Origin of the sequence: Clostridium ihumii AP5 (assembly GCF_000612845.1) — a bacterium.
Taxonomy (GTDB): Bacteria; Bacillota; Clostridia; order Clostridiales; family Clostridiaceae; genus Clostridium_J; species Clostridium_J ihumii.
Map to the genome: position 1 here is coordinate 1 of NZ_CCAT010000004.1, position 57,671 is coordinate 57,671.

The following is a 57,671-nucleotide window of genomic DNA, read 5'->3' on the forward strand; positions in this document are numbered from 1 at the left end:
CTCGCCTACCAAAATTGAAATGAAATCTCCTTTACCCCTTTGTAGCTGAGACTTTAGTCTTGGCGCTTTTTGATATAGATACAACATTTAAAATAACAGCGTATAATTGCAAGAATGAATTCTACCCTACAGATGTTGGAACAATTTTTAATATAACATCATATAATTTGCAAGGTTAAAACCTCGCCTACCTTATCAATTGACAGTTAACAATGGACATTTATTTAGTTTAATTAAAAAAAGCACCCTACATATCAATGTAGAATGCTTTTTTTATTAATTATTTTGTTCCGAATAATCTATCTCCTGCATCACCAAGACCTGGAACTATATATCCATGCTCATTTAATTTTTCATCTAATCCAGCTAAATATATATCAACATCTGGATGTGCTTTCTGAACTGCTTTAGCTCCTTCTGGTGATGATATTAAGCACATTAATTTTATGCTTTTTGCTCCTCTTTTCTTTAATGCATCAATTGCATCTATAGCAGAACCACCAGTTGCAAGCATTGGATCTGTAACTATTACATCTCTGTCTTCTATATCTTGTGGTAATTTGCAGAAGTATTCTACTGGTTGTAATGTTTCTTCATCTCTATACATACCTATATGTCCAACTTTTGCAGCTGGTATTAATTTTAACATTCCATCAACCATACCAAGTCCAGCTCTTAATATTGGAACTATAGCAAGTTTCTTTCCTGATAACATTTTACATGTAGTTTTGCATATTGGAGTTTCTATTTCAACATCTTCAACTTGTATGTCTCTTGTAACTTCATAAGCCATAAGCATTGCTACTTCTTCAACTAATTCTCTAAAATCTTTAGAACCTGTATTTTTATCTCTTATCATAGCCAACTTATGTTTTATTAATGGATGTTCTATTTGTGTTAATTTACTCATATAATGAATCCTCCCTTTATTTAAAAAACTATTATTTTTGCTTTATTTAAAATAATTATTTTATGTTTAAATACTACTTAGAGTATTTTTTTTCTATCTCTGTTATTTTATCTATTCTTCTTTGGTGACGTTCACCCTCAAACTTAGCTTCTAAGAAAGTATCGACTATATCTAATGCTAGTCCTTTTCCTACAACTCTTTCACCTAATGCTAATATATTTGCATTATTATGTTGTCTTGTAGCATGTGCACTGAAGGTGTCACTACAAAGTGCTGCTCTAATTCCTGGAACTTTATTTGCTGAAATGCTTATTCCTATTCCAGTTCCACATACTAATATTCCAAAATCAAAATCGCCACTTGCAACTTCTTCTGCTACCTTTAAAGCATATTCTGGATAATCACAAGATTCTTCTTTATATGTTCCAAAATCTTTTAACTCATAACCTTTCTCTTCTAGGTGTTTTATTATTTCTTTTTTTAAGTTTATTCCACCATGGTCACTACCTAATGCAATTTTCATTTTACACCCCTCCAAATTCTTCTTTTAATATATTTTATATAAAATAAGTAACTTATTTTAGTATGTACAAAATCTAATAAAATACTTAAAATCAAAGTATAATTTAAAACTTTAATACTTTGCACAAAAAAAAGATATTAGTCTTAATTACTAGTATCTTTTTCTATTTTATCAATAAGTAATAGAACATTACTTTCGACTTCCTCAAAAGTCTTAAAATAAATGTCTATTTCCCCGCCAAATGGGTCAATAACATCTCCGCTTCTTCCTATATACTCATTGAATGTAAATACTTTATTTTTAAATTGTGGCACTTCATTTAATATGTAAGTTTTCATGTATGTTGTCATGGTAAGAACTATATCAGCGTCTTCAATAAGTTCTAAATTAAGCTGAATAGAACTTCTATTTGATATATCAATATTATACTTTTGCTTTAAAACTAAATAAGTATTTAAAGATGTTTTAGAAGAAGGATTAGTAAATAAACCTGCTGATTTCGCAGTCACATTTTGCAGGTTGCAATGATAATTAAACAATGCTTCTGCCATATTACTTCTACATGTATTACCTGTACATATAAATAAAATCTTCACGTTACCTTCTCCTTTACTAAACTATACTTCTATAATATTAAATCCAGCACTTTTATTTAGTCTATTCATTATAGCAAGGCCAACACCTTGTTCATCAAAAGCTTCACATAATATTATATCTACATCTTCTGAATCAAAACTTCTTAAAACATGAAATAAATTCTTTGCTATATCATTTAAGCTATCTCTACTTCCCAATGATTTTATAATTCCATTATTATAAAATTCTTTAGTTTCATCAGTAGCAATGATTCCTACTGTCATTTTATTTTCTATATAATTTAACATCATTTCATTAATTTTTGCAATAGTTTTTTCAATTTCTCCTTTAAAAATTTTTACAGGAGCTTTTGGAGCATAGTGTCTATACTTCATTCCAGGAGCTTTTGGCTTAAAATCTTTAGTAGGCTTTGATGATATTGATGAATCCATATATACATCTTTATCTACAGTTTTTAACATTTCTAAAGTAATACCACCTGGTCTTAATATGCAAATTGGATTTGTTGTACAATCAACTATAGTGGATTCTAATCCAACTTCACTTTTGGTACCACCAATTATATAATCTACTTTACCATCTAAATCTTCTATGCAACTTTCAACATCTGTTGGACTTGGTCTTCCTGATATATTGGCAGATGGTGCCGCAATTGCTGTTTTAGATGCTCTTATAAGTTCTGCTGCAATTTTATTGCTTGGCATTCTAATTCCTACAGTATCTAAATTGGCACTTGTAGTCATAGGTATCAAATCACTTTTTTCCATAATTAAAGTTATAGGACCTGGCCAAAATTTATTCATAATTTTTTTTGCAACTTCTGGAATATTTTTAACATATGGATCTATATTGAAGTCAGCTACATGAATTATTAAAGGATTATCTTGTGGCCTTCCTTTTGCTATAAATATTTTTTTAACAGCTTCTTCGTCTAATGCATTAGCCCCTAATCCATAAACTGTTTCTGTAGGAAATGCTACAAGTCCACCATCTTTTATAACATCTCCTGCTTCATTTAGTATATTCATATCTATATTATCTTCTTGTATATTAACAACTTTTGTTTTCATAAAAAACACCTCTAATTTATATGATTTATTATTTTATAATATATTTAGCATAATAAATCCAATAATAATTCCTAGTATAGTAGTTATTGATGTTGTAAAACTGTCTGTTAAACTATTGCTCTCTGGTAACATTTGTCCAAAGACCACATAAATCATTACGCCACTTGCAAAAGCTATCGATGTTCCTAATACTACTTTTGATATACTTCCTATTATAATTCCGAGCCAAGCTCCAATCATTGTAGGAAATGCTACCCAAAATGCATATGTTAATATTTTCCTTGGTTTCATTCCAGAAACAACTAATGGAGTTGCTACAGCAAGTCCTTCTGGGACATCATGTATTGAAATTAATGCTGCCATTTTTATTCCTAAATTACTTTCTTTCAAAAATCCAAATCCCATAACTAAGCCTTCTGGGAAATTATGAATCATCATAGCAAGTCCCATCAAAATTGCAACTTTTAAATGTGAATCATTATTTTTGCCAGCTCTTCTACTTAAAACATCTATAATTAGTATTAGACTTATGCCAATTAAAATTACAAGTAATGTTTTTAAAAACCCATTATACTCTATAGCCTCTGGTATTAATTCTAAAAATATTATAGATATCATTATACCTGTTGCTGCACCTAATATGCTTCCCATAAGCCGTTTTGATGGATTTTTTAGCATTACTCCTAGAGTTGCCCCTATAAGTGTTCCAAGAATTGATACAAGTGCAGAAAATACACCTATATAGAATATAGTTCCCATAAAATCCCCCCACTTTATACCTTCTCAAATATAAAGAGAAAATACATTGTATATTATTTTTATTCTTAAGCATTTGAAGTTTTAATTTAAAATTAAAATTCATTCTCTATAACAATGTATTTTAGGTTTTTAATATTTATTCTTGACTTCTATATTCTTTTATTTTTTCTATAGTTATATCTGTAAAAATAGCACTAACACAAGTTTTATACAAATAATCTAATAACATGTATTTTTTTATTCCACCTTTTTTTATTACAAAATAAAAATAAGGATCCTCATCTTCTTTCCTTATTCTATTATAATACTTATCAATTATAGGTTGCTTTGATAAAAATCTAAAATCTACATGTTTTAATCTTTTGTTTCTAAATCTACTTTTACTTATAATAAGTATATCAAAAAACTTTCCAGTTGGTATTATGTGTATAATAGCTATTTTATTTGGAATAATTGTGTATTTTCTATGTAAAACCCCTACTTCTATAGCTACTTTACTCCCAATTTGTTTAAACTCTAAAACTTCTTCATTTGTTCTTATCATCATGGATTCTAAAATTAAAACTTCAATTATTAATAAGTATAAATAAAAAAATGGATTATTAATTTTAGAACAAATTAATGCTATGGGCAATCCTATAAAAATAAAGCCCATAGACAGCATAAACCTTTTATAAGATTTTTTTTGCTTCTTAAGGACTTTATTTATATCCATAAATTCACACTCCAATTAAAAATTAAATTTCACTATTTCCTAATGATTTCATTTTCTCTGCTTGGTCTGCTGTTATTAGAGCATCTAAGATTTCATCTATATCTCCATCAAGAAAATTTTCCAATTTATATAAAGTTAATCCAATTCTATGGTCACTAACTCTTCCTTGAGGGTAATTATAAGTTCTTATTCTCTCACTTCTATCCCCTGTTCCAACTTGGCTCTTTCTATCTTCTGCGATTCCAGCAGCTCTTTCAGCTTGAGCTTTTTCATATAATCTTGCTCTTAATATTTTTAAAGCTTTTTCTTTGTTTTTAAGCTGTGATTTTTCATCTTGACAAGATACTACAAGTCCTGTTGGTACGTGTGTCATTCTTACAGCTGAGTCTGTAGTATTAACACACTGTCCACCGTTTCCTGATGCTCTGAAAACATCTACTCTAATGTCATTCATGTTTATTTCTAAATCAACATCATCAACTTCTGGTAAAACAGCAACTGTTGCTGTAGATGTGTGAATTCTTCCACTTGATTCTGTGTCTGGAACCCTTTGAACTCTATGAACTCCACTTTCATATTTTAATTTACTATATGCCTTATTTCCTTTTACCATGAATACAACTTCTTTGAATCCACCGATATCAGTTTCATTTGCACTCATCATTTCAACTTTCCATCTATTTCTTTCAGCATATCTTGTGTACATTCTAAATAAGTTAGCAGCAAATAGTGCAGCTTCATCTCCACCTGCTCCACCTCTTATTTCTATAAATACGTTCTTATCGTCATTAGGATCTTTTGGTAATAATAATATTTTTAATTCTTCTTGAGATGTCTCTATAACTTCATTAAGATGTTTTATATCCTCTTGAATCATTTCTTTCATCTCTCTATCTGATTCAGCAGTTAACATTTCTTTGTTTTCTTCTAAATCATTTACAGCATTTTTATACTCTCTGTATTTTGCAACTACAGCTTCTAAATCAGCATGTTCTTTACATAATTTCTGCCATTCCTTTTGATTAGCCATAATTGCTGGATCACTTATTTTATTTGAAAGTTCATCATATTTATTTTCAATAAATTGTAATCTATCTAACATAAACTCATCACTCCGTACCTTAATATATTTTTTTATTTAAACTGTATCGTAAATTCTTATTATCGTGAATCCACTCTAATTTATAAAATATAATTTTCAAAATGGTAAATTCACTTTTGCTACAAATCTGCATTTAGTTATTATAATTTTAAAGCCTTATTTAAATTACTATAAATTGTATGTTTCCCTAAGAACACTTTAAAATTTTTCTTTGTTTATTTTTTCATCATTTTATTATATCAATAAATAGATATGTTTGCAATTTTAAAGAGCCATTTTAAAGTTGTTTTTGTCCTATAACAACTCTATCATTATTATATAAATCTTTAAGAGAATATATATTTTCAAATTTATTTTCTTCTAATATTTTTGTAACATCATCTTTTTGATCATGTCCTATTTCAAAAGCTAAATATCCTCCACAATTTAAAATTTCATAACTTTCTTTTGTTATCCTTTTATAAAAATCCAAACCATCATCTCCACCATCTAACGCTAAGTGAGGTTCATAATTTTTAACATCTTCCATCAAAGTTGGTATAACCTCTTTTCTTATGTATGGCGGATTGGAAATAATCATATCAAATTTTAAATTTTCTTCTTTTGCTTTTTTTAATAAGTCACTATATTGTCTAAAGCATCTCTTATCTAAATTTAAATTTTTAATATTTTCTTCTGTTACCTTTAATGCTGTATCACTAATATCATATAATTTTACAGCAGTATTTTTTATATAATAAGCTACTGATAAACCTATTGCTCCACTACCACAACATACATCACATATGTCTTTAAAATTATTTTTAGTTATAATTTTAATACATTCTTCTACTAAAACTTCGGTGTCTGGTCTAGGTATCAATACACCTTGCTCCACCTTAAAATCTAACCCCATAAATTCAGTATTTCTAGTTATATATTTTATAGGCATCTTTTCAGCTCTTAATTTAATTAATTTTAAGAATTGAGTTGTCTTATCTTCTTCTATTTCTTTTTCCTTATTAAGAATTATATACACTTTATCTACATTTAAAACATGACAAAGAAGTAAATTACAATCTATCATATAACTTTCAACATTTGCTTCTTTTAATGTATTATAACCATTACTTAATAATTCTTTTATCTTCATATTTTACCTCTTCTTTTAATCTTCTATACCTTCCGCAGCTTTTAATGAAGTTATCGCTACTTCCAACATATCAAGGTCAGGTTCTCTAGTAGTTAGTTTTTGTAACATAAGACCTGGTTTAGCAATGATTTTTGCAATTTTACCATCACTTTTCCCCAAAAATCTTATAACTTCATATGTTATACCTGAAACTATAGGTAATAAAAGTATCCTTGATATTATTCTTTGAGAAATAGATTCCCATCCTGTTAATGAAAATATTATTATACTTATAATCATAACTAAGAACAAAAAGTTAGTTCCACATCTTGGATGAAATCTAGTGTATTTCTTTGCATTTTCTGGTGTTAATTCTTCACCAGCTTCATAGCAAGCAATAGATTTATGTTCTGCACCATGATACATATATACTCTTTGAATATCTTTCATCTTTCCAATTAAGACTACGTATAAAAGGAATATACACACTCTTATAATACCTTCTGCTATATTTAATCCTATATTACTATCTGTTATATAATTTTTTATTAAATTAGCTAAAAATGTAGGTACTATAAAGAATAAAAATACAGAAAAAGCTAATCCAACAACTAATGAAAATCCTATTAATATATCATTTCCTTTTTCTTTAAACGTATTTTCAAACCATTTATCAAATTTACTTTCTTCCTCTTCAGTTTCAAACAAAGATGCTGAATAATTAAGGCTTTTTATTCCTATAACCAAAGATTCTATCAAAGATACAAACCCTCTTATAATAGGAAGTCCTAAAAACTTATGTTTTTTAGTTATGCTCTCAGACTTTTCCTTTTGAACTTCTATTGAACCATCTTCTAATCTCACCGCTGTAGCTATTCCGTCTTTTCCCCTCATCATAACGCCTTCAATAACAGCCTGCCCACCAACAGATGTTTTGCTTTTTTTCTTTTCAATTTTCTCTTCCATAAATTCACCCACTTATTTATTATTTGCAACAATTGTTTTTTTCAGCCTCATACTCCTTTTTAAACTCAAAGTAGCATTTTGGACAAAGAGCTTCATATTCTATATTATCCTCTTTATCTATGGCAATTTGTTGACCTTCAAAAACAAATTTTCCATTTACAGTTCTTCCATTTAAAAGTGCTTTCTTGCCACAGTTGCATATAGTTTTTAATTCTTCTAAACTATGTGCTAACATTAAAAGTCTTGAGCTACCTTCAAATCCTTTCATTTGGAAATCTGTTCTTAGTCCATAGCATATAGTTGGTATATCTAACTTTACTGCCACTTCAAATAATTGATCAATTTGTTCTGACTTAAAAAATTGAACCTCATCTCCTAAAATACAGTTTACAGGTCCATTTTCTTTTATATAGTTTTCTATTAAATTGAAAATATTTACATCACCTTCAATCCAAAAATCTACTTTTTTTGTAACACCTAATCTAGATACTATCTTATCTCCACCTTTTGTATCTGTTTTAGGTTTTATTATTAGCACCTTCATTCCACGTTCTTCATAATTATGTGCCACTTGTAATAAATTTGTTGATTTTCCACAATTCATTGCACCATATCTAAAATATAATTTACTCATGCTTAAGCTCCTCCAATAAACTACAGACTTTTATATATTTTTCATAAAACTATAGTTTATTTTAATCTATTATTAATCTTAAATCAAATTACTTAATATTACATTATTGTTTTAATTTTTCCATTTTGTTTTAGTTATTTAACTTCATTGATTAATGAATAATTTATTTTATAAATACTATAATCATTTTTGTTTTTTAATATATTTTATTTTAATTAATTATTTATATAAAATATACATATTTATCTAGTTATATTTTTATTTTATGGATATACTATTAATATTATTGACTTTATATTTTAACCCATGATATAATTTAGAAGTTGACAATACGGATATAGTATTAATTCGAAAGAGGTGAAATCGATGAAAGAAGGAATACATCCAAAATACAACCACGAGGCTGTTGTTAGATGTGCTTGTGGAGAGACTTTCAAAACTGGATCTGTTAAAGATGAATTAAAAGTTGAAATTTGTTCTAAATGTCATCCATTCTATACTGGAAAACAAAAAATTGTTGATGCTGGTGGAAGAGTTGACAAATTCATGAAAAAATTCAATCTTAAATAATAGAGCTTATAAAAAGCAAGAATTTAATTCTTGCTTTTATTTTTTTATCATTTAAATTAATTAGAATTGTCAATTGTTTATATAGATACAAAATTTTAATTTCCATAAAAAATAGAGATGTTTTAAAACACCTCTATAAAAATCTATTTTAATAAATCTGGATTTTTTCCTACTACATCAAAAAATTCTTTATTATTTTTTGTTTTTGATAGTAAATTAATTAACTTTTCAGTAACTGCTTGTGAGTTACTTTCATTATACATTTTTTGTCTTATATTATATGTTGCTTCTAATTCTGTTTTGTTAAGTAATAAATCTTCTCTACGAGTTCCTGATTTATATATGTCTATAGCTGGGAATATTCTTCTTTCTTGAAGTTTTCTATCTAAGTGAACTTCCATGTTTCCTGTTCCCTTAAATTCTTCAAAAATCATATCATCCATTCTACTTCCTGTTTCAACTAAAGCTGTTGCTAAAATCGTTAAACTTCCGCCATTTTCAACATTTCTAGCCGCACCGAAGAATTTTTTAGGCATTAAAAGTGCTCCTGTATCTAATCCACCAGATAATGTTCTTCCAGTCCTTGTTATAGTTAGATTATATGCTCTTGCAAGTCTTGTTAAACTATCTAAAAGTATAATAACATCTTGACCTTGTTCCACCATTCTTTTAGCTCTTTCAAGAACCATATAAGCAACTTTTGTGTGATGTTCTGGTTCTTCATCAAAAGTTGAATAAATTACATCACCTTGTATGCAACGTTGCATATCTGTAACTTCCTCAGGTCTTTCATCAATTAATAGCACTATTAATTTTGACTCTGGATGATTGGTAGCTATGCTTTGAGCTATCTTCTTTAAAAGTGTTGTCTTTCCTGCTTTTGGTGGTGCTACTATTACCCCTCTTTGACCTTTACCTATTGGCGATATTATATCCATAAGTCTTGATGATAAATCTTGACTATCTGTTTCTAATTTTATTCTTTCTGTTGGATATATTGGTATAAGTTTCTCAAAAGGCTGTCTTCTTGCTGCTGCCTCTGGATTTTCTCCATTTATACTTTCAACAAATAATAACGCCTTATATTTTTCTCCCTCTTTAGGAATTCTAACTTTTCCAGAAACTTCATCACCTATTTTTAGGTTAAATCTTCTGATTTGAGATAATGATACATAAATATCATTTGGTCCACTTAAATAATTATTAGATCTTAAAAGTCCGAAGTTTCCATTATCACTTATTTCCAATACACCTTTTGCAGATCCTGATTCATTTATAAGCTCTTTAAGTCTTTCTTTTTTTTCTTCTATCGATACAGTTTCAACCTTTTCTTCTTGTTCAACTATATCATTTTCTTCTTTTGTTATCTTTTCACTTTCCACAGTTTCTATTTCGTCCTCTTTACTTTCTTTGGGTGATATTTTTTCTCTTAATACTACTCCAGATTTTTCTATTGATGCTGGTGATACTCTTTTTATTTCTTCTATAAGTTCTGATTTCTTAAACTTAGAAATACTTTTTATAGATAATTCTTTTGCAACTAATCTCAATTCAGCTAAGTTCATTTCTTCTAAGTTTTTGTTCATTAAATCCACCTCCACCATTCTCTTTTATGAACCTCCATATAATTTATAACTATAAGGTTTTAAATCTTTAAATACTTCATACCTTATTTATTACCCTATTAAAGTTTTTTCAACTTGAAATATACATTTTAAAGAGAATGTATTATCTATTTTTATATTCTAATATACAAATTTATTTAATTCTTAATATAATTTAATATTTCAACACTTATTAAAATTTTAGTTCATTTATATATCAACTGATAGAATCACTTAATTGATTTAGTCATTTACTCTAAACAACACCCTTTACTAACACTTCCCTTTTATATAATAATCCTATAATATTTACTTGTTTTATTTTTCAATTGATATATACATAAACTAAACATATATTTTGTATACACTTATTGATATTTTGCTTCTATTTTACTTTAATTCTTTTTTATAATTATGAAAGTTTAAAAACAAATACTCTAAATTGTCATCTGGGAACACTATTAATTAAAATTTTTAAATTGGATTTTATATAGCTGTAAATTTATTACTTACATATAATTCTTTGTTTATTGATAATTTTTATAAACAAAACATTTTCTATTATATTTAATTAACATTACTTTATTGGCTACATTTGAGATGACTTATTAATAATATTTGATATGAATTTTACAATTTTGCATATGTGTAGTCTCTTAATTGTTTTTAAATGCATTTTAATATATTTTGAACTACTACTAAATTAAATTATATCCCATATATTTTTTATTATCCATATTTTTGAAATAATTAACACATATTTCACTATTAATTTAACACAAATCTTATTTCTTATCTACATAAATTTATAAACACTTTTTTATTATTTTATTTATCTTCCTCTTATATTTACATCATTTACAATTATATATAAAATTATAATCTTAATAATTATTTTTTTCATTTAAATTTAATGAAAAAAGCTAATTTAAACTAAATAATTACTTAATTTAAATCAGCTTTTATTAAATATATTTATTATTTGTTTTCTAAAGAGGCTTTAACAAATTCAACAAACAATGGATGTGGTCTATTAGGCCTAGATTTTAATTCTGGATGAAATTGAGTAGCAACAAACCATGGATGATTTTCTATTTCTATAATTTCAACTAGTTTTCCATCAGGACTAATTCCACTTAAAACTAAACCGTTATCTATTAATTTCTCCCTATATATATTATTAAATTCGTATCTATGCCTATGTCTTTCATTTACAAGTTCACTTTTATATGCTTTATTTGATTTTGTACCAACTTTCAATTTACAAGGATATGAACCAAGTCTTAAAGTCCCTCCCAATTCTTCTACATTTTTCTGCTCTGACATTAAATCAATTACAGGATTTTTAGTTTCTGATACTAACTCAGCACTATTAGCATCTTCTATCTTTAAAACATTTCTTGCATATTCTATTACTGCACACTGCATTCCTAAACAAATTCCTAAGAACGGAACTTTATTTTCCCTAGCATATCTTATAGCTTCAATTTTCCCTTCTACACCTCTACTACCAAATCCTCCTGGAACCAATATGCCATCAACATCACTAAGATAAGATTTTGCATTTTCTAAATTTATACTTTCTGCATTAATCCACTTAATCTCAACATTTGAATCATTATATAATCCACCATGATTTAGTGCTTCTACAACAGAAATATATGCATCTTGAAGTTCAACATATTTTCCTACTAAACCTATTTTTACATTTTTCTTTAATGACTTAAGTTTATTAACCATTTCCATCCATTCATCATTTTTTATTGGTTTAGTTTTTAAATTTAATTTATCACAAACCAAGTTGTCTAAACCTTCCTTATGTAGCATTAATGGAACTTCATATAAATTTTCTGCATCTAAATTTTGTATAACCGATGTTCCTTCTATATTGCAAAAAAGACCAATTTTATTTTTTATTTCAGTGGATAATTCTTTCTCTGAGCGACATACTATTATATCGGGTTGTATGCCTATTGAACGTAATTCCTTTACAGAGTGTTGTGTTGGTTTTGTCTTAAGTTCACCAGCTTTGCCAAGATACGGTACCAATGTAACATGTATAAAGCAAGTGTTTTCTTTTCCAACTTCATATTGTATTTGTCTTATAGCCTCTAAGAAAGGTTGTGATTCTATATCTCCTACAGTCCCCCCTATTTCAGTTATAACTACATCTACATCTGTTTCTTTTTCCACATTATAAATTCTCTCTTTAAGTTCATTAGTTATATGTGGAATAACCTGTACAGTTCCACCTAAGTATTCTCCTCTTCTTTCTTTTGATATTACAGAGTAATATACCTTTCCAGAAGTAACATTGCTATTTTTTGTTAAGTTTTCATCTATAAATCTTTCATAATGCCCTAAGTCTAAATCAGTCTCTGCACCATCTTCAGTAACAAATACCTCTCCATGTTGATATGGACTCATAGTTCCTGGATCTATATTTAAATATGGGTCGAATTTTTGAATTGATACTCTTAATCCTCTATTTTTTAAAAGCCTTCCTAATGAAGCTGCTGTTATTCCTTTTCCTAATGAAGATACTACTCCACCTGTAACAAATATATATTTTGTATTCATATTGAACCTCCTAAAATTTCTATTTATATAGTTGACTTTATATTTCTTCAAAATGTTTAGGCTCTAAGCTTGAATATATATTTATAATGCAAAACTTAGAACCTTTATATAAAATGAAAAAATATGTTGACAAGGTTAAACTTTTACCCTATAATAGAAATTACCCTAATCAGTAAAATGGGATTTCTATTTTCAAAAACAAGTTATATATTATCATACTTTTTAAAAGTATGCTAGTATTTTTTTGTGTTTTTTTATTTTAATTTAGATATTAATATTTTTTATATATAAAACCCCTATAAATCAAATTGATTTATAGGGGTTTTTAAATTATTTAATTTTTATATTTCCTCTTAAAACAGTAGTTATATGTTGTTGACCTCCAACAATCATGTCATACTCAACATTTATATCTCCACCATTTTCATCCACATTTGTTTTTACTTCTCTTGTTCTTAACTTAAGACATAATCCTCCATGCGGCGTACTATATAATACATCTTCTTCATTGTTTCTTTTAAAATTCATAGTTGTTGTAATTGTACCTTCTCTCATAAGAGAAAAGCCTTCACCATTTATTTTTAAAGTTGTTACTGTACCTTCCATGCCAGAAGCTTCTGTTTCCTCATAAACAGCATAGTAATAACCATCTTCTTCATAGAACTTACCCGTAGTTACAACTTCTATCTCTTCATCTTCATCTTGTACACTAACAATAGTGATTACTGCATTATTTTCTTCCATATTACCCAATCTCCCTAGTTAATTATATATTTAGCTAAATAACTATCATCTACATTTTCAACTTTTATTTCATTATTAGAAGGCTTTCCATACATACCATATTTAACAATGATTTCTTTTTCATCTTTTCCTTTACAGTAACGTGCTGTAACTTTTGCCGCTAACTCTATATCTTCTTCAGTTATGTCTCCAATTGCAACAACCATCGAACCCTTAAAATCTCTAGCTAAGAATATCATATCATCTTTTGAAAGCAACTTTTTCATTATTTCACATTCATCAGCTGTTCTTGTTGATACAATTTTTGCTTTTTCAGATACTCTAAAGTGTCTTCCTATTTTTAAAAGTTCTAACTCTCTCTCCGTTGCATCTCCATTAGATTTTAATATATCTTTTAATCTTTTTGAATAGTTAGGTTCTGTAAGTTTACATCCACCTGCTGGTGATGGATAATCTTTTATTCCCCATTTTTCCGCAAGTTCCATTTGAACTTTTCTATTTCTTCCTTCTATGTCTAAAAGTTTTTCTCTATCTACAAGTCCACTTTTCTCCATTTCTGTTTCATCTAAATTTTTTGCACAAAGTGGTCTTAATATTTTTTCTCCAATACCACTTTCTTTTTTTACTTTATTTAAAGCATTTTTATTTTGAGACATTGGTCTTTGATTAAGAACTTCCCCCGTTATGATAAAGTCAGCATTAAATCTTTCTAACAATTCACCACAATACTTCATCATCATAGCATGGCAATCTATACATGGATTCATATTTTTTCCATAACCATTCTTAGGATGTTTAACCATTTCAAAATGTTCTTTACTGAAATCTACCACTTCTAATTTTATTCCTATTTGTTCAACCATTCTTTTTGCATTTTCTTCATTAAAAAAGTGTGATTTAAAACAAATCCCTATAACTTCTACTCCTTGGTCCTTTACTAATTTTGCTGCTAATATACTATCAAGTCCACCTGAAACCATAGCTAATGCTCTTGTCATATTCGTATTCTCCTTAAATTAAAATATTTTACAACCTTTAATGTTAAAATTGTTTTTCAACATTAAATCAATAATTAGATGAAAATTTTCTAAATACCTCATTTAACCTTACTTTTATTTTTCAGATTAAAGCTTTAGATATTTTCATATATATAATCATAAATTATAAGCTTTGTTATTCTTCATTAAATTATAACCAATTGTTAGATATAACAAAACTTATTCCTAAAATTCGTGTATCTTTATCTATTTTATAATTTATACTTTAACCTGACAAGTTATATATTGCAAATAATAAATAATGGATTGTTTTCCACAAAAAATAAAATACTGCTAAAATATTTTTTAGCAGTATAAAACCATGTTTTATCTATTATTTCTTTCTATTGCAAATTCTATTAATTCTGTTATTAAATCATTATATTTTAAACCTGTTGCATCCCACATTTTTGGATACATACTGATACTTGTAAATCCAGGAATTGTATTTACTTCATTTAAGTATATTTCATTTGTATCTTTGTCAACCAAGAAGTCTACTCTAGCCATTCCAGCACAATCTAGTGCTCTAAATATTTTAACAGCCTCATCTCTTATTTCCTTAGTATCTTCTTCGTTTAAAGCTGCTGGAATTAAAAGTTTTGATGATGCATTTTTATATTTAGCTTCATAATCATAAAATTCTTTTGCTGGAATTATTTCTCCTGGCACTGATGCTTTTGGTTCATCATTTCCAAGCACAGCTACTTCTACTTCTCTACAATTTATTCCTTTTTCAACTAAAACTTTTCTATCATGTTTTAATGCTTCTACTAAACCCATTTCTAATTCTTCTTTGTTATGAGCTTTTGTTATTCCTACTGAAGAACCACTATTTGCAGGTTTTACGAAAACAGGATAATTTAATTCATTTTCTATCTTATTAACAAGTTCTTCTTTTCTAGTTTTATAATCATAATTTGTTACAACAACATATGGTGCTTGCTTTATACCAGCATGTTCTAATATATATTTTGTATATATTTTATCCATACATAAAGCTGAACTCATAACTCCTGGACCTGCACATGGTATATTTCTTAATTTACATAAACCTTGAACTGTTCCATCTTCTCCAAACTGTCCGTGTAAAATTGGTAAAACTACATCAACCTCATTATTAAATATTATTTTTTCGCCAGATGGAGTTTTATAGAATTCATCATTTTCCCATTCTCCACTTTCAATATTATCTACTTTTCCTGTATACTCAAACCATTTACCTTCTTTAGTAATTCCTATTGGGTATACATCATACTTACTTTGATCTATATTTCTTAAAACTGATGCTGCTGAAGTTCTTGAAACCTCATGTTCAGTTGATTGTCCGCCAAATAATACTGCTACTTTTTTCTTCATAATCTATCTCTCCTTAATATAATTACTATGTCAAATTCATACATAATTCATTTTCATAATTCAATTAACGTTTCTTCCTATACTTAGATTTTAATTTAAAATTATATATATGTATAGTACCACCTATAAACAACTTTTATTACCTAGTGGAGTTATAGGATTCCAAGTTCGAAGTTTAAATAATAGCTTTCTCAAATGATACTACTAATATTACATGTTATTTCTATTTTATATTAGAACCAAGTAAGAAGTAAGAGCGAAAAGTGATGGTGGATATCCCGGGGATTGAAATCCCCGCTACAATGTTTTATTTGTACTTCAAATAAAATTAATATAATATTTATCCATAAAAAGTTCATTTTTGAGAATAAATTCCCCATCATAACGTTCTTACTAATCATAGTTTTAATAGTAACTATCACTATTACCTTGGATATTTTATAAATCTCAATTTTAAAAATATAGATTAAATTTTCATTGAAATTATAAAAGGGAGGCGATAATTCGCCTCCCTTAACTTTCTATTTATTAAGTATTTTTTTTATAGTTTCTGCTGCTTTTGATTTTAAAACTATATTATTATCTTCTGAGTTATCCACTATCTTTGAATTTTTATCCACATTTTTCTTAGTATTATCCACCATATTGTATTCCTTTTCTGTTAAAACTTCTTTCATTTCTTTTTCTGTCTCATTGTATGAGATTTGACCTTTAGAAACATCTACAAAGCATAGAGGCGGAAACATTACACACCACCAATTATGGCCTTGTCCTTCACCTATGATTATCCTATAAGCTTCATATTTTCCTTGTGGTAAAGTTATATTTCCATATGTTTTTACTGGAAAATACTCCTTTGATAAAGTACTTTCTAATTTATAGTCATATCCATTTTCAATTAATGTTTTTTTAGCTATTTTTATTAAGTTTTCATCTTCATTTTTTATTATTTCTCTTGACTCATTTATTGACTTGGCCTCTTTAAGTCTTGGTGATATATATCTTAAAACTTCATCTCTAACCTTTAATTTTACAGCTTGGTCACCTTCACTATCACTATTAGCTATAACATGGAATCTTATAAGTTTTTCAGATATATCTTCCATAGATGGCTTAGCGATTCTATTCATTCCATATGTTATTGTGCTTCCTAAAACTATTGTTCCTAATAAAACACTTGCTATTACTTTTTTTATATCAAATTTTATATTAAACTTTCTCATAACTAATTCCCCCTAAATATTGTATTTCCTTTATGTTTTTATTATTGACACTTGTCCATTTTTTATACAGCTTGTACAATCTTTTTTTAATAAAATTAGAAGGACTAATAGTCCTTCTAATTTTATTGAGATACTCCAATAGTTTTAATTTCGTTTTTAACATTGAAATTTACTTCCGCTTTTTTATACACTTCATCCCAATGCTCACTAACTTTCTTCCAAACTCTTGGATGATACCTTCTTATATTAGCTTTTATTTCTAATGGATCTATACTATATTTATTTTGAATTATATCAAATACTTGTTTAAATTCTTCTTCCATACTGATATTTAAAGCCTCTTCAACTTGTGATATTTTATCATTTTCAAGCATATTAGATCCTAAATAAGCACCACTAATGCCACCCTTCATGACTATATTATAATTTAAATATAATTTATTTTCTTCTTCGTCATATTTAATTTTAAGTTTACTATTGCTATCATCTATATGATAATCTATAGCTTTGCCTTCAATAAATGAAACTTCTTTCGCTGCGCCTATATCACCTTTAATCAATTGAATATCTGAAACTTGTGGATTATTTAATATACCTTTAACTTCTAAATTTTTCACAGCTACCATACCATAAATTTTTAAGTCCTCTCCTTCAATACCTATGTATGGTATAAGTGATTCGTTATTGCCCTCATTTGCAAAATATGTATGAAGTGTTGTTGGAATTATGCTTGCGTTCTTACTTGTATTAATCATAAGTCCAGCAATATAATTTTCAATGTTATCTTCTGTAGGTGGCTTGTATGTAACATATGGCATAGCCTCTCCTTTTGTTATAACAAGAAACATTGATTTATTTAACATTGAATCTCTACTTATATAATCCAACATTTCACTTAAAACTTCTGGATATTTAAATACATCTTCACTTATCATCAACAATTTACTATGTCCAAAATGAAATTCTCTACTCATTTTAGATGTAGCCTTAAAATATGCATCAGTCATTGAATATCCACTTGAAGTTATAGCCACTTCTGGTGCTGAGCCTTTTTCCGGTTCCATATTTCTTATATCTGGAAATCCATAAGTTACATTTATTAAATCTAATCCATTTTCTCTAAATGGTTCTTTTTGCTTTATTGTTTCAAGTGAATTTTGTTTTTCTATATCTTTTCCAACATCAATAGCTATAGTAGACACAAATGCCTTATTATCTATTTCAACATTATCAGTACATCCAACTAAAATTAAGCACGTAATTGCACTAATAAGAACCCTTCTTAACTTCATTTTTTTGCCCCCCTTTACTTTTAAATAAATTTATAAAATAGGAAACAAATATAACTACTACCAGTGAAATTCCAAATGCAATTTTTGCAGGTCCTATTTTAACAGTGTAAAGTTCTGCCATACTTTGAGGGTATAATGCTAAAATATAAATTATAGGAACATAAATTATAGATGATATTCTTATATCTTCTATATTGAATACTTTAGTAATTATATGAGTTGAGAAATAATAACTTCCTGTAAATGTGGTGTAATAAAACAACACCCATAAAGCCATAACGATCCCATCCCATCTTTCTAATACACCACTTCTTATATTTATAGATCGAAGCATTGTAATAGTTGGAAATATTTTATTAGCCGCTTGACTTGCTGATAATGTTGCAATAACAAACATTATTGTTACTGTATAAAAAACTCCAACAAATAAACTACTCCTTCTTATTATCCGATTTATGTTTTCCTTTTTCTTAACATAAGGAAATAATATAAATGCAATACAAAATCCACTAAGCAAAAAGAACAATTCCATTACAGCTTGAGCATATTGAATAGGACTATGAGTAAACACCGGTAGCAATCTTCCAATTTTTGCATTTGGTATATTTAGCAATAATATTACACTTACAGGTATAAACATAATAGGAAAAGTAATTTCATTAAAATAAACTAAATTTTTAAGTCCACCCTTTACTAAATAAACTCCCATGAAAACTAATACTACTATTATTATTTCAATTTTAGTTTTAGGTAATAAGTATATTTTAATAACATCAGCAAAAGCTCTTAACGACATAGATAATATTACTATCATTGAAACAGAGTATACTATTGATATTATATTTCCTATAACCTTTCCATATGTATTCTTAAGAACTGTTACTATATCTTCATAATTATTCATTTTTAAAATACTATGTATCATATAAAGAATTAATAATAGAACTATTGTCATCAAAATACTAGCTAAATAACTTTCTTCACCAATTAATCTTGCTACGAATGAAGGTCCATAAAATAGTCCTATACCTATCATAGTTACTACCAAACTTGTAAATAGACCATAATCCTTTATAAAATATTTTTCTTTCATATCACAACCTCCATAGTTTCCTATCTTTGCCTAATTTTATCCCTAGTATGCATAAATTTAGGTCTATATTTAAATATTTTAAAAGGTAATCTAACATACATATCTTTCATATCTGTAACAGATAAATTTACTGCCGGAGACAAATATGGTATTCCAAAACTTTCTAACCTAGTTAAATGTATTAACATGAATATTATCCCAACAACAATTCCATATAGTCCCCAAAATGAAGCCAAAATTATTAATAATATTCTAAAGTATGTAAATGCATGAGTAACTATATAATTAGGTATTAAAAATGTTGAAATAGTTGTAACGCCAAGAACTATTACCATAATAGGACTTGCAAGTCCTGCGCTTACTGCTGATTGTCCTATAATAAGACCACCAACTATACCAATAGTGGAACCTATTGCTTTGGGAAGTTTTGTTATGGCTTCTACTAATAATACTAAACTAAATTCCATAAAAAGAACTTCTACATAAGCCGGAAACGGAACACCTTCTCTGCTTCTTGCCATTGCATATGCCAGTTTTGCCGGTATAATCGACGTATGAAATGAAGTTGCCGCTACATAAAATGCTGGCAATATAAGCGCTAACATTATAGCGAAAATTCTTATTATTCTAACCAAGCTTCCATTGATCCATCTATTATAGTAGTCATCTGGTGCTTGAAAAAAAGTTGCAAGTACAGTTGGAACTATAAGAACAAACGGAGAATTATCAACTATTATTCCTATCCTTCCTTCATATAATGCAGCTGCCAACACATCAGGTCTTTCGGTACTTTGAACTTGAGGAAATGGACTAAATTTATTTTCTTCTATATATTGTTCAACATAACCACTATCTAAAATAGCATCAATTTGTATTTTATCTAATCTCTCCTTGAGTTCTTTTAAAACATCTGGTTCAACTATATCTTGCATATATAATATAGCAACATCAGTTTTAGACCTAACTCCAATTTGCATAGCTTCAATTTTTAATCTTGTATCTCTAATTCTTCTTCTAAGTAATGCAGTATTAAATCTTATAGTCTCTGTAAACCCTTCTCTTGAACCTCTAATAGAAGATTCCCCTGATGGTTCTCCAACACCTCTGTTGGGCCATGACCTATTAGCTATAACACAACCATACGTACTTCCATCAGCAAACAATAATGTTTCTCCAGATAAAACAGCTAATATTCCATCGCTCATCTTATCAACATTTCTCATATCAGAAACAGTTATTATCTTCTCTTTGATGTCACTTAATCCATTTAAACAAGCTTTTCCACCCATTATAGGCTTTAATAAGAAATCATTTAATAGTTCTTTATCTGCCATACCATCGATATATATAAGTCCAAATTTCTTATTTCCTGCCACAAACTCTCGAAAAACTACATCCGAATCATTTTCAAGTAGTTTTTTTGCATAATCCATATTTTTCTTTGCACTATCATATATAGTTTCATGTATGTGTTCATATCTACTTTCCAAAATATTCTCCCTCCATATAAACCTTATACTATAAAAATTGTTCTAACTATAAACATTACTATTGTAATTAAAACAACAACCCCATTTATAATTTTTGATTCTTTATATGCCTTCATCTTATTTTGATTTTTAAAATAGTTTGCATCTAAAAAAAAGCCTACCATTCCAATCAAAACAACTAACATCAATAAATATCCATCACAAGCTGTTATTATCCTCAAAAAAATCACCTCTATTCTCTAGGTTACAGTTTATTGTTTGCAATATTCTTATTCTATATTCAAGATAATAAAAAAAGAGAGTAAATAGCTTCTCAAATCCACTTACTCTCTTAGAAATCATATTATATTGTTTTAGTTATATAACATTTATCATATTTTTCTTTTACAACTTCATAGTACTCTTCAGCTTTTTTGTCATCATCAAAAAATCCAAACACTGTAGGACCACTTCCACTCATCATAGATCCAATAGCTCCATACTCTATCATTTGTTCTTTTATCTTTCTTATTACTGGATATTCCTTTATAGTTACATTTTCTAGTACATTCCTCATGTTATTGCATACATACATTAAGTCATCACTCTTTATTGCACCTATTAATTCTTTTGTTTTAGGATGTTTATGTATTTTATTTATATCTATGTTCTTATATACCCATACAGTTGAAACTCCAAAATTAGGTTTAACCACTACAAGTGTTTTTCCCTTAAAAGATTTTAATGGTGTTACAACTTCTCCAATGCCTTCACAAAGAGCTGTTCCCCCTAATATACAATAAGGAACATCAGCACCTATTTGAAGTCCTAGTTTCATTAATTCTTCATCTGTAACATCATTTTTAAACATATCTCTCATGCACTTTAAAGTTACAGCTGCATCAGCACTTCCCCCTGCCATTCCAGCCGCAACTGGAATATTTTTAACAACACTTACCTCAATTCCACTTTTTATATCATAGGTTTTAAAGAATAAATCTATAGCTTTATAAATTAGGTTGTTCTTATTTAATGGGATTTTTCCCCCATCACAATTTATCTTAATTCCTTCATTACAAATCTTAAATTCTAATTCATCATATATATCAACATTTTGCATAATCATTTCTAAAAGATGATATCCATCTTCTCTTTTTCCAACTACATCTAAAGATAAATTAATCTTTGCATATGCTTTAGCTTTCATAAAGTCACCACCTTTTTAGTTTTATATTTAGTATATCAAATTTTTTTATAATAAAAAATGGATAGATTTAATTATAAAAACTATCCATTTTAAAATAACATCTTTACAATAGTTTATTTTTTAGGTTTATTAAGATTGTAATGTTTTATAAGCTGTCTTACTCTTGTTAATGCATCATTAGATTCTATTACTATATCTGGTTGAAAACCAGTTAATTCAAAATCATCATAATATGGTGGTATATATAACTCATTTCCAAGTCCAACTGTTATATCTGAATTTTTTAATTTATAATAGTACATATTTGCACAAGTAAGCAAGCCACTAGTATTTGTTCCAACAAATACTACATTATCTAAATTCATAAGTTCTTCAACAAAACACTCTCCTGCCGATGCTGTATCCTTATCAATAAGTACAAATAATAAGTTATCATTTGAAATTTTTTCTAAATTTTTTCCTTCTAATCGTGTTTCATTATCTTCAATATAATTACCATCTATTCCCGTAAATTCTTTATACACTTTTTTTATAAGGCTACTATTTAAATAATATGAAGCACCTCTTAACCCAACAGTATGATTAGTATAATTTTTAATCCATTGTACACCTGCCTCCAGTCTTCCTCCTCGGTTTCCCCTAAGGTCTATTATTCCACATGGATAATCTTTCATTTTTAATGCAGATTCTGAAAATTCATTTTGACTAGTGCCACCAATTGTATTTTCATACATTGCATTTATCTTTACAACTGGAATATCATCTTCTAAAAAGTATTCAAACACTTCTTCATTTTGAATAGTGCATGGTGATAAATTTAATCTTATCTTTTCATTTAATTCTTTTTTATTTTCCAAAAAAGTTATATTTACATCAATAACATACTCATTACACATTTCATTTATTATAACTATTCTATAAGTTAATTTTCCATCTTCATTAATACTATATTTTATATATTTATCTATATTTTCATCATCATTTATACTTTTTATATATCTTTTATTATTATCTGCTAACTTATAATAACCATTCTCATCCTTTAAAAATTCCTCATTTGACATGTAATATACTTTATAGGTATTTTTCTTTAAACTCCTATCACTAGATTGATTTTGAGAAATATAAAAATGACCATCTTTTATAAACAGCAAATTTTGAGTTAATATGTTATTAAAATCTCTACACATAATTTTTTCTTTTCCATCTAACTCCTTAAGCACACTTTCCTTTGCTTTTTGAAAAACTTCCTCTCCACCAAAATACCCATAAGCACCATATCCATACTTAAATAAATTAAACATTCTATTCACATCATCTTTGGCTTCATCATAAGTTAAAATTTTATTTTCATCATATTCATCTTCTAGTGATACTATCATATTTTCCTGATACCGTTTCTTATCTACTTCAACAAACTCCTTGATTTCGTCATCAGTAAATGTATCCTCCTCATTTTTTAACCAATTTATTTGTTCTTGTTTTATTTTAGTTTGTATACTGCCCACTTTATCTCTTTCTAAACTTACGGAATTTAAAAATCCATTAAACTCATCTTTCTTCTTATCTGCATAAGAAACTCTTCTTGCAAAAACCCCACATAATATACATGCTATAATTATTATAAACACCGCAACAATCAAGATTTTTCTTTGTCTTGACTTCATATAGCACTCCCCCTTTTATATTATTTAAATTTATTATACATAAGTATATATTATCATTTTTAAACATTTTTTACATTTAATTCTTAACTTCAAGTAATTTCATACCTAAAATTCAATGTTTCAAAATTTTGTAAGAACTTTACATTAAAAACAAATATTTTTCATCTTATTCCTGCTTAAATTTAAAGCCAAATTCAGTTTTACATATATTTATGCATAAAAAAGATATCTAGAAATTCTAGATACCTTTAAAACCTTATATAACTGCTCTACCTGGGATTATTAGTTTATCCATAGGTTTTATGTCACCTTCATCATTTATTTGGTTTATCTCCATTATTTGTTCTTTAGTTGTATAATATTTTTTACATATCTTCCACAAGTTATCATCTTTTTGAACTACATATATAGTTACACTAGCATTTTTCTTTGGCAACTCTCCCTCATCAGGAAGCATCTCTACTAAGAATTTTTGTTTAGTTATATATGAAACTTTTCCATATCCTCTTACTATAGCTCTTATGCACACATTCCCTGCTTCTACTGATGCTTCTATCATTTCAAGATACATTTTGCACATACACATCATATCAATTTTAGCACCATCTATATCTATGCTTGTAGAGAATGGTATTTCATCGCTTGTACAAGATACATATTCTTTATCATTCTCTGTTGTATATAATACATCAGCTTTTAAAACTCCCTCTACAACTATTTTATTATCTACAAGTTTCTTATCTGTTATATTTACATCACCTGTAGCCATAATTATTTTAGAAGGCTTTTCACCATCTACTTCTATATCACCTTTAACTAATACTTCTGTTTGGTTTGAACCTTGCATTACATTCATTTCAAATTCTTCTTTATCCATTGTTAATATTTTATTTGGTGAATATGCATCTTCTATCATTTCTATTTCATCTTTGCACATAACGTTTGTGTAAGTTTTAACTAAAAATTCTACATCTAATATTCTATTTTCACCCATATCATCTTCTTTTACTTCACATTCAAAAGGATATACTAAAAAATCTGTATTATGTTCCATATTGCTCTTTATACTATCTATGTCTACTTCCTTAGTTATTGGAACATTCTCATTTATACATATAATCTCTCTAGTATTTCTACCCTTATATAGTATTTGAATATTAGCATTACAATCTATACTCATACCGCCATCATAAAGTCTTATATCTTTTTTTCCTATAGTCACGAAATATTTTATTATTTTACCAACTTCAGGTTTATCCATATCAATTTTTATTTCTGTTTTACCAGTTATCTCATTTTCAAAATTACCAACAACTTTATCAACTACCATTGGTTTCTTTAAAAATTGTATTTCATCATCTCCGTCTACTTCCTTCACTATTTCAAAGCTATTCTTCTTAACAATATCACAACTAAAATTTGCTATACCTTGTATACAAATCTTTCTTTCATTAACTATTAAACATTGAATATGTTCCATACTAACTTTTGCTTCACAATTCATATCATCAGTAGCATCTTCTGCATCAATTGTACTATTTAACTTTGTGCTATAACTCACAGAGTATGCTTCTGTATTTTCTTCTTCTCTATTCATATATAACACATTAAATTTTATTTCACATTCAACCATAACCTTTCCATTCATAACTTCTTTATTTGTTATAAATGGTTTTGCATCTAACATTAAAACGTCTATAACATCTGGAAGTGTATCTGGAATTACATACTCTTCTTTTATAACAACATCTTCAGACTTTTCCCCAATTGATTGCTCATAGTCTATATTGTCTTTAATCAAATTCAAATCCATAAAAATAACCCTCCTCTTTAATCTTAAGTATATCTTTGAAATAATATTATGTTGCTCTTTTAATTTTTATGAGTATATGTACATTTATAATTAATTAGATGTAAATATATTTTACAACCGTTAATTGTAAGCTTATTAAAGTTTAAAATTTATAACACATTTTTATATACTCATAATTAAATAATAACATTCTTATCTATTTCTAAAATATACCTTAAATACCTACTAATAATTTATATAATCTATCCTGAAGAATTATTCCTATATTTTATTTTTTGTTTAAATAATTTTTTTGAAAATATTGTTGACTTTTGTCGATAATTGTTATATTATAAAGATGGTTATTGACCATATAACCTCTCATAAATTCTCAATACCCTTTTATACCATAGCTGAAAGATGGATCCCCCATCTTTCATTTTTTTATTTTAAATATTTATTTTGCTTATATTTTAAAATAATAAAAAAGGATACACTTAAATGTATCCTTTTTTTATGTCAATTTTCTAACTAGCAAATACTAATTGAACTGTTTTAGTTAAAACATCTGAATAACTGTATGTAACAGTTCTATGAGCACAATTATCAAGTCTAATCACAAAGATGCTGTCATATGCTTTTTCTAGTACTCCGTCATTTATTAGGATTTTTCTCCTGCCACCATTAGCCTTTAACGTTACTTTTTGGCCTACATGCATTTCAATATCTTCCCTAATTGAAAGCAACACATTTCTTTTTTGCATGTGAAACACCTTCTTTCATTATATATTATATAATAAACACCAACTAATATCAACTTAAAATTTTTATTTTATTATTTATTTGATAAAATGTCAATATTAGATTTGGGGTATATTTCTTTAAAATTTGTTATTAAATAGGATATTTTCTTGGTTTTAATATGAAATTCTTCAACTTGTAAAATATTTATCAAACAATACTGAGGTTAGTATGTGTGTATAAGTAATTTTCTATACATATTATATATATGTTTTCACTTTGTTAACATTCCTATTTGCAAAACTAATTTTATTTGTAAAAAATAATAGATAATGAATACTAATTAACCTATAAAAGTATTATTCATTATCTATAATTTTAAAGTATTATTTACAAAATAAATAAATTAATTTAATTTCTATATGAATTGTGATTTTGGATATCCCTCTCTATATTTTCCTCTTGTCTGTAAACCTCCAACCCCTCTTATTCCAGTTATGCTATTTTCAAGTGCATCTTGTATATTAACTACTTCATCAATACCTGCATATGCTATTTTTTCACATATAAGTACTGGATCTAAACAATGTATTAATATTCTATCAGGTGAACTTGCAAAATTAGCACCAGCATCTAAAAGAGCTTCATAGCAAGACTGACACGCACCTGCAAATATAACAAGTTCATCATAACTTGACTTATATGCTCTCAAAATGGAAACTGCATCTACAAAGTATTTAGAATTTCTATATTCATTTAAATCCATATAATTTGATATATTTTTATTCATTCCATCATGACCAGTTATAACTACTATATCAGGATTAACTTCTTTTACTAAATCTAATATTTTTTCTGGCTGTTCTCTTTCAGTTATCACTTTTCCAACTGCATCTATGGAAAGTTCTTTATATGTCTTCAAACATATATCTACATAATTTGCATCACTATCAACATGAAGTATCCTTCCAGGCCTACCGAAAAATAATTCCTTCTTATCTATCTGATTTTTGTTTTTTTTTACGTAATCATAATAAGAACTGTCTAGAACTTCTGCTGACTCTCCTCTGTATTGTGATCCCCTACTATTAATAACCTTTTTCAAGCAATTATTCACTTTTTTATTAAAAATTTTGTCCACTGCACCTTGTCTATTTCCTGTAAGTAACTCTAAATCTTCTTCTGTTGCATCAGCTTCAATACGTATATTTAAACCTTGTATTATATAAACTTCTTTGCCCTCTTCTTCTTTTATATCTATTATTTTAAAAGCAATGTCTCCATCATAAGACTTTCTAGTAACAATATCACCTATTTTCACTTTTAACCCCTCTACTATATAGCTTTAATAACATTTTATGACATTCTACCACTTATTGTTCCAAACTCGAAATCTAAAATTGAATTATCTTACTTACTGCTAATTTAAAATTTAAAGACTCTAGGTTAAATCTTTAAATTTATATATAAAAAAGATACTAGCTATTTTGCCAATATCTTAAATACTTTCTTATATAAGGCTGGTGCTTTATCTCCAGCTAATGCAACAGTATATTCTAACCCATTATATTCACAACTTAACAATGCAACAGTTGATACTACTTTTTTCTTCTTTTTCATTGCTAAATTTTATATTTTCAAAAGGCAGTATATACCCCTGTATGTTTGAGAAAATTAACCCTTTTGGTGTTACTGTTACTTTTATATCATCTTTATGTTGTGGACTTTCATAATGACCCCCAACATAATCTATTTTAAATGCTTGGTATCTTTCATAAGAACTAGCATGAACCCAAGCCATCCCTTTATCTTTTTGGCTTACAGAATCATCAAGTAAAATTTCAATACCCTTCTCTGCCTTATCAATTTGTTTTTGTTGTATCTGATTATTTTTTCCTGAAGTTTCTTTAAAAATCCTAACATAATTTTTAGTTCCCTTTTATTTATTTTTGATTTTATTTTAATTTTATTATACTATGTATCAATAAATATTCAAATATTATACATATGCGAAATAAAAGGAAAAACTTATACTTTTCATTTTTTATCTTTTATCTTTACTTGCCTTTTCTTGTATAATCTTTTTATAGCTTATGTACTCAAGTATCACTTCTTTGATTATAAAATTATATATAAAATAATACCCATATTAAACCTCTAACCTATGTAATTAATCTATAAACTAGATTACATAAAAATTTTTTAAATTAAAAAAGGGAGATATACTCCCTTTTTTTTAATTTATATACTATAAAAAGATTTAAATTCTTCAATAAATTTTTCAAATTTTTCTCGTTCATCTACTAGTTCTTCTATTTTCTTTGTAAATGTGCTTTGAATCCAATTCACCTCATTATAGTAATATCTGTTAGAAAGTCTCCAAAATCTTTGTGGAAACATTAAAAACGCATATATAACTTTATACTCATCATCTCTTAATGTATTTTCAGTGTTATATGCTTCTAATATTTTTCTAGCTATTTCAAAATCCCAATTTCTTCTTTTTAAAACTTTTATCATAAAGTTAGATATATCATATGCCCTTACTTCTCTTTTACAATAATCAAAATCAATAACATTAACATTTTTATCATTGATTATAATATTGTGATATGTGTAATCATGATGGCAAAAGCTTTTTTCTTCTTCTGTAGTTTTACATATTTCAAAATAATTAGAAGAATTTAATGTTTCTAATGCTTTATTACTTAAAGCCTTATAATAATCAACATTTTTTAAATAACTTAAATCAAAATCATGCTTTTTATTCTTTTTCTTTCTAACCATTTCTCTCATTTTATCGAAAGACTTTATTCTCTTTTCCATTAAATGTGGCCATCTACCTAAGTCTGTTTTTAATTTACTATTCTCAGGTGGTTCATAGCCTTTAGATGCTTTGTGTAGTTTTGCTAAAGTTTTACTTGCTTCTATTAAATCATCTTCCTCTTGAAAATCACATTCTCTTCCTTCTATCCATTCAGATAACGTATAAATATCTTCATTAACTAATGCATATGGATTTCCATCTTTATTCAAGAAATATCTATCTATGTTAGTAAAACCATTTTCGTATAGATGCTCTTTTGCACCATATACAAATAATAACTTTTGAGTGCCATAATTTATTTTTTTTAAGCATCTTAGTCCATCATTTGTTTTTAGGCAATACACGCCTTTATTAGGTTTTATACTTTCTATTTTTATATCAAATTGGCGCTCAATTTCAAATTCTCTCATCATTTTTAACACCTCCCCCTATAATATTTATATGTGTATATAAACTTAATTAGAATATGGATTAATTTAATATAATTTATATAAATAAAATCTATAAAAGTCATTCACAAATAACATATTATTCCATATATCATTAATATAATTTTATATAGAATAAATTTAAAAATAATGCCATTTTAAATTATATAGGTCAATTTAACGAGAGGAGTTTTATTATGAAAATAGGAATTGATGCTCGTGCTGCCAAGTGGTATAGAGGTACTGGAATAGGAACTTATAGTTACCAACTAATTAATTCACTTAATAATATTGATGCCATTAATAATTATCTACTTTTTACAAGTAGTGAATATGATAATGACATAGATTTTAAAAGTAATTTTGAGTTAAATTGCATTAATGCACAAAATACTTCTACTTTTTGGGATGAAGTAAATGTCCCTAATATACTTAAGGATAACGCATTAGATATATATCATGTACCACAAAACGGAGTTGGTCTTCCACTAAAAAAGACATGTCCTTTTATAATAACTTTACACGATACAATACCTCTACATATGCCAGAAACTGTTGGGGATAGATATCTAGATATTTTCAATAGAAATATGGAGTGGATTGTTAATAATAGTGATGGAATAATAACTGTGTCAAATTACTCTAAAGAAGATATTTCTAAAGATTTTAATTACCCAAAGGAAAAAATATTTGTTACGTATTTAGCTAGTGAGGATATATATATACCATTAGACAAATCAATGTGTAAATTTGTTTTGAAAAGAATATACAATCTTGATGATGACTATATTTTATATGTTGGTGGTTTTAGCCCTAGAAAAAACATTCTTGGATTAATAGATGCTTATAGCAAGTTACCAGAATCTATTAGAAAAAAACATAAGCTTGTCATATCTGGATCAAAAGGAAAATCCTATATACTTTATAGAAACCGAGTAGAAAAATATGGTCTATTAGACTATATCTTATTTCCTGGTTTCATATCTATGGAACATATGCCTTATTTATATAATTGCTCAAGTTTGTTTGTATATCCTTCATTTTATGAGGGTTTTGGATTGCCTCCAATAGAAGCTATGGCTTGTGGAATTCCCGTTATAGCTTCAAATACAACCTCTATTCCTGAGATAGTAGGAGATTCTGCTTGTTTATTCGATCCTAATGATATAGATGATTTATCTAATAAAATATTAAATTTACTAGAAAACCACTCATTAAGAAATACTTATATCAATAAGGGTTTTAAAAAGGTTTCTTCGTTATCTTGGAACAATACTGCAAAAGAAACATTAAATATTTATAATCGAGTATCAAAATTTTAAAAACAAAAAAATATGAAGAATTCATATTTAAATTCTTCATATTTTTTATAATATATTGTAAATAGGTCAACTACTCACAATAATAGTTATTAAATTTTTTTAAAAATTCTTCTCTTTCATTTTTACTTCTAATTTTCACTTCTAACCTTGTATTAAAAGTCTCCTCTTCCCATCCTTTTTTTCTTTTATAATAATTTTTTACGATATTATAAAATCCGCCTGGGAAAATTAACATTGCATGAAGTACTTGAAGTTCTTGTTTTGCAAAAGAATATTCTTTACTATATTCACTGATAACAGTTTTAACCTTTTCGAATTCAAATGCAAAGTTCTTAACAAATTTATTTATAAAGTTACATAAATCACATATTCTTAAATCTATAGTCGAATAATCAAAATCTATAAAAAACACATTTTTTTTATTAATTATTATATTTCTAGCAACTAAATCTTGATGACACAAAGAAATTTTATCTTCAAAACTACATAGCTTTAAATACTGATGTTTTTTCAAGCAATTAATGCTTTGCTTCATTTCACCCAAATAATAGTCCACATTTTCTAAAAACATATTATCAAATTTAGTTTTTTTCTCATATCCTTCAACTAGTTTTTTAAAGATTTGTATTTCTTCCATTTTTCTTTCTGATTTTTCTATAAGCATCCCAGCCTCATATCTATATGAGTTATTCTTATATCTAAATCCTTCAGATGCATTGTGCATCTTTGCTAGTGAATTAGTTATCATTTTTAATTCTATAGGATTATAAAATGTCGCTTCTCTACCTTCAATAAAATCCATAACTACATAGCTATTATTATATATCTTTGTACAACAGTCACCATATACATTTTCTTTAAAATCTATAATATTACTGAATTTATTCTCCTTCAAATATTTCATAGCGTTATTTATAAAATTAACTTCGTTTAAATCATAGTTTACTTTTTTTAATATTTTATTTCCATCACTAGTATTTAAAATAAATACTTTTCTAACAGGTATAATTTCATGTATTTCATATTTATATTTTTCTAACACTTCTATATCTAAATCATACCCACTACTTAAAATATCTTCTCTAGCCATCGTACAATTCATATGGTAATACCTCCCTATTATAAGGGTTCCAAGTGAAGTTTTTAGTCTATACCATTATTATTTAATAATTTAAAATTTATATTTAACTACTCATTTAATACTTGGAACCAATTAAGAATTAACAATGATTATAGATGTTACTCACTTCATTGTTAACTCTTCATTGTCAATCATTAATTTTGTACAGTATTTTAAATCTCTATTTCCCAATTTAATTTATAAACTTTTTTCTTGGTTAATTTATTATAATTTAATATTAAAGTAATTTCATTTTCCATCTTGAAATCCTATATAAATTAAACTCCATAAAATCCTTAACTTTATGGAGTTTGTTTAATCTATTTTTGTTATATATGTCAAAACTCATTTTAGTTCACATCTATTAAATTTAAAAGACTTTCTCCATCTTCACCTATTGCTTTTCTTAATTTTCTTATATAATCATCTTCACTCCAATTTTTCTTGTTTTTTTTGTACTTTTCATAAACCTTCATGAATTCATGAGGATATGACATTAATGCTAATATAAAATTTCCACTACTTTCTGTTAAACCTTCAAATCCACAAAACTTATTTATATGTTCTTTCCAATCTAATTTTATTCCTTTTCTTTTTAGTTTAGATAATAAATAATACGCATCCATTTCCACCATGTTGTATGCTATATCATAAAAATTAACTATTTTAATTTCATTGTCATACTGAAGATTATCAAATCCTACATCAGTTAAACATATTTCTACCTTGTCCATGCTCCTAGATATAAGTTTTATATAATTGCTATTATATATACTTCTTATACATTCTTCTGCTCTTTCTAAATATATTGGACCATATTCATCTATAAACTGTTCAACTTTGCCATTACAACCAGATTCCTTAATTTTCTGCAAATCCTTTTTTAGCCGCTTAATATGAATCTTACATTCTTCTATAAGTTTACAGGTATCATTATTTATTCTGTATTTTAAACATCCATTAAATCCACAAGACTTTTGATGAAATTGAGAAATTACTTCCAATTGTTTATTAACCCTTTGTTCCATTCCTTTCATACTTAAACATTCATTATCTTTTAATATAAAATCTATTTTTCTTACTCCATTTTCCTTTAAATACTCTTGAAAATTTTCATAAAAAAAACGTTTCATTTACCACACCTCATTTTCCTTTATATAATATATAGTTATAATTTCATTTTCTTAAATTCATTTATAAATTCTTGTTTCATATCTCTATCTTCTAAACATAAGTTTAATTTTTTCATAAAAAATTCTTCACCCCAAGGTTGTTTTTCCCAATAATATTGTATTCCACGTTGCCAATAGTCCTGTGGAAACTCCATAAAAGCAGCCATAATTGGTATATCACTTTGTTCTAACTCATGAGTTTCCATATATGAATCAATCACTTCTCTTGCATTATCTAAGCTCCATCTATCATATTTCATTCTTCTTAACAATAAACTGCTTAAATCATGTAAATGAGAATCTAATATACAATAGTCAAAATCTATAATATTTATACCATCTTTTGTAATTAGAACGTTATGATGTGCATAATCATGATGACAAAATCCATTTTTTAAAACTTCATTCTCCATTGTCTCTAAGTACTTTGACTTAAAAAGATTTTCTATACTTCTATCACATCTTTGTAGTTCTTTTTCCATTTCACACATATATATATTATCAAACTCACTCTTTTTATCTTTTTTGTTTATTATTTCCTTAAAATTTAATATCTCATTTTTTCTTGTTTCATATGTTTCTATCCATTTAAACCAACCAACTCTTGGTTTCATGCTTTCAGTAACTATAAAATTTTCACTTTTTTTATGAAGCTCTCCTAATTTTCTTGCAGCATTCTTTACATCCAATACATTGTCATAATTACATTCTCTAGCATTTACCCATGCAGTTAAATATGCATAACCCCTTCCAACCTTTACATACTCATCACCACTTACAGTTTTTATAATACTAGGGATATACTTAAAATCATTTTTTTGTAGATGTTTAATTGCTTCTAATATAAATATAAAATGTGCTAATTCATAATTAATAACTTTTAAACAATATATATTTCTTGATGCGTCTATTCTAAAAACATTCTTGTTTTTTTCTATATTTGAAACTGAAAGTCCATATTGTTTTTCTATTATTTCTCGTATATTAGAACTTTCCAAAAGTACCCCTCCCTAAATCCCTATATTTGCAATATATGTTAAAATAAATATTTTGTGTTTTATTTTATGTGTTATTTGGTAATTTGTAACATTTATATATATGTAAAATAATATGATATTATATAGGGTTCCAAACTCAAATTTAAAGTAATTTTTTTATCAAATGATACTACTAAAGTTACATGTTATTTCTATTTTCATATTGGAACTAAGTAAGAAGTAGAAGTGGAAATCTACGGTAGTTATTACTCACTTCGTTCCCAATATATAAAAATAGAAGCACATAAAAACTAGCCTTTAGTAGGCTTTAACTAAATTGCTTTACAAATTATTATAAAAATTAATTTTTAAAACTGCGATTTCAGTTTTATCCTTCATTGTTAATTGCTCTTCGTTAATTGTTAATTTTTGTACAACACTTTAAATTGTTATTTCTCATTTGAAATAACAATAATTTCATTTTTCAACTTGTATTCCTATACATATTTTTTAAGGGGGTATTTTTATGAGAATAGGATTCGATGGCAGAGGTATAAATTGGTACAGCGGAACAGGAATTGGTACTTATACTGAAAATTTACTTAAAAATTTACTTAATATAGACAAAGAAAACTATTATCAAATTTATTGGGATCTTGATAATAGTGAAATTTATAAGAAAGAAAATTCTCAAATAGTTATGGCACCTAAAAGACATCATAGATTCTTTGAAACATCTTATATACCATATAATTTAAAATATGAAAACATAAATCTTTATCACATTCCTCAAAATGGAATAGGCTTGAACCCAAATACTTTGTGTAAGAAAATTGTTACCATACATGATTTAATTCCATATATTATGCCTGAAACAGTTGGCAGAGGCTACTTATTAAAATTTCTTAAAGAAATGCCTATAATAATGGAAAACTCTAATGCCATTATTACTGTTTCTGAATATAGCAAAAAAGATATATTAAGATTTTTTCCTATAGATGAAAATAAGGTTTATGTTGCTCCTCTAGCAGCTAATGATAATTATAAGCCATTAGATAAAGAATATTGCCAAAAATTAATAAAAGAAAAATATAATATTGATAAACCTTATATTCTTTACTTAGGTGGATTTAGTGAAAGAAAAAATGTTCATACATTAATACGTGCTTTTTCTAAAATATATAAAAGTCTTGATAAAGAGTATAATCTTGTTATAGTTGGATCATATAGAGATGAATCCCAATACCTTATAAAGCTTCGTGATAAATTAGGTATGAATGACAATATTATCTTTACTGGATATGTTCCTTATGAAGACTTACCAATATTCTATAACGCATCTGAAACTTTTGTTTATCCATCATTATATGAAGGTTTTGGACTTCCACCTCTTGAAGCAATGAATTGCAAAGTTCCCGTAATTTCTTCTAACATTACTTCAATTCCAGAAGTAGTTGAAAATGCAGGAATTTTAATAAATCCTAATAGTGAAACAGAGCTTTATGATTCCCTAGGCACTATGCTTAGTAATGAAAGCTTGAGAAACAGTTATGCAGAGCTTGGCTATAAACAATCTCAAAAATTTTCTTGGAGAAATACAGCACAAAAAACATTAGAAGTATATAAAAAAGTATGTGAAGAGTGTCCTCTAGATACTTTAAAATAAATTAAAAGTGTAGATTAATATCTACACTTTTAATTTTAACGAATTAGTATTTGATTTTTATATTCCAAGTTTTATGCCTATATTGGTAAAGTCGTAACAACTACTTTAACCGTTTTAACTTAAATTTGTAAGTCTTTGTTTTACAAAATTTAAGAAAATCACTATTTTAATTTTCAAACCATTTAGAAAAAATTTTTTCATCTTTAAATCCAAAACTTTTATAAAGACCATATGCTTTATAATTAGAGGTTATTACAAGTAACTTTATTTCATTTACCTTTTTAATTTGCAAAAATTCTATACATTTGTTAAGTAACTCTTTACCTAACCCCCTACCTCTATATTCATTTATAATAGCTATGTTGTCTATCCATCCTATATCATCAACTTTAGATAGCATGTATACACCTATCTCTATATTTTTCTCTTCAATAATACCTATTAACTCTTCATTACCTTTATAATTTTGTAAATATACCATTGAATCTTCATCTGTAATAGTTGCTGCATTACATTCTCCATTAAATGCTTTATTATGTAACTTTGTAAAATTACTTATATTACCCAAATTTAATGGTTTAAACTTCAATTTACCGTTTAAATTACTTTGTCTTAATATCCTTTGTCCTTCATAATTCATGATTAAAGCATCATAAACTTCCTTAAACCCTGAATCTATAATAATCTCTGATAAATACAACATTTCATTTCTTATCCCTAAAGAAGTCTTATTTGCACCTTTACTAATCGAAAACTCAACTGCATCTTTTAATATATTTTTTATATTGTTTTTATATAGAGTTAAATCATAATTTTTAACATAAAATTCTGTAATATATGCCATTTTACAAACTTCTATTTCTTTAGTTATTATTCCAAAACAACATATAATATTACCATTTATATGTGATACAAAAAGCTGATTTCCATATTCAAAAACTTCACTTTCAAAAAATTGAATCATTTCTTCATAATTTTTATCAAAATTTCTATCCACTCTATAAATAAAATTATATAAATTTTTTTTCTCTTGTAAAGTCAAATTTTTAAAAGTAATTAAATTCATGTTAACCCTCAAAATGCTTTTATTTTAATTACATTATACCATGAAACCTCCTATAAAAAAGTCTTATAATTATTATTTTTCATTATAATTTAAGAAATCAATTTTAAATAAATTTAAAATTGATTTCTTAAATTCCTCCTATATTAAATTTTAAAATTTTATCTCCTAATTTAAGCAAATTTAAATTTAATATTTATATATTAAAAATTTATAAAAACCCTTTTAACTCCTCATCTTCTTTAATTTCATTTAGTAATGATTTCATTTCCTGATCCTTAGATTTATCCATAACAAGTATCACATCCCCTGCATCCACAATCACTAAATCTTTTAAACCAAAACCTATGATTAATTTATCATTACCAAATACTGAGCAATTTTCACTATCATTTAAAAATGATGGACCTGATATATTATTGCCTCTATTAGACTTTAAAAATCTAGTAAGGGCATTAAAGCTTCCTATATCATCCCATACAAATTCACATTTTATAACATATGCTTTTCTTGTTTTTTGCATGATACCAAAATCAACGGAGATTCCATCAATTAAATCATATTGTGCATTTATCACCTCTTGTTCGTTTTCTTCACCTATGCTTTGATATATCCTATTTATACATTCATGCATTTTAGGAAGATACCTTTGCATTTCTCTTAAATAAATATCCGCTCTCCATACAAACATCCCACTATTCCACAAATAAGTTCCTTCCATCAAAAAGTCCTTAGCAACTTCTAAATTAGGCTTTTCTGTAAATCTCTCTACCTTAAAAGTTGGTATATCACCTGAAATTTGATTTCCCATTTGAATATATCCATATCCTGTTTCGGGTCTAGTTGGCATAACTCCTATTGTTACAAGGCCTCTTTTTCTCTCAGCCACTTCTATAGCTTGAATGATTGTCTGATTAAACTGTTTTTCACCTTCTATATAGTGATCAGATGGTAACACAACCATAACAGCTTCTTTATCTCTTTTAAGAAGCTTAACAGCCGACAATCCTATGCATGTTGCAGTCTCTTTATTTTCAGGTTCTATAAATACATTCTCCTCCTTTATTTCAGGTAGCTCTTCATATACTTTATCTATATATTCTTTATTTGTAACGACAAAAATATTATCTTTATCGATAATTGGCGTAATCCTATCTACAGTATTCCTAAGAAAGCTTTTATTATTTACTGTTTTTAAAAACTGTTTGGGATTATTTGATCTTGATAAGGGATATAATCTTGTTCCTTTTCCACCTGCTAAAATTAATGCGTATAACAAAATATCACCTTTATTTATTGCTTAATTCTATTTTATGTTGATTTTTACTTTTTTGTGCTATTCTATTTTCCATAAATTCATTAAAATAACTTAACTATTTAAAATTATCCACCACTTATAAAAAAACTATCAAACTTATACACATATTATTCCTACTTTTATATAGGGGGACAATCAATAAATAATGATGAAAAGTTATGGTATCTATTACTCCCATTATTCTTAATATCCGAAAATACAAATTTATAAAAACTACTTTGTACATAGTGTTTAACTAATTTTATCTGAAAAACACTATAAAATTTTATAAAAAAAACTAACACTTTATTTTTACATCTAATTACTTATTAACATATAATTCATATTGTTTTATGTTAAATTTTACTACGTATACTTTTATTAATAATTACTAATCATATGTATTGTAAAGTGTGTTTTTAATGTTTCTTTACAAAAGTTATAAGGAGATGATTTTATGTCATTTGAATCTTTTGACGAAAATTGCCCTACAAACTACTCTGACAATAAAATAAATAATTTAATAAACGAAAGTTTAAGTAATTATGAATTATTAAATGACGCCTTTGATAATGCATATCATCGCACCATAGATGTTACAGACAAAAATGGGAACGATGCAACTTTCGTTAAGAAAAATGTTATTAAAACTGGTCATACTATCAGCTCTATTGATTAATTTTCTTCTATTACTAAACATGAAAGAAAATAATAATTGCCAGTGTTTATGCTCTTTAAGGCGGAGTAGCTGCCTTCTTCTAAAGAGTAATTTATTTATAAAATACCTCTTAAAAAGGATGACTTAAATTAAATCTCTTCTTAAGTCATCCTTTTTTCATTTCATTATAGTATTATTCTTCTTATTATTTTTTCAAAATCATTAATTTTATTAATACACTTTTCTTCTGTTTTATCTTCTGCTTCTAAATATACTTTTATCTTTGGTTCTGTTCCTGACGGCCTTATAACTATCCACGAATTATCTTCTAAAATAAATTTTACTACATTTGATTTTGGCAATGTTAGTTCATATTTTTTATTTAAATTTAAATCACTTACTATCCCTAATTTATAATCTTCTATTTTTTTAACCTTAATATTTTGATTTTCTAACATATTCAAAAATTCATTTCTAAAATAATTCATTATATATTCAATCTTATCTTTTCCCTCTATACCTTTAAATTCAAAGGATAATAATTTTTCTTTTGAATATCCATATTTTTTATATATATTCTTAAGTTGCTCACACAAAGATATACCTTTTAATTTATAATACAATGCCATCTCACAAATTAATGATGTTGCAATCACAGCATCTTTATCTCCAACGAAATCACCAGTTAAATATCCATAACTTTCTTCAAATCCTAAAATAAATTGTCTACTATTTTCATTTTTAACTAATTCACCTATATATTTAAACCCTGTTAACACTTCTAAAACATCAATTTCAAATTTTTCTTCAAACCTTTTAACTAAATCTGTTGTCACTATAGTTTTTATAATCATTGCTTTTTTAGATAATCTATTTTGTGATTTTAATGTTTCTAGTGCATAAAAGCTTAAAAGTATACCTATTTCATTTCCAGTTAACGGAACATACTTTCCATTATCATTACATACTACACCAACTCTATCACAATCTGGATCTGTACCTATAATTAAATCTACATCCTCTTTTTTAGCCATTTCTAAAGCTAATTTGAAAACCTTTGTATCCTCAGGATTAGGATATTTTACAGTTGGAAAATTTCCATCTGCATTCTCTTGTTCCTTTACAATCTTAAATTTATAATTAAAATCCTCTAAAATTCTTGTAATGGGTTCCCTTCCAGTACCATGTATAGGTGTATAGATAATTTTTAACTTATCACCATATTCATCTATTATATTCTTTCTCAAAGATATACTTTTTACTTTTTCTATATATTGTTTCTTTATATCTTTTCCTATATAAACTATATGTTCTTTTTCAAGAGCATAAGTTATATTTTCATATTTTATTTCATCGAAACTTTTAACATTCTTAATTTCACTTAAAATTTCTTTACTCATTTTATCTGTAATTTGAACTCCATCAGAATTGTATACTTTGTAACCATTGTATTCTTTTGAATTATGAGATGCTGTTATAACTATGCCTGCATTACAATTGAGCTTTCTAACTGTATAAGATAATATTGGTGTAGCTGTTATATCATCATATAGATACACTTTTATGTTGTTTCCTGCTAAAACCTTAGCTGTTTCATTGGCAAAATCACTAGAATTATTTCTTGAATCATATGCAATAGCAACACTAATATCTTTAGTATATTTTTTTATTAAGTACCTTGATAATCCTTCTGTTGCTTTTCTAACTGTATATTTATTTATTCTATTACTACCATTCCCCATAACCCCTCTTAATCCACCAGTTCCAAATTCTAATTCCTTATAAAATCTTTCTTTTTTATCATCATGATTTATATCTTTTAAATGTTCTTTATCTTTTTCATCTATACTATTAGAATTCATCCATAAATTATATCTTTCATTATAATCCAAAAAATTCAACTCCTAATACCTTTATAAAAAAAGCATGTACTATAAAGTCTTCTTTTTTAGTACATGCTTTTTTTCTTAATATCAATATATGTTAGTTTTGAAAAAAATTGATTATTTATCCGTTTTATTTTTCTTCTTCTTTTTCTTCTATATCTTGTTCTTCTTTTATTTCTTCTTCCTTTTTATCATCTTTAGATTTTTTTTCAGTTTCAACAACTGTTGATTCATCTAATACAAATTCTAAATTATCTTCTGCTAATCTAGCTCCAGTACTTTTTATAATGTCAAATAACTCTTCATCATCTAAATTGTCTCCAGCTATTCTTTCTCTAAAGCATGAAAATATTTCTTCTCTAAAATACTGTGCATTTATTCTTGGGAAATTAGGAAATGCCTCAAATCCAAATTCGCTAGCTTTCTTTGCACCTTCTATATCATACTTAAAATAGTATTTGTTCTCACATTTACTTAGTTCACCTATTTTTATTTTATTATCTCCATTATTAAACATAATAAATAATGTTTCATTAATTTTTTCCATATCTCTACTCCTTTGTAACATCCTTTTGTATAATATTATTCTTTTGTTTAAATTTTATTTTAAGAAATCTTTTAATTTATTTATAGCATCATTGGAATTCAAATAAAATTCACTACTTCTTATTTTATAGAATTTCCATCCTACTCTTTCTAACGTATGTTGTCTTTCATAACTATCTTCCCAAGAATACTTACCATTTCTTCTTCCTCCAACACACTCAATTGCTATACATTTATCTGCATCTAGTACAAAATCAATTTCATACTTACCAACTCTAACTTTTGGAGTTATATTTAAACTTTCTCCTATAAGATTTTGCTCTATATCTTCTTCAAAATCAGTAAGTACATATTCTTTATCCTTAATATCATTATAGACATAGTTTTTATAGTTAATACAATAATCTAGTAACTTATATCTTATACACTTAGGACTTATCTCTTCCAAATCAACAGAATGGAATATCCACATTTGATTTCTTGCTCTACTTGCTGCTACATTAAATCTTCTAATATCAGAATCCTTAGCTAATATATTATATTTAACATTATTTGCTATAACAAGAGATAAAAATACTATGTCTCTCTCATCGCCTTGGAATGAATATGCATCTCCACATACAATTTTTCTTTCTATAATCTCTTCCATTCCAATTCTTTCTATAAGAAGATTTTCGATAACTTCTGCTTGTGCGTCGCCAAGTAAAGATATTACCCCCATAGTCATGCCATTATATTTTTCATCCTTGCAACACTTTTCAATTTGATCTACTATTGCATAAGCTTCTTTTATATTTACAGACCTAGATGGTTCCCTAACAGCATCATCTACTTTTACAGCAATTAAAGGTTCTGTATCTATTGGATTGTCATTCTTACCACACCTTAAAGGTATAATTTCATCAGAATAACATGTCTTATTACTAAATCCTATTATCTCTTCAACACTTCTAAAATGTTCCTTTAAAACAAGTCTATTTGGAAATACTCTTAATGCTGTTGTGTATAAACTAGTCTTTAAATCAAACCAATCTGAATCTGGTATGTCATAAAGATAATCTTCTATAAGTTTTTCAACCATTCCACTATCTTTTCCAATAGCTTCTGGACTTATTTGCTTTTCATCTCCTACTATAACTGCTCTTTCTGCTCTCATTAACGCTGTTAATGCAGTTATATCACTTTGACTACTTTCATCTACTATTACAACGTCAAAAGCATTCTCATTTACTTTAAGATTTTCTATAACTCTATTTATTGGCATTATCCAAACAGGAATTACATCTTTGCACTTCTCCATTTCTTTTTGTGCAATTTTTCTATACTTAGCAGCTTGTACCCCTGTTCCTTTACCTATCCTTTTTATCGCTTCCATCCATGCAAATAAACTTCTTTTTTGCGATTCTGTTGTTCTTTGAATTTGGTTATACCAACTTTGTTTGCTTACAATTTCTTTTATCAATGTATTTTCTAAAACTTTTTCATCATGTAACATTTTCTCTAATTTCATTATATCATTGTTACAATTATCTTTTATAAATTCACTAAATACCCTATATTTAAATGCATCTTTAAAATTCATGAAATCATTTTTTAAGTTTTCATTATCTTTTGCAAATATATACTTTGTGAATTTAGGACAAACGTCTACCATCTTGTCTCTATATTTTATAAGCTTATCCAGCTCATTACTGTTTTTAGTTACATATAATATTTCTCTATTAAGCTCTTTAACTGATTTATAATCGAATTTTTCTATATAATCACAAAGTTGATTAAAGCAAGGATATTTCTTTATAATTTTATTATTTTGATTTAATTCTTCTCTAGTACTTTCCATAAGTCTAAATGATTTTAAACTTAAAAGAGAATCTTTTATATACTTATAGTCTTCCTTTTCATAAAAATTAATTTCCTTACTAAAATGTTTAGCTTTTAATAATCCTATTATTTTATCTTTGTAATTTTCATCCCAACTAATTACTATATTTAACTTTTGAAGTGTATCCTCCATCTTTAGTAAATAATTGCTTTCTTCTTCTATTTGCTCACCATCTAGCTCTTTTATATTATTATTAAAATAATTTTTTAATTCTTTTTCTGTTTCATTTAACTTAATATAATTATTAATTATGTCTAATTTATCTACTGATGTAACATTTTCACCATCAACTTTTACATCTTCAATAATATACTTAACATTACCATGTAACATTTTAAACAATGAACTTATTTTTCCCTTTTCTCTTATAGCTTTTTCTACAATTTTAAAATCCTTTTTAAATTGTACTAAATCTACATTGTTAGGAATTTCTATTGAGTGTTTGTTTAGTTCTATCTTTAATTTTGATATACACTCTATACATTCATTACAATGTTCTATGAAACTATTCCAAAATTCTTTGGTAGTTTTATTTGCATGATATACTTTCATAAGTTTTTCTATATAAGTGCCTTCTATTTCACTTAAACTTTTATAAGCCTCATCTAGCAAGTTAATTAAATGTGTATTTTTATAACTTGTAACTTCCTTGTCGCTCCAATTAGATAAGATCTTTTTATTTTGTTCAGACTTTTTATTTTCTTCATTATATATTTCTATAAGTTTTAATACATAATCCAAATTTGGTAACTTACTTATATTTTCTTTGCTATCCTCATATAATTTTAATTCATCAGATTTAAACTTTTCTAGTAATTCAAGCATGTCCATTAATTCTTCATCATTTAATGGACTACTATCTTTTATGCATAATGAATCATCAATATAATCTAAGTTTGTATTTTCTCTTATATATTTAGCCATATCCATTAATGTATACTGATTGTTGTCATAATCTAATAAGCTATTTTCGCTTTCTTCAATTTTCTTTAATTCTTCATATAAAGAATTTTGAGCTGATTTACATTCTTTTAATTTAAATCTTAAATATTTGAATTCTTTCTTTATTTCACTAACATCTAGAGAAAGATTTTCAGTTATTTTTCTCACTGAATTATCCAAATCATCCATAGCCTTAGCATCATCCCCTAAGATACTCATACAAAGAGATCGTATTTCTTCTGGTATCTTATTATTAAGAACTTTAAGAGCCCTATCTGTTTGACTTGTCACCAATACTCTTTTACCATGAGCTAGCAAATGACAAATTAGATTTACTATAGTATGGCTTTTCCCTGTTCCTGGTGGCCCTTGTACAACAACACCAAAGTTTTCTGACAATCTTTTCACTATTTCTTTTTGTTCATTATTATATGGTAATGGGAACAATAAATCTTCACCTATAACATCCCACTCATCATCTTTAACATTTTCATTTGTTACTTCACTATTTACTAAAGCTTCTATAGTCTTAGGAATTTTATAACCGCTTTTTATAGCTTCTATCATTGAATTTAATTCTAAATTCCAAAGCCTAGTATCTACTTTTCTAAATATTATTACTGGCTCATCATAAAACTCTAAACTTCCTGTACTATTCATATCCAATAAAGATGATAGTTTTTTCATTTCACCATCAAAATCAATATCTAGTACACTACTAACTTCATTTATTCCATTAATTAATTCTTCTGAAACTCTAGGATTTATTCCTAGTGTTTTTATTTTACTACTTAAATCTATTAATTTATCTATTGGAAACTTATCTATGCCATTTAAAAAATCTGTCTCCACATTTGTTACATTGTTATATGGTTTCAAATAAAAAACACTGTTTTTTTCATCAAATACAAGTGTCATTTTTGTTATAAATATAGGATGACAAATTTGTTTTTCTTCCTCCATTCCTATAACTAGTCCATTTCCATATACAATTTCTAAATTCTCCCCATTTTTTTGAAGTTTTAAATATATTTTTGAAAATTTATTATATAAATCTTTATTTTCTTTTGTAATTTCTAACCAATAATCCTTAGTTTCACTATTTACTAAATCAATACCTTCCATGTCATGGAAAGCATTTTCAAAAAATATTTCTTCATATTCACTTATTTCCCTGATTTTCTTATCATTCATACTTTTGACGCTGAGTAAATATGTAAATATTTGTTCTACTTTTTTATTTATATCCAAGTTACTAACCTCCATTTTTATACACTATTCTATATGGTTCCAATTTAATTATTTCAGCTTATTCAATAATTAATTGTCCATGCTAATATTTAAACCTTATATAGTCATTTATTAAAATCTGTAATTTTAAAACAAATAAATCTCATTTTTATTCTTATATTTCTTATAAAGACATAGTTATACATTTTTATTATAGTTTATGACACCACTTTGTACAATATTGAGAAGTAAATTCCCTTGTTGTATGTTTTTTCCTAATAGTTCTTTTTCCTTTATTATTTTCTATAAATCACTCTACATCTATTGCCTTATTAGATATTTACCGGGAAATTATTTTACTTTTTACTTATATTAAAAGTTTTTTTGTGTAGTTTTTTGTTACTTTTTAATTTTTGTTTAACTTTTCTGTAAAATGTTTTTTTTATTTCATTTTTTATTTTTTTTGCAATAAAAGTTGGATATTTTTTTCAATCTTTATAGTATAATATTTATGGAATTGTTAAAATTTAAAAGTTTGTTAATATAGTGAAACCATATCGAACTTAAATGTAGTAGTTATTTTTAAAAAATATTTTATTTAAATATGTCCTTTTTTATTTAATTGAATTCGATTACGTCTCACTATTTAAGGTGTCCAAGTTTTGGATTAGCCTATTTAGGAAATAAACTTGGAACCATATCCTGTTTTATAAATTATTTGTCATATATAAAGGAGAGGTAAGGATGTTTATTTTTGAAACTCAATTAAAAAAAATTAAGCACAATGTTTTAAAAAGCATTGCCATACTAGCAAAAGAAGACAGATTAACTACAGAAGAACTAAGCAAAATTCATGTTGGTATTGTTGATAAGGACACTCCTCAATACAGATGTTGTGTTTACAAGGAAAGAGTTATTGTAAATCAACGTGCAAAACTTGCTGCCGGATATTCACCAACTGGAGATACTATGGATGAACTGGAAGACATAAAAAATAATGATCAAATTATTTATATTATCGAAGCAGCTTGTGATAAATGTCCAATAAATAAATATACTGTTACTGAAGCTTGCAGAGGTTGCCTTGCTCATAAATGTATGGAGGTTTGTCCTACAAAAGCCATGGTAAGAGTTAATGGTAAAGCTTTTATAAATCAAGAGTTATGCAAGGAATGTGGACTTTGCAAAAAGCAATGTCCTTATCATGCAATTTCAGAAGTTTTAAGACCTTGTAAAGTTGTTTGTCCTACTGGCGCATTATCTGTAGCTGAAGATAGAAGAGCCATGATAAAAACAGAAGATTGCATTCAATGTGGTGCTTGTATGAAAGCTTGCCCTTTTGGTGCTATATCTGATAAGAGTTTCATTGAACCAGTAGCTAGACGTCTTGCAAAAAAAGAAAACCTTTACGCAATAATTGCTCCTGCAATTGGAGGTCAATTTGGCAATAAAGTTTCTTTAGGTCAAGTTAAATCCGCTCTTTTAAATATTGGTTTTACTGATGTATATGAAGCTGCTTGTGGTGCAGATTTAGTAACTATTCACGAAAGTAACGAATTTGTTGAAAGAATGAATTCTGGTGATAAGTACATGACTAACTCTTGTTGCCCTGGTTTTTTAAGTTATATAGAAAAGAAATTTCCAAAGGAAAAAGATAAAATTTCTTCAACAGTTTCTCCAATGATAGCAACTGGTAAATATATAAAATCTTTTGATCCAGATGCAAAAATAATTTTTGTAGGTCCTTGTACTGCAAAAAAAGGAGAAATGAGACGTCCTGATGTAAAAGATATAATTGACTATGTACTTACATTTGAAGAAATTTCAGCATTATTAGATGCCTTTGACATGGATCCAGAAAATTGCGATTCAGTTACTTTTGATGATGGTTCTACTTTGGGTCGTGGATTCGCTGCAACTGGTGGACTTACTGCTGCTATAGAAAACTATATTGAACGTGAAAAAATTAATATAGATTTCAAACCTATTAAAATAAGTGGTCCAACTGATATGAAGAAAACTATGACTCTTGCTAGTATAGGTAAACTTCCAGCAAACTTTATTGAAGGTATGATGTGTGAAGGCGGTTGTGTTGGTGGTGCTGGTGTGATTTTACCTCCACTAAGCACTAAAGCTACATTTGTTAAACAAAATGCTACTGCATCTAAGAAATCAGTAGTAGATAATGATAAAATACCTGAATTTGAAAATATAAATCTTGAAAGAAATTTAGATAAATAAAAATAAGACTTAAGCTAAATTTAGCTTAAGTCTTATTTTACGTTTACATTTTTTTAATTTTATTTACAAGAGTTTCTCTCTACTATATCATATGGTAATATAAATTGTTGTTCTTCTACTGGTTCATTATTAAGTATTTTTATAAGAATTCTCATACTTATTGAACCCATATCGTAAAGTGGTTGTGATACTGTCGTTAATGTTGGATAGTACATTGATGCTAAATCAGTGTCATTGAAGCCCATAACATCTACTTGTTCTGGAACTTTTATATTTCTTTCTCTTAATGCATTAATTGCACCTACTGCAACTTCATCACTACTACAAATTACAGCATCAAATGATGTTTTTTCTAATATTGTATTTACACCTTTGAATCCTTCTTGCGCATTTAAAGATGAGAAATAAATTAAATTTTCATCATATCCTATATTTTCACTTACAGCTTTCTTATATCCATCAAAAAGCTTTTGATAATTTCCGCCATACATTTCTGGGAAAAAACCAATGTATGCAATTCTTTTATTTCCCTTTTCTATTAAGTATTTAGTTGCGTCATATCCTGCTTGAAATACATCGATTACAACACTTGGATATTTTTCTTTAGAATCACTTGTTCCTACGGTTACTACTTTCATATCTAACTCATTTATAAAGTCTTCTACTTCTTTAACCATAGCATTTCCCATGTATATTACACCATCTACCATTTTTTCTTTTAGCATTCTAAAGCTTTCTTTTTCTCTATTTATATCTAAATCTGTGTTGCATAACATTATATTATAATTATATATATTAGCAACATCTTCTGCGCCTCTAACTACTTCTGGGAAAATAGCACCTGCTATATCTGGAATTATTATTCCTATAGTGCTAGACTTATGTGTTTTTAGACTTCTTGCTAGAATGTTTGGTCTATAACCTAACTTATCTATAGCATCTAAAACTTTTCTTTTAGTATCTTCATTTACGACATTTATTCCATTTAATACTCTTGATACAGTAGCAATTGAAACTCCAGCCTCTTTAGCTACATCTTTAATTGAAGCTGCCATTTTAATCACTCCTATTATTTATAATTTAAACTTTTAGTATATTAAAAATAACATACTCATTCATACGTAATATTTTCTTAACCAACCTTATCATTTTATAGTACTTTATACTATAATAATTTACAATAGTTTTTCCACATATGCTTAAATATATGTTTACTATTTAGGTATATTTAAAATTTTACAAATGAATATGCTAAGTTTTACAAATTTTATTATATATTTAGCTTTGTAACTTCTGATTATTTATAATGAAATGTATATTTATATGCTTGTGTTTTACCAAATAACGTCAAGTAATTTAATTGCTATAAAATAATTTGAAAAAAGTACTGCTGTTGGAATACTAACACATTTTACAATTTCTATCAACACAAATTTAGTCATATTAAATTTATTTTTACACACAATATCATTTTTTTCCTCTTCTATATTAGCTATTTTTTCATTTTCCTTACTATTTCCATTATTTTTCTTTATCCATAATATTTTCTTTATTATATTAACAAGCATACATAATATAAATATTAAAAATATAGGTGAACTAACTATTGAAATTACATAAAATATTCCTTTATTAAATTTCATCTCTTTAAATCCCCCTTGATTTTTGACATATAATCTGTGATTTTTGTAAATATTTTACTATATTAATTATACAATTATATAACTATGTTAATATACATAATAAGTAATGTTATAAATAAATTTACAATTAATTTATTTTTTATAAAAAAATACCCATAAATGAAACATTTCATTTATGGGTATTTTTATTTAATTATAATTTTTCAACAGCAAGTTTTAACTCTTCACCATTTATTTTAACTTCTTGATAATCAAAGTTTCCACCATAAACTATTTCTACAGCAAGTGTATCTCTAGCTATTTGCTCTTCAAACTTTCTTATTACATTTTCTAGCATTTCATTGCCTGTAACGTAGATATTTATTTTATCAGCAACTTCAAATCCACTTTCTTTTCTCATGTTTTGAATTTTACTTAATATCTCTCTTACATGACCTTCTTCTCTTAATTCTTCAGTTATTGTAGTATCTAAAACTACTCCCATGTCACCTTCACCAGCAAATGCATAACCATCTAATCCTTGCATTGTTATTAATAGTTTATTTGAATCTAATTCTATCTCTTCACCATTAACATCTATTGTAACAGTATTACCATTATTTATAGTCTGTGCAAGTTCCATTTGGTTCATTTCACCTATAGCTTTTCTTATTCCAGGTATTAATTTACCATAAGCTTTTCCCAATACAGGTAGGTTTGGTTTTATTTCGAAATTAACATATTTAGATATATCAGCACCTAACTCAACTTCTTTTATATTAAGTTCATCTTTTACTATATCTCCATAGTATTCTGGAAGTGATTTTGCTGAAACTAACATTTTACCAAGCGGTTGTCTATTCTTAATGTTTGCACCATTTCTTGCACTTCTTCCAAGTTTAACTATTGTATATGCTTTGTTCATTTCTTCTTCTAAAGATTCATCTACTAAGTCAGATCTGTATTCTGGCCATCTGCATAAATGAACACTTTCTGGTGCATTTTTATCAAATGCAACAACTAAGTTTTGATATAACTCTTCTGTTACAAATGGTATAAATGGAGCAGCTATTTTTGATAAAGTAGTTAATACTCTATATAATGTCATGTATGCTCCTATTTTATCATCATTTAACCCTTCAACCCAATATCTTGCTCTGTTTCTTCTTACATACCAGTTTGAAAGTTCATCTACAAATTCTTCAAGCTCTTTTGCACCTTGAGTAATTCTATAGTTTTCTAAATGCTCATCTATTGTCTTAACTAAAGTATTAAGTTTAGACATCATCCATCTATCCATTACATTTTCAGATACGAAATTTTCATATTTAGATGGGTCAAATTTATCTATATCAGCATATAAAACATAGAATGAGTAAACATTCCATAGTGTTCCTATGAATTTTCTTTGTGCTTCTATAACAGCTTCTTCATAGAATCTTGAAGGTAACCATGGTGCACTAGCTGTGTAGAAGTACCATCTTAACGCATCTGCTCCTTCATTTTCTAATACTGTGAATGGACTTAAAACATTTCCTTTGTGCTTAGACATTTTTAATCCATCTTTATCTAGTACGTGTCCTAGAACTATACAGTTTTCAAACGGATTCTTTTCAAATACTACAGTTGATATTGCAAGTAATGTATAGAACCATCCTCTTGTTTGGTCAACTGCCTCTGAAATAAATTGTGCTGGGAAGTTAGCCTCAAACACTTCTTTATTTTCAAAAGGATAGTGATGTTGTGCAAATGGCATTGATCCTGAGTCAAACCAACAGTCAATAACCTCTTCCACTCTTGTCATTTCCTTTGAACACTTAGGACAATTTAAATGTACTTTATCTATATATGGTTTATGAAGTTCTATATCTTCTGGTACATTTATTCCTTTTTCCTTAAGTTCAGCTATGCTTCCTATCATCTCTCTATGTCCGCATTCGCATTCCCAAATTGGAAGTGGTGTTCCCCAGTATCTATTTCTTGAAATACCCCAGTCAATTACACCTTCTAAGAATTTTCCCATTCTTCCAGTTCTAACATTGTCAGGCATCCAATTTATATTGTTATTATTTTCAAGAAGTTTATCTCTTAAAGATGACATTCTTACAAACCAGCTCTCTCTTGGATAGTAAAGAAGTGGTGTGTCACATCTCCAGCAGTGTGGATATGAGTGTAGGAATTTTTCACTTTTATAAAGTTTTCCTTCTTCCTTTAATGTATTTATTATCTTTTCGTCTGCTTTTTTAACAAATATTCCAGCCCATGGAGTAACTGCATCTACAAATTTACCTTCTCCATCAACTAAATTGATTAATGGTAAATCATAAAGTTTTCCTATTTTATTATCGTCATCTCCATATGCAGGCGCTATATGAACTATACCAGTACCATCTGATAATGTTACATAATCTCCATGAACAACATAAAATGCTTTCTTTTCAGGAACTTCAAAGTTAAACATTTGTTCATATTCTTTTCCTAGAAGTTCTTCACCTTTAAATTCAGCAATTATTTCATACTCTCCATTTAATTTACTTAATAATGATTTTGAAAGTATTAAATGTTCATCTTCTTGAACAACTTCAACATAATCGTATGTTTTATTTACAGCTAATGCAACGTTACTTGGTAAAGTCCAAGGAGTTGTTGTCCAAACTAAGAAAGATTTGTCTTCATTTTTTAGTTTGAATTTAACATATACTGAACTGTCTTTTACATCTTTATATCCTTGAGCTACTTCGTGTGAAGATAAAGTTGTTCCACATCTTGGGCAATAAGGCATTACCTTAAATCCTTTATATATTAAATCCTTATCCCACATTCTTTTTAATGCCCACCAAACTGACTCTATATAATTATTGTGGAATGTTACATATGGATTATCCATATCTACCCAATATGCTAATCTTTCAGACATTTGTCTCCACATTTCAACATATGTAAACACACTATCTTTACATTCTGTAACAAACTTTTCTACACCATACTCTTCTATTTGAGGTTTACCTGATATTCCAAGTTTTTTTTCTATTTCAAGTTCAACTGGAAGACCATGAGTATCCCATCCTGCTTTTCTTAATACTTTATATCCCTTCATAACTTTATATCTTGGGATAATATCCTTCATAACTCTTGTAAGAACGTGACCTATATGTGGCTTACCATTTGCTGTTGGTGGTCCATCATAAAATGTAAAATACTCGCCATCATTATTTGCGTCAAAGTTCTTTTGTATTATGTTTTTTTCACTCCAAAGTTTTATAACATCTTTTTCCATGTCCATAAAACTTTTTGAAGAATCAATTTTTTTATACATATTAAAAACTCCTTTCTTATTGTAAATTTATTAGTCAATCTTAAAAGTTAAAATTTTAGTTTATAAAATAAAAAAACCCCGCCCTAAATAGGACGAAGATATCTTCGCTATACCACCTATGGTAATTTTTCAAGTACAAATATACTCTATTCTTTAACGCAGAAATACGGATAAACTTACTTAATTTCAGCTTTCAGCTCCTAGGTGATTTTCGATTATCTACAACTATGAGGTTACACCAACCCCTCACTCTCTTTAAGTTCTACGATAAATTACTTTTCCTATTCATAGCCTTTTAAAAAAACTTATAATTTGAATTCATTATAGTACACTAACTATTTGTTGTCAATTCATTTCATCATAAGGTTAAAACTAAATTTAAACTACCTTATTTATACAATTATATTCATAATTACACAATTTGTTACTCATTTAATTATAAATATAACCAATAATTTAAAATCAATTCATAGTACTATACACTTTTGCACATTTTAAATATTATATAGGAATAAATAATATTAATCATAACTTTTTACTATTCACTCTTACTTTTTAATTGATTTCCAACATGATAATAGAATAAACTGTAAGATTAGTAGTATCATTTGATAAAGAGATTATTTTGAATTTCAGCTTGAAACCATATATAGGATTTCAAGCTGAAAATGAAATTATTCAAATATTAAATGAGAATAGTAGTATTCCAAGAAACACAAATTATTTAAAACGTTATTCATAAAAATTTCAAAGAAACTCTAATTTAAATAATTCCTGTTCCTTGATGAAAGAAAAAAGCTTTTCAATTGATAAATATATTATTTTAAATTTGAACTTGGAACCCTATAGTTGATATGTTATATTTTCATTCTTATGTTAAAATACTAATATATTTCAGAAAAATTTGTAAATTAATTTTAGGAGGTTTTTATTATGAATTTAACTTGGCTTGGTCATGCATCATTTTTAATTGAAGATAATAATGGGATTAAAATAGTTACTGATCCATTTGACGAAACTGTCGGATATCCATTATTTCGTGGTAATACTGACATTGTAACTATAAGTCATGAGCATTTTGATCATAATTATACAGCTTTACTACATGATGATGTTAAAATCCTTCGTAATGCAGAAGATTATCAAGAAAAGAACATAACAATTGAAAGTTTTCCATCTTTTCATGATGAAGTAAAAGGCGCTAAAAGAGGCCCAAACACTATTTTTAAGTTCAATTTTGGAAATATTAAAATATGTCACCTTGGTGATTTAGGTCATATGCTTGATGATGAGGTTATTGATTTAATTGGAAATATAGATGTTCTTTTAATTCCTGTTGGTGGAAATTATACAATTGGTGGTGAAGAAGCTGCTCTGTTAGCCAAAAAAATTAATAGTAAAATAACTATACCCATGCATTATAAGACTCCTCAATTAACATTTGAACTTGATGGTGTAGAAACATTTTTAACTAACATGAAAACAGGTGAAAGAATTAATTCTAATTCTATAATGGTTGAAGACTTTATTGAAGCTGATAAGAATAAAGTTTTAATTTTAAATTCTATATAGTTAAAGATTAAACTGATTTATTTTTTTAATTTTAGATAGTGTATATAAAAAAATAGACCATATTATAATAAATATAATCTTATTATAATATGGTCTATTTTATTATTCATGTAACTTAAATTTTTTAGTAGCTTCTATAAATGATTCAAATATAAGTCTTTGCTTTTCTACTTTTTCAGCCATCATCTCTGGGTGCCATTGTGTTCCGACAACAAATCTATCATCTTTAATTTCTATGCCTTCAACTACACCATCAGTAGCTATTACTGTTGCTTCAAATTCTTCCGAAACATTTTTTATAACCTGGTGATGATATGAATTTATTTCTATAACTTCTTCATTAAATATTTTATACATCTTACTATGTTTTTTTATATTAGCTTTATGAACTGGATTATATTTAGGTGAATTATCTATTGAATGATTTATAATTTTAACATCATTCTTTGGAGTTATTTCAACTAAATCTTGATATAAATCACCACCCCCAGCCACATTTAATATCTGACATCCTCTACATATACCTAATGTTGGAATTCTTGTTTCATATATAATCTTTTTGGCAAGATATATTTCTTGTTCATCTCTTTCTGGACTAACTGCCCCTATTTTGAAACTTGGACTGTCACCATATCTTTTAGCCTCAACATCATATCCACCAGCAAAAATAATTCCATCAATCATTTCCAAATACCTATCAATATTTTCTTTAATACTTATTACAGGTATTATTATAGGCATTCCTCCTGCATTTTCTATAGCTGTTACATAATCATCTGTTATTACCTGCCAGTTGAAATTACTCCCAAATCCGTCATATAATTCAGTTATTCCATATACATAATCAGCACATATCCCAATAATAGGCTTCATATTTTTTCCCCCTGTTTTTTCATTACTTTATATTTTAAGTTAATTTAAACTCTATTATCTTATTGTTTTTTAAACTTTCCTTAACATCTATAATTCTTTGATTTCTAGATCCCCTATATTTTAAATCTTCATCTTTTTTTTCTATATCAAATTTTCCATCTACTAATACATCTATATTATTTATAAGCTTGTTCCATCCTGGGATTTTATCTGCATTTTCCATGATATATTCAAATTTATAACCTGTGTAACACCACACATTTTTGTTACATTTTTTACTTTCTTCAGCAATTTCAGCAAAAGCTTCGCCTTGTTCTAATGGATCTCCACCACTAAAAGTTACACCACTTATAAGTGGATTTCTTTTTATGTCATTAACTAATTCTTGAACTCTATAATCCTGACCTCCACCAAATCCATGTGTATGAGGATTAAAACAAGCCTTGCAATTATGTTTGCACCCTTGGGCAAATAATACTCTTCTAATTCCAGGTCCATTATTAAGACTCTCATGTATAATTCCTGCTAGATTTACTGTATCTTTCATACTAATAAGACACCTCTTTATTTATTTTATCTAAAATATATTATACACTATAGTTTTTCAAGCCTCAAAGTTAAAATAGTATATTTATAAATTGAAAAAATTTTTCTTTCATTAAAACAAGAATTTGCTTAAATAAGTATTTGTATGCTTAACCCACTCTTCCTATATTATACATATTGTAAAAATACCCATGTTTACTTATGAGCTGTTCAAAATCTCCTGTTTCTTCTATTGCCCCTTGTTTTAAAACTATTATTTCATCGTACATTCTTAATATCTCTTCATTAAATTTGTGAGTTATAACTATAGCTGTTTTTTCCTCCATTGATAATATAGTTTTTTCTATATCATAACTTGTTAGACTATCAAGTGCAGACGTTGCCTCATCTAAGTATATAATTGGTGTTTCTTTTAATATAGCTCTTGCTATTGCAAGCCTTTGCTTTTCTCCCCCTGAAAGTACTTTTCCATTCTCACCAACAGTACCTTTAAGACCACCATCTATTTTATTAACTACATTTTCTAAACCTGAAATTTTAATTGCTTCATTTACTTTTTTCTTATCATAGTCCTTAAACAAAGCTATATTTTCTTCTAATGTGCTATCAAATATGAAAACATTTTGATGTATCATTGATTCTAACTTATATAAAGATTTTGTGTTTATATTATTTATAATTTCATTATCCAAAATTACCTTCCCACTATATTCCTTATAATATTTTAATAGAATTTTTATTAAAGTACTTTTACCACATCCACTTTCCCCTACTATTGCGTATTTTTTTCCTTTTTCAAATATATAATTTATATTTTTTAAAACATTTTTACTTCCATCATAACTGAAAGTTAAGTTTTCAATTTGTATTTTATCCTCAAAAACATATTTGTCTTTACACTTTGTAGTGTCATCCTTTGCATTTATTATAGTCATTATTTTTTTAGATATATTTTTTAATGACTTAATATTATTTAAAATCTCTAAGATATTTCCTATAGGGTTTGCAACATTATTGCAAAGTTGAACACAAGCAAGCATTGTACTTACTGTAATATAATTTTTCATCGTAAAATATGCCCCTATAACAATTACTGCCCCAAAAATTCCCATTGATATAAATATACTTAAGCCTTCTATTATAGATTGCAAAACAGAAAATTTAAATTTTCTCATATTAACATCATTATTCCAAGCACTATATTCATTTAATATTTTTTCTTCTACATTAAAACTTTTTATTACATCAAACCCTAAAAATACATCCTTTACTTTAATAGTAAATTTTTCTAACGAATCTGAATATCTCATTTTAGAATTGCTTATTTTTTTTGAAAATAGTTTTGGCATAACGAATGATAAAACTCCAAATAATATTACAACAATAGTTATTTCTTTGCTAAGTATAAACATGCTTACTGTAGCCAATAAAAATCCCCATATAACCTTTATAATTTCAAATATATTATTAAAATAGTCATTTTCAATCATAGTCATATCATTTGATAAAATAGATATATACTTTCCACTATTAACTTCATTAAAATCAACTATATCCTTTTTTAATATTTTAGAGAATAAATCTTGTTTTAAATAATTCATTGATTTTTTTATATAATTAGCCTTTATAATTCCTTCAAGTACTCTAATTGCTGACATAGCCATTAAATACCCCCCAAATGTCAATACAATTACGCTGAACCTATTTACATATCCACTTG

At 26.9% G+C, this 57,671-nt stretch carries 47 protein-coding genes and 1 other annotated feature (1 of these 48 running past the window's edge); of the genes, 6 read left to right on the forward strand and 41 right to left on the reverse strand.

The window, feature by feature from the left end; translation table 11 throughout:
* Nucleotides 1–280 precede the first annotated feature (280 nt).
* From upp to BN346_RS00635, 10 genes are all read right to left on the reverse strand, one after another.
* Nucleotides 281–910 (reverse strand): uracil phosphoribosyltransferase, encoded by a 630-nt coding sequence (upp, locus tag BN346_RS00590; RefSeq protein ID WP_034438218.1) that lies wholly within the window; start codon nucleotides 908–910, stop codon nucleotides 281–283.
* A gap of 73 nt (nucleotides 911–983) precedes the next feature.
* Nucleotides 984–1,433, reverse strand: a complete 450-nt coding sequence (rpiB, locus tag BN346_RS00595) for a ribose 5-phosphate isomerase B (RefSeq protein WP_034438221.1) — start codon at nucleotides 1,431–1,433, stop codon at nucleotides 984–986.
* A gap of 143 nt (nucleotides 1,434–1,576) precedes the next feature.
* The gene (locus BN346_RS00600) at nucleotides 1,577–2,029 is read right to left on the reverse strand and encodes a low molecular weight protein arginine phosphatase (RefSeq protein WP_034438223.1); all 453 of its coding nucleotides are present in this window, start codon (nucleotides 2,027–2,029) and stop codon (nucleotides 1,577–1,579) included.
* 21 nt (nucleotides 2,030–2,050) lie between these two features.
* Nucleotides 2,051–3,100, reverse strand: a complete 1,050-nt coding sequence (locus BN346_RS00605; RefSeq protein ID WP_034438225.1) for an L-threonylcarbamoyladenylate synthase — start codon at nucleotides 3,098–3,100, stop codon at nucleotides 2,051–2,053.
* A 33-nt stretch (nucleotides 3,101–3,133) separates the two neighbouring features.
* Nucleotides 3,134–3,859, reverse strand: coding sequence for a ZIP family metal transporter (locus BN346_RS00610; protein WP_034438226.1), 726 nt, complete (start codon nucleotides 3,857–3,859; stop codon nucleotides 3,134–3,136).
* A gap of 136 nt (nucleotides 3,860–3,995) precedes the next feature.
* A complete protein-coding gene (locus BN346_RS00615) occupies nucleotides 3,996–4,574 on the reverse strand; it encodes a hypothetical protein (RefSeq protein ID WP_034438227.1) in 579 nt (192 codons plus the stop codon).
* Nucleotides 4,575–4,596: 22 nt separating this feature from the next.
* Nucleotides 4,597–5,676: a peptide chain release factor 1 gene (gene prfA / locus BN346_RS00620; RefSeq protein ID WP_034438230.1), complete on the reverse strand. Its 1,080-nt coding sequence runs from the start codon at nucleotides 5,674–5,676 to the stop codon at nucleotides 4,597–4,599.
* Nucleotides 5,677–5,953: 277 nt separating this feature from the next.
* Nucleotides 5,954–6,808 (reverse strand): peptide chain release factor N(5)-glutamine methyltransferase, encoded by an 855-nt coding sequence (prmC, locus tag BN346_RS00625; protein ID WP_034438232.1) that lies wholly within the window; start codon nucleotides 6,806–6,808, stop codon nucleotides 5,954–5,956.
* Nucleotides 6,809–6,823: 15 nt separating this feature from the next.
* Nucleotides 6,824–7,753 (reverse strand): DUF1385 domain-containing protein, encoded by a 930-nt coding sequence (locus tag BN346_RS00630; RefSeq protein ID WP_034438233.1) that lies wholly within the window; start codon nucleotides 7,751–7,753, stop codon nucleotides 6,824–6,826.
* Between the two features lie 19 nt (nucleotides 7,754–7,772).
* On the reverse strand, nucleotides 7,773–8,387 hold the full coding sequence (locus BN346_RS00635; protein WP_034438235.1) for a thymidine kinase: 615 nt from the start codon (nucleotides 8,385–8,387) through the stop codon (nucleotides 7,773–7,775).
* A gap of 366 nt (nucleotides 8,388–8,753) precedes the next feature.
* Between BN346_RS00635 and rpmE the strand changes: the two genes are divergently transcribed.
* Nucleotides 8,754–8,957 (forward strand): 50S ribosomal protein L31, encoded by a 204-nt coding sequence (rpmE, locus tag BN346_RS00640; protein WP_034438236.1) that lies wholly within the window; start codon nucleotides 8,754–8,756, stop codon nucleotides 8,955–8,957.
* Between the two features lie 143 nt (nucleotides 8,958–9,100).
* On the opposite strand, the gene rho is transcribed toward rpmE, so the two are convergent.
* The 17 genes from rho to BN346_RS00720 form a co-directional block, all read right to left on the reverse strand.
* Nucleotides 9,101–10,543 (reverse strand): transcription termination factor Rho, encoded by a 1,443-nt coding sequence (gene rho / locus BN346_RS00645; RefSeq protein ID WP_101541656.1) that lies wholly within the window; start codon nucleotides 10,541–10,543, stop codon nucleotides 9,101–9,103.
* 996 nt (nucleotides 10,544–11,539) lie between these two features.
* The gene (locus BN346_RS00650; protein WP_034438240.1) at nucleotides 11,540–13,141 is read right to left on the reverse strand and encodes a CTP synthase; all 1,602 of its coding nucleotides are present in this window, start codon (nucleotides 13,139–13,141) and stop codon (nucleotides 11,540–11,542) included.
* 330 nt (nucleotides 13,142–13,471) lie between these two features.
* A complete protein-coding gene (locus tag BN346_RS00655) occupies nucleotides 13,472–13,885 on the reverse strand; it encodes a YwiB family protein (RefSeq protein ID WP_034438242.1) in 414 nt (137 codons plus the stop codon).
* Nucleotides 13,886–13,899: 14 nt separating this feature from the next.
* Complete coding sequence (locus tag BN346_RS00660) at nucleotides 13,900–14,883, reverse strand: queuosine synthesis (protein WP_034438244.1); 984 nt, start codon at nucleotides 14,881–14,883, stop codon at nucleotides 13,900–13,902.
* A 366-nt stretch (nucleotides 14,884–15,249) separates the two neighbouring features.
* Nucleotides 15,250–16,281 carry a D-alanine--D-alanine ligase family protein gene (locus tag BN346_RS00665; protein WP_034438246.1) on the reverse strand — a complete coding sequence of 344 codons (1,032 nt, stop codon included), beginning with the start codon at nucleotides 16,279–16,281 and terminating at the stop codon, nucleotides 15,250–15,252.
* Between the two features lie 521 nt (nucleotides 16,282–16,802).
* A complete protein-coding gene (spoIIR, locus tag BN346_RS00670; protein WP_034438453.1) occupies nucleotides 16,803–17,477 on the reverse strand; it encodes a stage II sporulation protein R in 675 nt (224 codons plus the stop codon).
* Nucleotides 17,478–17,626: 149 nt separating this feature from the next.
* The gene (locus BN346_RS00675; protein ID WP_034438248.1) at nucleotides 17,627–18,796 is read right to left on the reverse strand and encodes a Ger(x)C family spore germination protein; all 1,170 of its coding nucleotides are present in this window, start codon (nucleotides 18,794–18,796) and stop codon (nucleotides 17,627–17,629) included.
* On the reverse strand, nucleotides 18,771–19,889 hold the full coding sequence (locus BN346_RS00680) for a GerAB/ArcD/ProY family transporter (protein WP_034438251.1): 1,119 nt from the start codon (nucleotides 19,887–19,889) through the stop codon (nucleotides 18,771–18,773). The genes BN346_RS00675 and BN346_RS00680 overlap by 26 nt, the downstream gene beginning before the upstream one ends.
* Nucleotides 19,890–19,909: 20 nt before the next feature.
* Nucleotides 19,910–21,322, reverse strand: coding sequence for a spore germination protein (locus BN346_RS00685; RefSeq protein WP_051539837.1), 1,413 nt, complete (start codon nucleotides 21,320–21,322; stop codon nucleotides 19,910–19,912).
* Between the two features lie 80 nt (nucleotides 21,323–21,402).
* A complete protein-coding gene (locus BN346_RS00690) occupies nucleotides 21,403–21,600 on the reverse strand; it encodes a CLC_0170 family protein (RefSeq protein WP_034438254.1) in 198 nt (65 codons plus the stop codon).
* A 122-nt stretch (nucleotides 21,601–21,722) separates the two neighbouring features.
* Complete coding sequence (gene ispE, locus BN346_RS00695; protein ID WP_034438255.1) at nucleotides 21,723–22,565, reverse strand: 4-(cytidine 5'-diphospho)-2-C-methyl-D-erythritol kinase; 843 nt, start codon at nucleotides 22,563–22,565, stop codon at nucleotides 21,723–21,725.
* Between the two features lie 113 nt (nucleotides 22,566–22,678).
* On the reverse strand, nucleotides 22,679–24,232 hold the full coding sequence (locus BN346_RS00700) for a S41 family peptidase (protein ID WP_034438257.1): 1,554 nt from the start codon (nucleotides 24,230–24,232) through the stop codon (nucleotides 22,679–22,681).
* 256 nt (nucleotides 24,233–24,488) lie between these two features.
* Entirely contained in the window at nucleotides 24,489–26,045 is a 1,557-nt protein-coding gene (locus BN346_RS00705) for a DUF3794 and LysM peptidoglycan-binding domain-containing protein (RefSeq protein WP_034438258.1), read from the reverse strand.
* A 506-nt stretch (nucleotides 26,046–26,551) separates the two neighbouring features.
* A complete protein-coding gene (locus BN346_RS00710; RefSeq protein ID WP_034438260.1) occupies nucleotides 26,552–26,788 on the reverse strand; it encodes a Veg family protein in 237 nt (78 codons plus the stop codon).
* A 395-nt stretch (nucleotides 26,789–27,183) separates the two neighbouring features.
* The gene (gene yabG / locus BN346_RS00715; RefSeq protein WP_034438262.1) at nucleotides 27,184–28,086 is read right to left on the reverse strand and encodes a sporulation peptidase YabG; all 903 of its coding nucleotides are present in this window, start codon (nucleotides 28,084–28,086) and stop codon (nucleotides 27,184–27,186) included.
* Nucleotides 28,087–28,247: 161 nt separating this feature from the next.
* Nucleotides 28,248–28,385 carry a hypothetical protein gene (locus BN346_RS21420; RefSeq protein WP_158644425.1) on the reverse strand — a complete coding sequence of 46 codons (138 nt, stop codon included), beginning with the start codon at nucleotides 28,383–28,385 and terminating at the stop codon, nucleotides 28,248–28,250.
* A gap of 621 nt (nucleotides 28,386–29,006) precedes the next feature.
* Nucleotides 29,007–30,005: a CotS family spore coat protein gene (locus tag BN346_RS00720; protein ID WP_034438265.1), complete on the reverse strand. Its 999-nt coding sequence runs from the start codon at nucleotides 30,003–30,005 to the stop codon at nucleotides 29,007–29,009.
* 212 nt (nucleotides 30,006–30,217) lie between these two features.
* On the opposite strand from BN346_RS00720, the gene BN346_RS00725 reads away from it, so the two are divergent.
* Complete coding sequence (locus BN346_RS00725) at nucleotides 30,218–31,342, forward strand: glycosyltransferase family 4 protein (RefSeq protein WP_034438267.1); 1,125 nt, start codon at nucleotides 30,218–30,220, stop codon at nucleotides 31,340–31,342.
* Between the two features lie 70 nt (nucleotides 31,343–31,412).
* Here the strand turns inward: BN346_RS00725 and BN346_RS00730 are convergent, their stop codons facing one another.
* The 3 genes from BN346_RS00730 to BN346_RS00740 form a co-directional block, all read right to left on the reverse strand.
* Nucleotides 31,413–32,444, reverse strand: coding sequence for a CotS family spore coat protein (locus BN346_RS00730; RefSeq protein ID WP_074432656.1), 1,032 nt, complete (start codon nucleotides 32,442–32,444; stop codon nucleotides 31,413–31,415).
* A 368-nt stretch (nucleotides 32,445–32,812) separates the two neighbouring features.
* Entirely contained in the window at nucleotides 32,813–33,595 is a 783-nt protein-coding gene (locus BN346_RS00735; protein WP_034438269.1) for a protein kinase family protein, read from the reverse strand.
* Nucleotides 33,596–33,630: 35 nt separating this feature from the next.
* A complete protein-coding gene (locus BN346_RS00740; RefSeq protein WP_034438271.1) occupies nucleotides 33,631–34,632 on the reverse strand; it encodes a CotS family spore coat protein in 1,002 nt (333 codons plus the stop codon).
* Between the two features lie 505 nt (nucleotides 34,633–35,137).
* Here BN346_RS00740 and BN346_RS00745 point away from each other — a divergent pair.
* Nucleotides 35,138–36,277 (forward strand): glycosyltransferase family 4 protein, encoded by a 1,140-nt coding sequence (locus BN346_RS00745; protein ID WP_034438273.1) that lies wholly within the window; start codon nucleotides 35,138–35,140, stop codon nucleotides 36,275–36,277.
* A 166-nt stretch (nucleotides 36,278–36,443) separates the two neighbouring features.
* Here the strand turns inward: BN346_RS00745 and BN346_RS20310 are convergent, their stop codons facing one another.
* Both BN346_RS20310 and BN346_RS00755 read right to left on the reverse strand, forming a co-directional pair.
* Nucleotides 36,444–37,274, reverse strand: a complete 831-nt coding sequence (locus BN346_RS20310) for a GNAT family N-acetyltransferase (protein ID WP_158644426.1) — start codon at nucleotides 37,272–37,274, stop codon at nucleotides 36,444–36,446.
* A gap of 277 nt (nucleotides 37,275–37,551) precedes the next feature.
* On the reverse strand, nucleotides 37,552–38,619 hold the full coding sequence (locus BN346_RS00755) for a mannose-1-phosphate guanylyltransferase (protein ID WP_034438277.1): 1,068 nt from the start codon (nucleotides 38,617–38,619) through the stop codon (nucleotides 37,552–37,554).
* A 475-nt stretch (nucleotides 38,620–39,094) separates the two neighbouring features.
* On the opposite strand from BN346_RS00755, the gene BN346_RS00760 reads away from it, so the two are divergent.
* Nucleotides 39,095–39,316: a hypothetical protein gene (locus tag BN346_RS00760; RefSeq protein WP_034438279.1), complete on the forward strand. Its 222-nt coding sequence runs from the start codon at nucleotides 39,095–39,097 to the stop codon at nucleotides 39,314–39,316.
* Nucleotides 39,317–39,480: 164 nt separating this feature from the next.
* Here the strand turns inward: BN346_RS00760 and BN346_RS00765 are convergent, their stop codons facing one another.
* The 3 genes from BN346_RS00765 to BN346_RS00775 form a co-directional block, all read right to left on the reverse strand.
* Nucleotides 39,481–41,187, reverse strand: coding sequence for a phospho-sugar mutase (locus BN346_RS00765; RefSeq protein ID WP_034438280.1), 1,707 nt, complete (start codon nucleotides 41,185–41,187; stop codon nucleotides 39,481–39,483).
* A gap of 124 nt (nucleotides 41,188–41,311) precedes the next feature.
* Nucleotides 41,312–41,728 carry a hypothetical protein gene (locus BN346_RS00770; protein WP_034438282.1) on the reverse strand — a complete coding sequence of 139 codons (417 nt, stop codon included), beginning with the start codon at nucleotides 41,726–41,728 and terminating at the stop codon, nucleotides 41,312–41,314.
* A 54-nt stretch (nucleotides 41,729–41,782) separates the two neighbouring features.
* Nucleotides 41,783–45,802 carry an AAA domain-containing protein gene (locus BN346_RS00775; RefSeq protein WP_034438287.1) on the reverse strand — a complete coding sequence of 1,340 codons (4,020 nt, stop codon included), beginning with the start codon at nucleotides 45,800–45,802 and terminating at the stop codon, nucleotides 41,783–41,785.
* A 723-nt stretch (nucleotides 45,803–46,525) separates the two neighbouring features.
* Here BN346_RS00775 and BN346_RS00780 point away from each other — a divergent pair.
* Nucleotides 46,526–48,022, forward strand: coding sequence for a 4Fe-4S dicluster domain-containing protein (locus tag BN346_RS00780; protein WP_034438289.1), 1,497 nt, complete (start codon nucleotides 46,526–46,528; stop codon nucleotides 48,020–48,022).
* A gap of 59 nt (nucleotides 48,023–48,081) precedes the next feature.
* Here BN346_RS00780 and BN346_RS00785 read toward each other — a convergent pair whose 3' ends face one another.
* From BN346_RS00785 to ileS, 3 genes are all read right to left on the reverse strand, one after another.
* Nucleotides 48,082–49,077: a LacI family DNA-binding transcriptional regulator gene (locus BN346_RS00785; protein ID WP_034438292.1), complete on the reverse strand. Its 996-nt coding sequence runs from the start codon at nucleotides 49,075–49,077 to the stop codon at nucleotides 48,082–48,084.
* A gap of 279 nt (nucleotides 49,078–49,356) precedes the next feature.
* Complete coding sequence (locus BN346_RS00790) at nucleotides 49,357–49,665, reverse strand: hypothetical protein (RefSeq protein ID WP_034438293.1); 309 nt, start codon at nucleotides 49,663–49,665, stop codon at nucleotides 49,357–49,359.
* Between the two features lie 193 nt (nucleotides 49,666–49,858).
* The gene (gene ileS, locus BN346_RS00795) at nucleotides 49,859–52,960 is read right to left on the reverse strand and encodes an isoleucine--tRNA ligase (protein WP_034438295.1); all 3,102 of its coding nucleotides are present in this window, start codon (nucleotides 52,958–52,960) and stop codon (nucleotides 49,859–49,861) included.
* An 85-nt stretch (nucleotides 52,961–53,045) separates the two neighbouring features.
* Nucleotides 53,046–53,258, reverse strand: a binding site (T-box leader).
* 635 nt (nucleotides 53,259–53,893) lie between these two features.
* Between ileS and BN346_RS00800 the strand changes: the two genes are divergently transcribed.
* Nucleotides 53,894–54,532: an MBL fold metallo-hydrolase gene (locus BN346_RS00800; RefSeq protein ID WP_034438298.1), complete on the forward strand. Its 639-nt coding sequence runs from the start codon at nucleotides 53,894–53,896 to the stop codon at nucleotides 54,530–54,532.
* A 102-nt stretch (nucleotides 54,533–54,634) separates the two neighbouring features.
* Here BN346_RS00800 and BN346_RS00805 read toward each other — a convergent pair whose 3' ends face one another.
* The 3 genes from BN346_RS00805 to BN346_RS00815 all read right to left on the reverse strand — a co-directional run.
* Nucleotides 54,635–55,405 carry a gamma-glutamyl-gamma-aminobutyrate hydrolase family protein gene (locus BN346_RS00805; protein ID WP_034438300.1) on the reverse strand — a complete coding sequence of 257 codons (771 nt, stop codon included), beginning with the start codon at nucleotides 55,403–55,405 and terminating at the stop codon, nucleotides 54,635–54,637.
* A 34-nt stretch (nucleotides 55,406–55,439) separates the two neighbouring features.
* Complete coding sequence (nrdG, locus tag BN346_RS00810) at nucleotides 55,440–55,952, reverse strand: anaerobic ribonucleoside-triphosphate reductase activating protein (RefSeq protein WP_034438302.1); 513 nt, start codon at nucleotides 55,950–55,952, stop codon at nucleotides 55,440–55,442.
* Nucleotides 55,953–56,100: 148 nt separating this feature from the next.
* A protein-coding gene (locus tag BN346_RS00815; RefSeq protein ID WP_051539820.1) for an ABC transporter ATP-binding protein crosses the window boundary here: on the reverse strand, nucleotides 56,101–57,671 show its 3' portion. It continues 121 nt past the right edge of the window; the window shows 1,571 of its 1,692 coding nt (coding positions 122–1,692); the start codon falls outside the window, past its right edge; the stop codon is at nucleotides 56,101–56,103.

Excerpts from the sequence above, each read along its gene's own strand:
- BN346_RS00745 (WP_034438273.1), top strand. The coding sequence starts at position 35,138 with ATGAGAATAGGATTCGATGGCAGAGGTATAAATTGGTACAGCGGAACA.
- BN346_RS00610 (WP_034438226.1), bottom strand. The coding sequence starts at position 3,859 with ATGGGAACTATATTCTATATAGGTGTATTTTCTGCACTTGTATCAATT.
- BN346_RS00800 (WP_034438298.1), top strand. The coding sequence starts at position 53,894 with ATGAATTTAACTTGGCTTGGTCATGCATCATTTTTAATTGAAGATAAT.
- nrdG (WP_034438302.1), bottom strand. The coding sequence starts at position 55,952 with ATGAAAGATACAGTAAATCTAGCAGGAATTATACATGAGAGTCTTAAT.
- rho (WP_101541656.1), bottom strand. The coding sequence starts at position 10,543 with ATGAACAAAAACTTAGAAGAAATGAACTTAGCTGAATTGAGATTAGTT.
- BN346_RS00665 (WP_034438246.1), bottom strand. The coding sequence starts at position 16,281 with ATGAAGAAAAAAGTAGCAGTATTATTTGGCGGACAATCAACTGAACAT.
- BN346_RS00650 (WP_034438240.1), bottom strand. The coding sequence starts at position 13,141 with ATGAATACAAAATATATATTTGTTACAGGTGGAGTAGTATCTTCATTA.
- BN346_RS21420 (WP_158644425.1), bottom strand. The coding sequence starts at position 28,385 with ATGAAAAAGAAGAAAAAAGTAGTATCAACTGTTGCATTGTTAAGTTGT.
- upp (WP_034438218.1), bottom strand. The coding sequence starts at position 910 with ATGAGTAAATTAACACAAATAGAACATCCATTAATAAAACATAAGTTG.
- BN346_RS00685 (WP_051539837.1), bottom strand. The coding sequence starts at position 21,322 with ATGGATTATGCAAAAAAACTACTTGAAAATGATTCGGATGTAGTTTTT.
- BN346_RS00660 (WP_034438244.1), bottom strand. The coding sequence starts at position 14,883 with ATGACAAGAGCATTAGCTATGGTTTCAGGTGGACTTGATAGTATATTA.
- prmC (WP_034438232.1), bottom strand. The coding sequence starts at position 6,808 with ATGAAGATAAAAGAATTATTAAGTAATGGTTATAATACATTAAAAGAA.
- BN346_RS00605 (WP_034438225.1), bottom strand. The coding sequence starts at position 3,100 with ATGAAAACAAAAGTTGTTAATATACAAGAAGATAATATAGATATGAAT.
- BN346_RS00735 (WP_034438269.1), bottom strand. The coding sequence starts at position 33,595 with ATGAAACGTTTTTTTTATGAAAATTTTCAAGAGTATTTAAAGGAAAAT.
- BN346_RS00805 (WP_034438300.1), bottom strand. The coding sequence starts at position 55,405 with ATGAAGCCTATTATTGGGATATGTGCTGATTATGTATATGGAATAACT.
- BN346_RS00705 (WP_034438258.1), bottom strand. The coding sequence starts at position 26,045 with ATGGATTTGAATTTGATTAAAGACAATATAGACTATGAGCAATCAATT.
- BN346_RS00780 (WP_034438289.1), top strand. The coding sequence starts at position 46,526 with ATGTTTATTTTTGAAACTCAATTAAAAAAAATTAAGCACAATGTTTTA.
- BN346_RS00730 (WP_074432656.1), bottom strand. The coding sequence starts at position 32,444 with ATGAATTGTACGATGGCTAGAGAAGATATTTTAAGTAGTGGGTATGAT.
- ispE (WP_034438255.1), bottom strand. The coding sequence starts at position 22,565 with ATGAAAGCTAAAGCATATGCAAAGATTAATTTATCTTTAGATGTAGTT.
- BN346_RS00675 (WP_034438248.1), bottom strand. The coding sequence starts at position 18,796 with ATGAAGTTAAGAAGGGTTCTTATTAGTGCAATTACGTGCTTAATTTTA.
- BN346_RS00725 (WP_034438267.1), top strand. The coding sequence starts at position 30,218 with ATGAAAATAGGAATTGATGCTCGTGCTGCCAAGTGGTATAGAGGTACT.
- rpiB (WP_034438221.1), bottom strand. The coding sequence starts at position 1,433 with ATGAAAATTGCATTAGGTAGTGACCATGGTGGAATAAACTTAAAAAAA.
- BN346_RS00635 (WP_034438235.1), bottom strand. The coding sequence starts at position 8,387 with ATGAGTAAATTATATTTTAGATATGGTGCAATGAATTGTGGAAAATCA.
- BN346_RS00615 (WP_034438227.1), bottom strand. The coding sequence starts at position 4,574 with ATGGATATAAATAAAGTCCTTAAGAAGCAAAAAAAATCTTATAAAAGG.
- BN346_RS00785 (WP_034438292.1), bottom strand. The coding sequence starts at position 49,077 with ATGGCAGCTTCAATTAAAGATGTAGCTAAAGAGGCTGGAGTTTCAATT.
- BN346_RS00630 (WP_034438233.1), bottom strand. The coding sequence starts at position 7,753 with ATGGAAGAGAAAATTGAAAAGAAAAAAAGCAAAACATCTGTTGGTGGG.
- BN346_RS00770 (WP_034438282.1), bottom strand. The coding sequence starts at position 41,728 with ATGGAAAAAATTAATGAAACATTATTTATTATGTTTAATAATGGAGAT.
- BN346_RS00680 (WP_034438251.1), bottom strand. The coding sequence starts at position 19,889 with ATGAAAGAAAAATATTTTATAAAGGATTATGGTCTATTTACAAGTTTG.
- prfA (WP_034438230.1), bottom strand. The coding sequence starts at position 5,676 with ATGTTAGATAGATTACAATTTATTGAAAATAAATATGATGAACTTTCA.
- BN346_RS00655 (WP_034438242.1), bottom strand. The coding sequence starts at position 13,885 with ATGGAAGAAAATAATGCAGTAATCACTATTGTTAGTGTACAAGATGAA.
- BN346_RS00710 (WP_034438260.1), bottom strand. The coding sequence starts at position 26,788 with ATGCAAAAAAGAAATGTGTTGCTTTCAATTAGGGAAGATATTGAAATG.
- rpmE (WP_034438236.1), top strand. The coding sequence starts at position 8,754 with ATGAAAGAAGGAATACATCCAAAATACAACCACGAGGCTGTTGTTAGA.
- BN346_RS00790 (WP_034438293.1), bottom strand. The coding sequence starts at position 49,665 with ATGAAATTTAATAAAGGAATATTTTATGTAATTTCAATAGTTAGTTCA.
- ileS (WP_034438295.1), bottom strand. The coding sequence starts at position 52,960 with ATGTATAAAAAAATTGATTCTTCAAAAAGTTTTATGGACATGGAAAAA.
- BN346_RS00700 (WP_034438257.1), bottom strand. The coding sequence starts at position 24,232 with ATGAAGTCAAGACAAAGAAAAATCTTGATTGTTGCGGTGTTTATAATA.
- BN346_RS00720 (WP_034438265.1), bottom strand. The coding sequence starts at position 30,005 with ATGATGAGAGAATTTGAAATTGAGCGCCAATTTGATATAAAAATAGAA.
- BN346_RS00760 (WP_034438279.1), top strand. The coding sequence starts at position 39,095 with ATGTCATTTGAATCTTTTGACGAAAATTGCCCTACAAACTACTCTGAC.